The organism is Streptomyces sp. NPDC052910, from assembly GCF_055585605.1.
In genome coordinates this window covers 565385-623055 of record NZ_JBVJJR010000002.1, presented here as the reverse complement: position 1 = coordinate 623055, position 57671 = coordinate 565385, and the positions used below count along the sequence as shown (strand labels likewise).

Sequence of the window (57671 nt, the reverse complement as noted above, 5' to 3'; positions counted from 1 at the left end):
CAGCACGGGCTCGGCGAGGTCGACGGTCGCGTAGTCGGTGAAGCGCGGGGACGCCACCCGCGTCAGCTCCTCGGCCGTCCGCCGCACGTCCAGGGTGGTGCCGATGGCGACGCTCGCGTCGTACAGCAGCCGGAGCCGGCCGCGCGCCGTCTCGGCGCGGCCCGCCAGCGCCCGCAGCTCGGTGGAGTCCCGCAGGGTGGCGACGCTGCCGGGCGGGCCGCCGCCGCGGTCCGTCGGCCGGTTGTTGACCGCCAGCAGCCGGTCGCCGACCGGCAGCACCTCGTCCGAGACGACCTCGCGCGAGGCCAGCAGCCCCGTCGTGCGCGGGTCAAGACCCAGGTCGCGGACGTGCTTGCCCTCCACGTCCGGCGGCAGCCCGAGCAGCCGCCGGGCCTCGTCGTTCACCAGCAGCAGCCGGCCGTCCCCGCCGACGATGACCACGCCCTCGCGCACGGCGTGCAGCACCGCGTCGTGGTGCTCGTACATCCGGGCCATCTCGGCGGGGCCCAGCCCGTGCGTCTGCCGCCGCAGCCGCCGGCTGACCAGGGCCGTCCCGCCCGTCGCCAGGACCAGCGCCGCCGCGCCCGCGCCCAGGACGAACGGCAACTGCCGGTCGAAGGCGCTGCTCACCGCGCTGACCTTGATGCCCGATGACACCGCGCCGATGATCCGGCCGCGGTCGTCGCGGACCGGCACCACGGCCTGGACCTCCTCGCCCAGCGGACCGTGCACGCTCTCGATGGTCACCTCGCCGTTCCTCAGCGACGGCTCGATGGTGCCGACGAAGTGCTTGCCGATGCGGGAGGGGTCCGGGTGGGTGTAGCGGATGCCGTCGCGGTCGGTGACCACGACGAAGTCGACGCCGCCGCGGTGCCGGGCGTCCTCGGTCAGGGGCTGGAGGGCGGACGTGGGGTCGGGGCCCGCCATGGCCGCCGGCAGGCCGGGGGCGTGCGCGAACGCCTCGGCGGCGGCCAGCGATCGGTCGCGGGCCGCCTGGAACCTGTCGGTCCGCGCCTGGAAGAGAAGGGTGCCGACCGCCGCCACGACGAGCAGCAGCACGATGAGCACCTGCAGCACGAACATCTGGCCGGCGACGCTGCGGGTGCTCGCCACCCGCCAGCGCCCTGCCCGCCAGCGCCCCGCCGACGCCTCGCGCGGCCCCCGGCGCCACCGCCGCCGCTCACGTCGTTCACCCACGTGCGAGCCGGCGGGCCGGCGGCCGGACGGCCTCCAGGAGCGGCCCCGGATTCGGGCCATGTTCCATGTCTACCCCGCCGTCCCGCGCGGCGCGAACGGTGGCGGCCGGGCGGACCGCGACGGCAGGACGAGAGGCCTCCCCTCCCGGGCTCACCACTCCTCGTCCACGAGACCGGCGTCCCGGTCCTCGTCGCTCACCACCTGCTCCAGGGCGTCCTCCTTCATCAGCTCGATCTCGTCCGCCACGTCGCGTTCGGAGAGGGTCATCTGCCGGCTCCTCTGTCGGCTCGGGGGAGGGCGGTCGGTACGGGCCGCACGCGCTCCCCATCCTACACGCGGACCGGACGCGGCGCAGCCCGCCGCCCCTCGAACGGGTGATATCGCGGGGAACACACCCATGGAAGGGGCCGACGGGCCATGCCGTGCCGGATCCGGCGCCGGATTCGGTCAGCTCTGCGGACGGCGTCCGTGGTTGGCGGCGTGGTTGCGGCGGGCGCGCTTCTTGCGGCGTCGCTTCGAGGACATGGGACCTCCTCGGTCGGCTCGGTGCGATTCGGTGTGGCTTCCGGCTTCCGGCTTCCGGCTTCCGGTTCCGGACTCCGGTGGGTCTCCTTACCGGTTTCCACGGTTCCACACCGACTTCCCGGCTGCCACGGGAGTCGAACGCCGTCACGCGGGAGCCGGCGGCTACCCGGCCGCCCGGAACACCAGCACCGTGTTGTGCCCCCCGAACCCGAACGAGTTGCTCACCGCCACGTCGACCCGCTGCTTCCGCGGCTCGTCCCGCACGACGTCGAGGGAGAGGGCGGGGTCGAGCCGGTCGAGGTTGGCGGTCGGCGGGACGAGGCCGTGCCGGAGGGTCAGCACGGTGACGGCGGCCTCCACGGCGCCCGCGGCCCCGAGCGTGTGCCCGAGCACGCCCTTGGTGGCGGTGACGGTGGGGCCGTGGGGGAGCAGGTCCTGGATGACACGGCCCTCGACGAGGTCGTTGAGCGGCGTCCCGGTCCCGTGCGCGTTGACGTGGTCCACCTCGCCGGCGGACACCCCCGCGTCGGTCAGCGCCAGCCGTAGCGCCCGCCGGGCGCCGGCGCCCTCGGGGTGGGGAGTGGTGGGGTGGTGGGCGTCGGTGGACGAGCCGGTGCCCGCGAGCAGGGCGTGGGGGGTGGCGCCGCGCGCCCTGGCGTGGGCCGGCCGCTCCAGAACCAGGACGGCGGCGCCCTCGCCGGCCACGAAACCGTCGCGGGCGGCGTCGAAGGGGCGGGACGCGGCGGACGGGTCGTCGCGGCGGTGCGAGAGAACGCCGAGGCGGTCGAAGCCGATGAGGTGGATCGGTGAGGGGCCGGCCTCGGTGCCGCCGGCCAGCACGATGTCGCACAGGCCGGCGGAGAGCCACAGCCGGGCCTGGGCCACCGCGTCCGCTCCCGAGGCGCAGGCGGTCACGGTGGCCGAGCTCGGGCCCATGGCCCCGACGTCCAGGGCGACTTCCGCCGCGGCCATGTTGGCGAGGCACATGGGGAGCAGCAGGGGTGACACGTGGTCCGGCCCGCGTTCCCTCAGCCGCGTGTTCTGCTTCCACAGGCTCTGTGCCCCTCCGCAGCCGCTGCCCAGGACGACCCCGACCCGCGGCCCGTCCCAGTCCGCGGGGTCGAGTCCGGCGTCGGCGACCGCCTCCCGCGCCGCGAGCAAGGCGATTTGCGCGAACGGGTCCAGGCGCCAGGTCTTGCGGCGCAGGGGGGCCAGGGCCGCCCCCAGCGAAGGCGGCAGCAGGCAGCCGAAGTCCACCCGCTGCCCGGGCAGGGCGGACATCCGGGAGGCCGTGCCGACACCGGCGCAGACGGCCTCCCACGTCGGCTCTCGCCCCACCCCGCCCGCCGTGACCAGGCCGACGCCCGTCACCGCCACGTCCCGCACCTCGGTCACCCGGCCTCGCCGAGGTGCGGGACGCCCGTGCCGGCCGTCCGGGAGGAGAGCAGCTCGATCACGTCGCCGACGGTGGCGTCCGGCGACACGTCCTGCTCGGTGAACGGCATGTCGAGGTGGTCCCGAAGGATCAGTGCCAGCTCCGCGCGGGCGAGCGATTCGAGGCCGAGCTCGGTCAGTTTCGTCGAGGGCGTCACCTCCGCGCGGGGGATCGCGAAGTTCTCCTCCAGGACACGGATCAAGGTCTCGTACGGATCGGACACGGGCTGATCCTCCTGCATCGGATGCGCGTTGACGTCGTCGCAAGGCCGGCGGCTCACCAGCGGATCCACAGCGCGCCCACGCTGACGCCGCTCGCGAGCCCGGCGAAGAGAACGGTGTCGCCCCGGGCGACCCGTCCTTCGCGCAGGGCAAGGTCGAGTTGGAGCGGCAGGGTGGCCGCGGCGGTGTTGCCGTGTGAGGCGATGGTGATCATCAGACGCTCCCTGGGGAGACCGAGGGTGGCGCAGAGGTCGTCGGCGAGCGCCTCGGTGGGCAGATGGGCGCAGCACAGGGACACGTCCGCGGCGTCGAACTTCTGCCCCTGTCCGGCCCAGGACAGCGTCTTCTCCTCGATGAAGCGGTGGACGGCGTCGGTCATCACACCGAGCTCGAAACGTGGACGGACGGTGCCCGAGGGGAGCCCGCGGAGCGGGACGGCACCCGCCGGCCACGCGGAAGAGATCGCGCGCATGCCGATCCCGAGCAGACCCGGTTGCTCCGTGGCTTCCAGCAGAACGGCCGCACCGCAGTCCGAGACCGTGTAAGCGGCCATGGAGTCCAGGAAATCGCGGGGCCCGGAGACCGCGGTGCACATCAGGTCCGTGGTGTTCTCGCCGCAGCAGACGAGCACGCGCCGGTAGGCCCCGGACCCGATGAGGGCGGAGCCCACCTCCAGGCCGTTCAGCAGGCTGTTGCAGGCGTTCTTGACGTCGAACACCGGGCAGGAGGCGCCCAGTTCGCTGGCGACGACGTGGGCCGTGGCCGGCTCCAGCAGGTCCGAGCTGACCGCTGCGAAGACGATCAGGTCCAGGTCGCCGGCCTGCCACCCGGCGTCGGCCAGCGCCTTCCCGGCGGCCTCCTTGGCCAGGCCGGAAGGGAGTTGGCCCACGGGCCGAAGGTACCGGTACTCGACTCCCGTAAGGCGGCGGATCATTCCGCGCGGTACCCGGAATTCCGGGCTGTTCTCCTGAATGACGTCCTCGAGTTCTTCCGTGGACACCCGCCGCTCCGGCAGGCAGGATGCCACGGCGGCGATTCGGCAGTGTGGCCGCTCCGTCACGACCCGTCCTCTCTTCCCGTGCCGGGAGGTTGCCCTCCATCCCTACCCACGCGCAAAGCGGGCCACAACACGAGAATGGCAGTATGACAATCGGATGGAATTTCCCTCTCTTGAGGGGCGTCACCGTGAATCGCGGAAACCGGGCGCGGGTATTCATGCAAGTTCCGGTTCAAGGCAACGCCTCAGGCCTCCAAAGGAGTTCGCATGCGCAGCATCGTCGTCACGGGAGCGAACAGCGGAATCGGCAGGGCGGCCGTCGTCGAGCTCGGTCGCGCCGGACTCGACGTCATCGGCACGGTCCGGACGGAGGAGAAGGCCGAGGAACTGTCCTCGTCCGTCCGGGACCTCGGCGTGTCCGTGCGGACCGTCCTGCTCGACGTGGCCGAGCCCAAGAGCTGCGAGGCCGCCTTCGCCGAGATCGACGAACTCACCGCCGGCGGCCCGTGGGCCGTCGTCAACAACGCGGGCGTCCAGCTCATGGGCGCCGTCGAGGACGTCACGGACGACGAGGCGCGCCACATCCTGGAGGTCAACCTGCTGGGAGCGGCCCGCGTCTGCCGCCGGGTGCTGCCGGCCATGCGCCGCCGGGGCTCCGGGCGCATCGTCAACGTCACCTCGCTGGCCGGGCTGATGGCCTCACCGTTCAACGGCTGGTACGCCGCGAGCAAGCACGGACTGGAGGCGCTGAGCGATTCGCTGCGGATGGAGAACGCCCGCTTCGGTGTGCGGGTGAGCCTGGTCGAACCGGGTTTCTACGAGACGGCGATGGTCGCCCACGGGGCCGACCGGTTCCTGCGGTTGTTCGCCGAAGGCTCCTCGCCGCACCAGAACGCCTACGCCGTGGCCCTGGGCACGCTGGCCCGCCGTCGGCCCTTCCCGCCGGTGGAGGAGGTGGCGCGGGTGATCCGCCGGGCGGTGTGCGACCGGCGGCCCGCGGCGCGCTACCCGCTCGGGCGCGAGACCCTGGCCGTCAAGGCGGCCCGCTGGGCGCCCTCTTCGGTGTTCGACGGCGTCCAGCGCCGGGCCGCCGGACTGCGTGGTCCCGTTCCGCCCGGCCTGCGGGGCTGATCCCTCCGCGCCTCAGCCGTCTCCCGGCGTGAGCACCATGCAGGACGCCGCCACCCCCTGCCCGCCGTTGACGACGAGCAGGTGTTCGCCCGGCGCCACGACGGCGCGGCGCTGGGCGAACTCCAGGTTGGCGAGGGCGTCGCCGGACCCCAGGTGGCCGGTGTGCGGGTCCGCCACGTACGCCTTGTCGCGCAACGGCGCGGGGAGCGCGGGGCGGACGAAGGACTCGGTGAACGGCTCGGCCAGCCGGGGGAGCAGGACGGTCGTGATGCTCTCGTCCGCGGCGTCCAGCCCCGCGTCGGCCAGGGCGTCGGACACCACCGACGCCAGGCAGGAGCCGAACTGCTCCACGCTGTGCGCCGCCTCCGTCAGCCGGCGCTCGTCCTGGGCCCCGCCACCGCGCTCCAGCCGGTGCCGCAGGTCCTGTCCCGCCTCCATGATGTCCGCGCAGGTGTGGCCGCGGGAGACCAGCGAGAGCAGCGCCAGCCGTCCCGGGCCCCGGCACAGGACGACGGCGGCGGCCCCGTCCCCGCCCACCATCATCGCGGGCTCGGTCCAGCGGTGGCTGCCGTACTCCTCGAAGGTGTCGGACGACACGGCCGCCGCGAGGCCGAGCCGGTCGTCGGTCAGCATCCGCGTCACCGCCGTCTCCACCGCGGCGGCCCCGCCGTTGCACGCCTGGACGACACCGACGGCCGAACAGCCGCCGACGGACAGCTCCTTGGCCAGCCGGAAGGGCGGTGAGTACGGCGTGTGCCCGCCACGGAGCACCCAGGCGTAGGCCAGGACGTCGAGCGCCTGCGCGGGCCGTCCGGCGGAGTCCAGGGCCCGGCGCACCGCCTGGGCCGCCATGAACTCCGGTGTCTCACCCCGGGTCATGGGCACCTCCGGGACGTCGGGCGGAGCGTCCCGGACGTCGTCGAGGACCCCGTCGACGACCGCGTCCTCCACCGTGCTGCGGCCGGCGGGCAGCCACAGGGCGCTGGACAGGACTCCGACGGCGGACGCGATGCGCATGGGCTCTCCCTCACGGACGGACGAGTTCACGGGCTTCGGGGGCAGGGCGCCGGCGGCCCGGCAGCCACCAGTTCCAACGGCCCGCCAGGGCCATCAGGCCGGGGACCAGGACACCGCGGACGAGGGTGGCGTCGACCAGGACGCCTACCGACAGGCCGGTGCCGACGGTCTTCAGCGCCGTGAGGCCCGAACTCGTCAGCGCCACCATGGCGCACACCACGATCAGGGAGGCCGCCGTCACCAGACGGCCGGTGCGCTCCACGCCCCGGACGACGGCGGCGGTGTTGTCACCGGTCGCCCGGTGCGCCTCGCGGATCCGGGCGAGGAGGAACACCTCGTAGTCCACCGAGAGCGCGAAGGCGGTGATCAGCACCAGCAGGACCAGGATGCCGTCGAGGGAGCCGGCGACCGGGAAGTCGCCGAGGAGGAACCGCAGATGACCGTCCTGGAAGACGTACACCAGACAGCCGAGGCAGGCGCCCAGGCTCACGGCCGCCACGGCCACGGCCTTGACCGGGATCAGCAGGCTGCGGGTGAACAGGCCCAGCAGCAGGGCGGTCACGGCCGCCGCCGCCCCGCAGGCGAGGGGCAGGGCGCCGGTGAGGGCGTCCCGGGTGTCCGCCGCCCGCACCGGCTCACCGGTCACCAGGCTCCGGCCGCCCGGCGCGGGTGCCGCGCGGACGTCCCGGGCGAGCCGCTGGGCCTCCGGCGTGGCCGGGGCGGTGCGGGAGGCGACGGTGAGCAGCGGCCCGGCCGGGGTGGTGAAGCGTGCCGAGACCCGCTCGGGCAGGGGGTCGTGGGTCCTTCCCGTGTAACGGCCGGTCGCCGTACGGACCTCGGCCGCGCCCGGGAGGGACGCCAGCCGCCGGGCGTACGCGTCGAGGTGGGCACGGCCGGTCCCGGGCGGGAGGCCGACGGTCAGCACGCGGTCGGGCACCGGTGAGAAGTCGCGCTCCAGTCGGAGCGCGGCGCGGTAGGAGGCGCTGTCCGCCGTCAGGGACCGGGAGTCGCTCGGAGCGAAGCGGGCGTGTCCCGACGGCACGGCGAGCAGGGCCAGGAGGGCCAGGGCGCCGGCGGAGCACAGCACGGGCCGCCGGCACACGGTCGTCGCGATCCGCCGCCACAGCACCGTGCGTTCCGGGCCGTCCGCGGGGCGGCGGCGCAGCCGGGCGAAGACGTCCCCACGCTCCAGACGGTCGCCCCGGACGCGCAGGAGCATCGGCACCAGCAGAATGGCGGCCGTGGCCGACAACAGGGCGACCAGGACGACGGCCACGGTGACGGACCGCAGGAAGCCGAAGGGGACGGCGAGGAGGGCGCACGCGGCGAGGGCGACGATTCCGGCGGACACCACCACCGTCCGTCCGGCCGTGCGCCGGGCGCGTGCCACGGCCTCCGGGAGCGGGACGCCCGCCGCGCGCTCCTCGCGGAACCGGGTGACCAGGAACAGGCTGTAGTCCACGGCCAGTCCGAGACCCAGGGCACAGGAGATGTTGGCCGCGTAGACGGAGGTCTCCGTGACGCCGGCCAGCGCACCCAGGCAGGCCAGCGATCCCGTCACCGCGAGCACCCCCGTGACCAGGGGGATGAGGGCGGCCACGGCGGAGCGGAAGACGAACAGCAGGACCAGGGCGGTTAGCGGGAGGGCGATCAACTCGCCGGTCAGCAGGTCCCGGCGGCTCTCCCGCATCGTCTCCTCGCTCACCCAGGCGGGGCCGGTGGCGGTGACTTTGACCGGGCCGTGCCCGCCGAGCAGCCGGGGGACGAGGCGCCGGGCCGTGCGGGTGGCCGTCCCCTCGTCCTCGGCGAGATCGACGGCGATCAGCGCCGTGCGGCCGTCCCGGGCGCGCAGGGCGGGGTCGCCGGCGGTCCAGTACGAGGCCGCCGAGACGACGCCCGGGGTGTCCGCCACCCGTCGTTCGAGCGCGCGGCCCGCCTCCGCCACGGGGCCGGAGTCCACGTCCCCCGCGGCGGAGGCCGGGCCGACGAGCAGCACCAGGTCCGGATACCCGGCCCGATAACGGGCGCCGAGCACGGCGTTGTCCTTCCGGAAGGCCGTACCGTCCGGCAGGAAGCCGCTGTTGGACAGCCGGCCGAGGCCGGTGACACCGGCCCAGCCCAGGAACACCACGGCGAGGGACACGGAAGCGAGCACCATGCGGGCCGTGCGTGTCATGCGTCTCCCCCAGACTCACCGGACCGGCCGTCCGCGCGCTCTTTCCCTTGCCTTCCCTTCCCTTTCCGTGCCGTGCCGTGCCGTCCGACCACGATAACGTCCGGAATTCCCGAGGATCCGACCGCAAAAAAAGAAGTGATAGTCGGACAATCGAGCCGTGGAATTTCGGCATCATCTCCGGGGTATGTTCCGCGAATGCGACGCATCGCTGTCATAGGGGCCGGCGCGGCGGGAGCGTGCCTGGTCGAAAGTCTCGGGGAACTCGTGTGCGAACCGTGTGATCTGACCGTGGTGGACGGCGCCCCTTTCCTGTGGCGCGGCCGGGCCTACCAGCCCGACACCCGCGACGTCATCACCAACATCCCCGCGTCCCACATGTCCATCCGGGCCTCGGACCCCACGCACGCCCTGCGCCACCTCACCGCTCGTACCCCCGGCTGCGTCGACGCCCAGGGCCTCACCGCCCGTTCCCTCTACGGCACTTACCTGACGCGGACGGTCTCCCGGACCTGGCGCCGGCTCTCCGGACGGGGGTGGCGGCTGCGTGTCGTGCGCAGTCACGCCCGCCGCCTGGTGCCGGAAGGGGACGGGGTCCGGGTGGAGACCGGGAGCGGCCCGGAGGAGCGCTTCGACCACGTGGTTCTCTGCGCCGGACCGGCGCGCCCGCCGGATCCTTACCGGCTGGCCGCCGCGCCCCGCTACCTCGCCGTACCCTTCCCGCTCGCCCGCACGTTGCGCGACATCGCCCCCGACGACCGGGTGGGCGTCCTCGGTTCGGGGCTGACCGCCGTGGACGTGGTGGCCGCGCTCACCGCCCGGGGCCACCGAGGAACCGTCTTCCTCGCCTCGCGCGGCGGGCTGCTGCCCGCCGTCGCCCCGCCGGAGCCATCGGGTCCGCCGCGCCACCTGACCCTGCCGCGGCTGGAGGCGCTCACCGCGTCCGGACGGCTTCCGTCCACCGGGGAGCTGTGGGCCCTGCTGGCCGCCGAACTCCACGAAGCGGGCTGTTCGCAGTCCGCGCTGCGGCGGGAACTGCGCGCGGCGGGACCGCCGTTCGAGCTGCTGCGTCGCCGACTGGCCGGTCCCGGGGACGGCGACGCGGCCCTCGCCGTCCTGCGCCAGGCCCTGCCGCGGTTCGCCGGGCAGGCGTGGAGCCTGCTGCCGGAGGACGAGCAGACCACCCTCTGGGCGCGCCACGGACGCGCCGTCACCAGCCTGTGCTGCCCCATGCCCCGGCACCGCGCGGAACTGCTGCTGCGACTGCACGACGCGGGCCGACTGCGGGCGGTGAGCGGCCTGTCCCGGGTCGACCGGGCGCCCGGCGGAGGCTTCGTCCTGGTGGCGGACGGCACGGAACACGCCGTGGACGTCCTGGTCAACGCCCTCAACCCGGGCGCGCCCGGCAGTTCCGCGCCCAGCACGCCGGAAGCCTCCGTGGCCGCCCTCCCCGGCGCCGCCCACCCGCTCGGCGGGCTGCGCACCGACCGGCGCACCCACCGCGTCGCCGCCATCGGCGACGGTCCGGCGCGCCTGTACGCCCTCGGTCACGCCACCCGCGGCGCGGTCCTCTTCCACTTCGGCATGCCCAGCCTGGTGTACCAGAGCGGGCTCGTCGCCCGCGCCCTGGCCGCCGCGGGCGGTCCGTCCCGCGGCGGCCGGACGGTCAGCGCAGCGGCACACTGACCCAGGACGGCGCGGCGGCGGACGAGGAAACGGACAGTCGGGCCAAGGGCCGGTTGCGGGACAGGGCCTGGCTGTCCGACGTGCCGATCACCAGGCCCAGGCGGTGTCCCGGTGGGAGGTCGTAGGCGGTCGCCCGCAGCGGGAAGTCGGCGGCGAAGGCCCGGCCCGGCTCACGGCCCCGGAAGCTGTACGGCGCCCAGGTCATGAACGTTCCGGTGCCCAGCGGGCCGACGTCGAAGAGGTAGGCCACGAGCGTCCCCCGGGCGGCGGAGGGAGTGACGTCCAGGCGCAGTTGGGGAGTGCCGCGCACCTGCCACGCCGCGTCCGCCGGCGGGGAGGTCCACACCGCGCCGGTGCCGCCCGGCAGCAGGGCCAGCGGCCGGGGCACCTGGGCGCCCGCGGCGGCCTCCAAGGAGCGTTGCACGAACATCAGTCCGCTGTCCGCCACCGTGCCGAAACCGGCGGTGAGCGTCGTCCGGGAGCCGTCCTCCGGCGCCTCCCGCAGGGTCCGGCCCGCCCCCAGGTACAGCCTGCGGGTCGTCCGCGTCATCGCGGCCCAGCTCGGGTAGCCCTCGAAGGGGCGCGCGGCGCCGAACAGCGGACCGCTGTTCACCGGTTTCACCAGCACGGGCGGTTCGGTGTCCACCCCGTTGGGGACGCCCTTGAGGAAGTGGTCGAACCAGCGCATGGCGGAGTCCGTCACTTCGTTGGGCAGCACGGAGGCCGTGAACTCCGGGCCGCCGTGGTCCCCCGGCCGGATCTCCAGGCGTTTCGGGACCCGCAGGCGGTCGAAGAACTCGCCCTTCCTCCCGAACGGGGTCAGGCTGTCACCCCAGGCGTCGGCGAAGAACAGCGCCGTGCCCTGCCGGTTGTACCGGTCGAGGTACGTGGCCGGCGAGCGGGGCGCGGCCCAGGCGGTCAGGCGGCGGGAGTCGTCGGCCAGGACGTCGCGGAGCGGGGCGGTCCGCGAGTCCGCCCCGTGGAGGGTGCCGTTCAGCGCGTACCCGAGCCCGTGCGGGGTGGGGGTGCCGTTGAACCACAGCACCTCCGCCAGATCCGCCCAGCTACTGAGCGCGGCGACGGCCTTGACCCGCGGGTCCGCCGCGGCTCCCAGCAGGCACAGCGCGGCCCCGTAGGAGACCCCGACCATGCCGATGTGCCGGGCGTCTCCCGTGGTGTGGGCCAGCGACCAGTCGAGGACACGGGACACGTCGGCCGTATCCTCGGGGCCGGCCAGACCCGATCCGCCGCCCGATCCGCCGTGGCCCCGGGCGGCGTACACGACGACGGCGTAGCCCCGGCCGGCCGCGGTGAGCTGGATCCGCCGGTAGAAGGACTCGGTGACGAGCCAGGACCGCGCGAGGACGAGCAGCGGATGCCGGCCGGGCCCGCCGGGTTCGGCGACGCTGCCCCTCAGCGGGGTGCCGCCTTCTCCCGGGATCACCACCGGCCGGACGGCGACCTGCCCCGCCCCGGCCGCCCGCACGTCCGGGGCGGGGCAGGCCAGGGCGACGGCGGCGGCCACGGCGCACAGGGCGGCGGCCGTGCCGCGGAGTCTCCGGCCGGCACGGCGCCGGGCCGGGGGCGTGGAGCGGAGGACACGCGACGGGGTCATGGATTCCCTTCGGTCGGGGCACGGAACGGGACGCGCGGCGTGGGTCACCCGGGCCCGGGCCGGGTCCGGTCGGCCGCGTCGGCGGCACCGTGGCCGAGCCGGGCCAGGACCCGCTCCGCGAGGCTGTCGATGCCGCCCGCGTCGATGAGCTCCACCGCCGGGATCTCGCAGCCGACACGGCGCGCGATGACGGTCACGAGCTCGGCCGCCATCAGCGAGTCCAGGCCCAGTTGGTCCAGGGGACGCCGCCGGTCGAGGCGGCCGGGATCCGTCTGCAGGACGTCGGCGACCGCCTCGCGCACCGCCACGGCCGCGAGCTCCCGTGCCTGCTCCGGGTCCGCCCCGGCGAGCCGGCGGCGCAACCGTTCGGCGGAGTCCGCCTGTTCCGTGTGCGACAGGCTGAACAGTTCCGCGAACCGGGGGGAGGAACCGATCGCCAGGTGCGCGGCCAGCCGCGGCCAGTCGAACCTGCCCACCGGCGCGACCGTGGTGCCGTCCGCCAGCAGCCCGTCGAGCACGGCACACGCCTCGGCCGACGTCAGCGCCCCGATGCCGGACCGGAGCAGGACCTCGTCGAGCCCGGTGCGGACCACGTACCCGGTGTCACCGATCGCGCCCCAGCCGACGGACAGCGCGGGGCGCCCGGCCGCCCGGCGCGAGCGGGCCAGGGCGTCCAGGAAGAGGTTCCCCGCCACGTAGTTGGCCTGGTGACGGTTGCCGACGACGGCCGTCACGGAGGAGCAGCAGACGAAGAAGTCCAGCGGATCACCGGCGGTGGCGGCGTCCAGCAGCAGCGCGCCCAGCATCTTGGGGGCCAGCGCGGTCCGGACGCGGTCCTCCGTGAGCTCGGTCAGCGGGGTGTCGTCCAGGACGGTCGCGGCGTGGATGACGCCCTTCAACGGCCTGCCCGTCGCCCGGATGTCCCGCACCGTCTCGGTCACCGCGTCCGCGTCGCACACGTCCGCCGCGCGGACCGTCGCCCGCGCGCCCCGCGCGGCCAGATCGTCGACGAGCTCCTGTACGCCCGGCGTGGCGGCGCCCCGCCGCCCGGTCAGCACGAGGTGGCGCGCGCCGCCGTCCGCGAGATGCCGGCTCAGGGCCGCGCCCAGTCCGCTCAGCCCGCCGACGACGAGGTACGACGCGTCGGGATCCGGCGGAGCGGGCACCCGCGGTGTCTCCACCGGCGGGGGCTCGTCGAAGGTGACCACCACCTTGCCCAGGTGGCGGGAGTGGCGCAGGGCCCGGAACGCCTCGTCGACCCGGGCGGCCGGGTGGTCCTGCCGGGGCAGCGGGAGGTAGGTGCCGTCCTGGACGCGGTCGAACACCTCGGCGGCCATGTCCGGCGGCAGTCCGCCCTCGTGGAGGAGCTGGTTCAGGTCCACCGCGAAGAACGAGACGTTGCGGTGGAACAGCGCCATCGGCAGTCGGCTGTCGGCCGCGATGTCCCGCTTGCCCAGTTCGACGAACCGGCCGCCGGTGCGCAGCAGTTCGGCGCCGCGCGTCAGCGCCTCCCCGCTGAGGGAGTTGAGCACCACGTCCACGCCCCGGCCGTCCGTCAGCTCCCGCACCCGCCGGGCGAAGGCGAGCGTGCGGGAGTCCAGGACGTGGTCGGCGCCCAGCAGCCGGAGCAGATCGCGTTTGGCCGGGGTGCCTGCCGTGGCGATCACGCGGGCGCCCCGGGCCCGGGCGAACCGCAGCGCGGCGAGTCCTACTCCGCCGGCCGCCCCGTGCAGGAGGAGGGTCTCACCGGGAGCGAGCCCGGCGAGCCGGCCGAGCGCGTGGTGGACGGTGAGGTGGACGACGGGCAGGGTGGCGGCCGCGGCGAAGTCCATGCCGTCGGGGATCCGGCCGGTCAGCCGCCGGTCGGCGACGGCGTGCGAGGCGAGGGAGCGGGGGGCCATGGCGTACACCCGGTCGCCCGGGCGCAGGTCGGTGACGGCCGGACCGACGGCCGACACGACTCCGGCGCACTCCAGTCCGAGGCACTGCCCGGTCTCCGTCACCGACGCGGCTCCCGGGCGCAGCATTCCCATGCTTTCCATGACGTCCCGGTAGTTGAGCCCCGCGGCCCGTACCTCGATGCGCACGCCGTGCGGACCGGTGGCGGGCGGCGCGGCCGGGGCCCAGGCGAGACGGTGGGAGAGGCCGGGCTCGCGCACCTCCAGCCGGAAGGGCGCGGGCCGGGCGGTGTGGCGCGGGGCCGTCGCCGGCCGGATCCGGGGCGCGAACCGCCCGCCGGGCGTCAGCAGGACCTCGTCCTCCTCGTCGGGATCGAGCAGTTCCGCCGCCGGCCGCTCGGTGGCCGTTCCGTGGGCGACGGCGATCCGGCGGACCGTCAGCCCGGGGTGTTCGGTGGCCAGGCAGCGGGTGGCCGCCCAGAGCGCGGCGTCGTCGGGGCGGACGGCCTCCGCCGGGGCGGGCAGCGGGGAACCGGCCGGGGTGACCAGCCACAGGCGGGAGACCGGTGGGGTGCCGGGGGCGGCATAGGCACGGGCGAAGGCCGCCAGGGCGGAAATCCGGCGCACCGCCGCCTCGGTGCGGGCGACGGGGTCCCGCGGCGGGGGCGCCTCGTCCGGCAGCAGGACCACGCCGCACGGCTCCTCTCCCGGCGGCCGTTCCAGGGCACGGGTCCACCCGTCGGCGTCGAGGGGGCATTCCGTCCGGTGCGCGGTGGCCCCCGCGGCGGTGAGCAGGTCGGCGAGCCGCCGGGCGGGCTCCCCGTCGGGCCGTTCGGCGGCGATGACCCAGTGGCCGCCGGCACGCGGCAGGGGGACGGACCGGGCGGTGACGCCGGCCGGCGGACGGCGTCCGATCAGCGCCGTGGCGGCCGGGGCACGGTCCTCCGGGTCGGTTCCCAGCGTCCGGACGCCGGCGAGGCCGCAGCCCCGCAGGACCTCCGTCCACCGTTCGGGCGACAGCAGGGGCGAGTCGGGCCGCAGGTCCGTGTCGGTGAAGGACCAGAACTCGTCCAGCGGGCCGAAGTGCGCCGTCGTCAGTGCGGTGTCGTGCATCTCCACGGCCGCCAGCAGGCCGCCGGGGGCGAGCAGACCGACGAGCCGTGCGGCGGCCCGCCGCACGTCCCGGGCGACGTGCAGCGCGTGATGGGCGACGACCACGTCGAACGTGCCGTCCGCCAGGCCCTGTTCACCGGGCGGGCGGTCGACGTCGAACAGCCGGTAGTCGACGAAGTCGTGTGCCGCGAACAGACTCCGGGCGCGGGGGAAGAACGCGGGGGAGACATCGGTGAAGACGTACTCCGTCCGCTCCGCCGGCAGGACCTCCAGCAGTCTGCCGGTCAGCGCGCCCGTCCCGCCGCCGACCTCCAGGACCCGCAGCGGCCGGTCGGCCGGCCATCCCGCCACCACCGTCCGCAGGGCTTCGCGGACGGCACCCAGGCGGCTCTCCATGAACGGGGCCCGGCTGTAGAACTGGTCGATGAGGTGCCGGTCCGGGTCGGCGAAGAGCAGTTCCCGGTGGTCCCGTGTGCCGCGCAGGACGTCGGCGAGGTGGGTTCCGCACCGCGCGTACAGGGTGAACAGCAGACTCTGTTCGGGGAACGCGCGGAGGGCGGCCTCCAGGACCGGACCGGGACGCGGCGCGGCGGCGGCCCGCCGGCGCACGGGGAGACCCGGCTCTTCCGCCGGCACCGGGGCCAGCAGCCCGTGGTCCTCCGCGAGCGGCAACAGGGACGCGACGAACCGGTGGTGTCCGGCCTCCATCCCCTCCGCGACCAGGTCGTCGAGGGAGAACGGCGTCGTGGGGTCGGCCCCCGCGTCCGCCCGCAGCCGCAGGACCGCCGCGGTGGTGAAGTGGGCGATCACCTCCCGGAGACGGCGGGCGCAGGCCCGGTCGCGGTGCTCCCGGGCGGGCACGCCGGTCGCCGTACGCCACCGGTCGACCGCCTCGGCGAGGTCGTCCCCCGAGGGAACGGGGGCGTCGGTGACCGGGTACGGGACGCGCGGGTGGGGCCGGGCCCGCAGCACCTCGGTGTAGCGGAGCACCGGTGTGCCGCCGCCGGCCGTGAAGCGGCGCATGGTGATGCCGGTGAACTCCATGACCGTCCGGCCCTCTTCGTCCACCAGCCGGGCGTCGGCCGTGACCTCGGCCGGCCCGCGCTCCCGCAGTTGGACGTGGATCCGGCCGCGGGCGGACGGGCTCCGCCACATCCGGACCCGCTCGATCGAGGCGGGCAGAAACGGTGTGTCGGTGCCGCCGACCGGCAGCAGCAGCGGGTTCGCGGCCTGGAGGACGGCGTCCAGGACGACCGGGTGGGCCCGGAACCCGTCGAGGTCCACCTCGGCCGTGTACGCGGCGTGGACCTCACGGTCGTCGAAGCGGAGCCGGTCCAGGACCCGGAACGCCGGCCCGTACGGCAGACCGGATCGCACGGTCCGGGCGTAGTGCTCCACTTTTTCCCAGACCCGTGCGCCCCGCCCGCCGGGTCCCGCGGAGCCGGCGGCCTCCGGCTGCGGGTCCAGCAGCGCCCGGACCCGGGCCCGGGCGTGGAGCTGCCAGTCCGCGTGGGCGTCCCGCCGGGCGGTGAACCGGAAGAGGTGGTCCTCGTCGGAGAGCGAGACCTGGCAGCGCGGTTCGGCCGTGTCGTCGTCCCAGGGGAGGGTCAGAGCCCGGACGAAGGTCAGCCCGAGCACCTCGACGGGCCCGTCGAAGACCTCTCCGGCCGCCGCGAACGCCGCCTCCAGGTAGGCCGCGCCGGGCAGAACGACGCTCTCGCCCACCCGGTGGTCGCCCAGCCACGGCAGTCGGGCGGCGTCCAGTGGGCCGGACCAGGACGGTTCGAGGCCGGGCAGCCGGGTGCCCAGCAGCGGGTGCGCCGGGGGCGCGTCACCGCCCGCGCCCGCGGTCCACCACTCGGGGGCGCCGTTCCAGTGCCGTTCGCGCTGCCAGGGGAGGGCGGGCAGGTCGACGACCCGCCCCGGCCGGGGGAAGTACGCCGCCCAGTCGATCCGCCCGCCGGAGGCGAGGATCTGGGAGAGGGTCCTGCGCGTCTCCTCGACGCCGTCGCCGTCACGGGTGCACGTCCTGACGACCGCCGCCCGGCCGCCGCCGGTCCGGGCGAGCCGGGTGAGGTATCCGGCGGTCACCGGGTGCGGGCCGATCTCCACGAACAGGTCGTGGCCCTCGTCCAGGAGGGCCCGCGCGGCGGCGCCGAACAGGACCGGGCGGCGGATGTTGTGCCACCAGTACGTGGTGTCGAGCGCGGTCCCGGACAGCGGGCCGCCGGTCACGGACGAGGCGAAGGGGACCGTTCCGGCGGCTCCGCGGACCTCGCCGAGCAGCTCGCGCAGCGGCTCCTCGGCCGGATCCATGGCGGACGTGTGGAAGGCGTAGTCGAGGTCCAGCGCGCGGAAGAACACCTTGCGGGCGACGAGCCGTTCCCCCAGGTCCGCGAGGTCGGCGGCGTCCCCGGCGAGCGTCACGTCCCGCGGGCTGTTGACGGCCGCGACCACCAGCCGCCCGCCGTACGGTTCCAGGACCGCCCGTGCCTCGTCCTCCGGCAGCCCGGCGGCGGCCATCCGGCCCCGGCCGGCGGTGGGGGCCTGGGCGAGGCTGCGCGCGGCGACGACCAGGGCGGCCGTCTCCGCGTCCAGGATCCCGGCGGTCCGGGCGGCGGCGATCTCCCCGACGCTGTGCCCCAGGACGGCGGACGGCCGCACGCCCAGCCGGGCGAGCACGGCCACCAGCCCCGACTGGACGGCGTAGAGCAGCGGTTGGGCGATCTCGGTCCGGCGCAGCTCGTCCGGCCCGGCGGGGGCGGCGAGCGCGTCGAGGACCGACCAGCCCAGGTGCGGGCGGAGCGCGGCGTCGACGCGTTCGACCTCCGCGCGGAACACCGGATCGTGCTTGAGCAGGTCGGCGCCCATGCCCGGCCACTGCGAACCGTTCCCGGAGAACGCGAAGGCGATCCGGCCCTCCCCCCGGGCCTGCCCCGAGGCGGCCGTCCCCACCCGACGGCCGTCCGCGACGGCGTCCAGGCCGTCGGCGGCCTCCGCCCGTCCGCCGGCCAGCACCGCCGCCCGGTGGGCGTGGTGCGTCCGGCGGCGGCACGCCGTGTACGCCAGGTCGGGGAACTCGGCGTCCGGGGCCGTGCGCAGCCGTTCCGCCATCCGGCGGGCGGCGGTGGCCAGGGCCGGGCCGGTGTGCGCGGTGACCAGGACCGGCAGGAGGCCCGCGTGCTCCGGTTCCCGGCCGCCCGTGCGGGGGAGCGGCAGTGCCACGGCCGAGCGACGCGTGACCGGCGCGGGGGCCAGCACCACATGGGCGTTGGCACCGCCGAACCCGAAACTGTTGACGCCCACGACCGGCCGGGCGCGCTCGGCCAGGGGTTCCGTCCGCAGCGCGGGCCGCAGGCCGAGCCCGTCGAAGTCGATGGCCGGGTTGAGCGGTTCGGCGTGCAGGGTGGGCGGCACGGTGCCGTGCCGGAGCACCAGCAGGGCCTTGAGCAGCCCGGCCATGCCCGAGGCCGCCTCCAGATGGCCGATGTTGGACTTCACCGAACCCACGGGCAGGGGACCGGAGGAGCGGTGCGTGCCGAGGGCCCGGCCGATGGCCTCACACTCGACGGGGTCGCCGACCGCCGTACCGGTGCCGTGGGCCTCCAGGTAGACGAGGTCGTCCGGCGCGATGCCCGCCCCGCCGTACACCTGCTCCAGCAGCGCCTGTTGTGCCGCCCGGCTGGGCAGGGCCAGGCCGCGGGTCCGGCCGTCGCAGTTGGCGCCCGTGGACACGATCAGCCCGTGCACCCGGTCACCGGCCGCCAGCGCGTCGGAGAGCCGCTTGAGGACGACGGCCGCCGCGCCCTCGGCGCGGACGTAGCCGTCCGCCGCGGCGGCGAAGGGACGGCACCGGCCGGTGGGCGAGAGCATCGAGGCGGCGGAGAAGCCGATGAAGCCGAAAGGGTCGATCAGCACGTTCACCCCGCCGGCCAGGGCCGCCGGGCCCGCTCCCGACCACAGGTAGGCGCAGGCCCGGTGGACGGCGGTCAGCGCGGAGGAGCAGGCCGTGTCCACGGCGACGCTCTCGCCGTGCCAGTCGAAGTGGTGGGAGATCCGGTTCGCGGAGATGGCGGAGGCCGAGCCGGTCATGGTGTGGGCGTCGGCGGTCCGCGGGGCGGCCGCCTGGAGATGGCTGAAGTCGTGGGCGGAGATGCCGACGAAGACCCCTGTGGCCGTCCCCGCCCACTCCGCGTGACACATCCCCGCGTCGTCCAGGGCTTCGACGGCCGTCTCCAGCAGCAGCCGCTGCTGGGGGTCGATCCGGGTGGCCTCACGGGGGGCGACGCCGAAGAAACCGGCGTCGAACTCCTGGATGCCGTCCAGGAATCCACCGGCGGACGTGGAGCTCTTGCCCGGACGTTTGCGCCGGCGGTCGGTGAAGAGGCGGGAGTCGAACCGGTCGGGGGGAACCTCACCCACCAGGTCGCGACCGGCCGAGAGCGCGTTCCACAGCCCACCGGGGGAGTCGGTGCCTCCGGGCAGTCTGCAGGCCGCCCCCACGACGGCCACGGCGTCGCGGAAGGGGTCGGTCCGCTGATCCTGGGCGGGCTGGAGCACGGCATCTCCCCTGGGGTGAAAGGCGGTTGCCCCCTGTCGCTGTTCCGGGCAAGGGAGGCTTTCCGAGGGGGAATGGCCAAAACGGGGGAGCACCCCTGTGCGCCGACGGGCGGAAGGAACCTCGCGGAGAGTGTGGTGGTGCGGTTGTATGACCGGTGGCGTGCGGGAGTGGGAGGGGGCGGCGTACCCGCGTCCGCCGTGCGCCCCGGCCCGGAACGTGGTGAGGCCGGCCCTTCGCGGGCGGCGTCGGCCGTCGGCGCCGGACATCGGTGTTGGCCGGGTCCGCCCTGTTCGCGGCCGTTTCCGCCCGCTCTTCCCAGGGCCCTGGCGGAGGAGGGCGGCGGCGGAGCGCGGGGGCTCCGGGCGACGGGCGGGTGAGGGGGTTCCCCCACGACGGTGGCGTTCGCATGAGGTCCGTGGGGCGACTGTCTCGGGGGGCGCGCCGGCCCCTCCGTCGGGCGTGTGGGCCGCCGGGCGGCGCCCGGTGAGCGTGAGTCCGCCCCGTGTGCCACCGTCCGCCTCTCTCGGACCGTCGGGGATACGGCAGTTGGCGTCGGGCCTCCATGCCCGGCAAGCCGCGGCGGCACATGCCACCGCCTCCGTCACTCGCCGCCCTGCCCCGGGGCGGTCACCGGACGCGCGTTACGGAGCGAGGCCCCGGGCCGTCCCCGTCCGGCCGGGCGCCGGTTCAGCCTCCCGCCGTCGCGGCCCCCCGCGGCAGCAGCCGCCGCGCCCGTGCCGCCTGCGCCTCGTCTCCCAACGCCTCGAACTCCCCGACCAGTTCGGCGACCAGGGCGTCGTCGCGCGGCCCGGCGTCGTCCAGCAGGCGGATGAGGGTGACGCGGGCGAGCTCGATGCGGCCCTGGAGGCGGGCCAGACGGGCCCAGAAGAGCGGAGGTTCGTCCTCCGGTGTGGCGGGACCGGCGCGGAGCGCGTCCGCCGCCCAAACGGGCACCTCCGCTTCGGAATCCGGGACTTCGGGCACGCCGCCGCGCAGGGACATCAGCAGCTCGCGGTCCGCGGCGTCACCGTACCGGCCCAGCAGGGCGGCCGCCCCCGACAGCAGGTCCGGAGAGTCCCCCGCGCGGACGCCGTGCCGGAGCAGGACGCGCAGCAGCGGCACGTCCGCCGGCCGGTGGTCGTGGCGGACGGCGGCCAGGACGCCGGCCCGGCGGCCCGGGTCGGCGGCGACGGTCTCGTGGCGGGCGGCGTCGGCCCGCAGCAGGGCCAGGTCGGCCCGGCCCGGGGCGAGGACGATCTCCCGGACGGGCGCCCGCAGGGTCTCGTCGACCTGGTAGGCGCAGCCCTCGGCGGCGTTCAGCAGTACGAAGTCGGGCTCCGTGCGCCGCTCCGCGCGCTCACCGAGGGCGAGCAGCTCCCGCGCCGGGCGCAGCCGCAGGCCGAGCCCGGACAGCAGCCGCCGGCGATCCGCGTCGAACGCGGGGCCGTAGCTCTCCCGGAGCTCCTCCTCGGCCGCGGCCAGCCCTTCGGCCAGGGTCTCGTCGTCGTCCTCCGAGGACAGGCAGGAAGCCTCTCCCGGCAGCCCGATGAGGATCTCCAGGGCGTCGTCCAGGCTCTCGGCGAGCAGTCCGGCCGAGCCCTCGGAATCGGCGTGCAGGACCTCGCCGCCCGCGCAGAGGAAGTACGTACCGCCCGAGTCCTCGCCCGCTATCGCACGCAGCGGAGCGCCCGACGCCAGCCGCACCTCCTCGACGTGCTCGGCCGCGCCGATGTCGAAGGAGAACGGCCACGCCGCCAGGGCGGCCAGGTCCGGGCACTCGTGCAGGACGCGCAACGCGCGGTCACTGTTCGTCATGGCAGCGACCGTAGCAGCGGGGTACGACAACGCCGCCCCGGGCGGGGTCGCCCGCCGGCTCAGCCCCCGAGCGCCCGGTCGTACCGCTCGGCCTTGGCCTCCGCCCGCCGCCGCCCGCGCCGCTTCAGGCCCCGGCGCGCGCAGCGCACCAGCTCCTCGCCGTAGGGCAGGGCCACGAACGTGCCGACCGCGAGCGCGATCCCGGCCAGGTACTTGCCCGGCAGCGGCCGGCGGCGCGGGACGAACTTCCACGCCGTCGGGTCGCCCGCGCCGCCGCGCAGCAGGGACCGCACCTGCTCGGGGTGGAGGCACATCAGGGAGGCCAGGGCGGCGAACGGCAGCGACTCCAGGAAGCTGTGGATGTGCTGCTCGATGGGCTTGACGTCCCGTTCGCTCTCCACGGCCGTCCGCACGTCCCACAGCGCCGTCGCCTCGTGGGCGGCCGTGGCGCCGAGCTGCACCGACAGCAGCAGCGGGTTGACCTCGAAGAGGAGCGTGAGGGCGACCGGAATGCCGACCTCGGTCATCATCAGCGCGTGGATCAGGGACTCCTTGGTACCCGAGGTGTCCTCGATGCGGGTGCGCCGGTGCATCACCCAGTCGGCCACCCCCGGGACGAACCAGGACGGGAGCAGTCCGTACATCAGATAGCGGGTGGTGGCGTTCTCCACCGCCACCTCCGAGGCCAGTTTGGAGGCCAGGGAGGTCTTGGAGGCCAGAGGGGACGTGGTGGTCAGCGGGGACCGGGGGACCAGGGGTGTCTTGGCCACCAGAGACGTCTTCGAGCTCAGCGAGGCGGCGGGGTTGCGGTGACGGAACATGCGCCAAGGTCCTTTCCGTACAGAAGAAATCAGAGGAAACAAAAAAGGGGGACGACGCCTCGTGCCCGGGCGGGACGGCGGGAGCCGACCGCCTCCCGTCACAGGACGCGGTACGGGCTCGCCTCCGCCCGGCGGAAGGTCATCCCGTGCCCGGGGGCGCCGTCGGCCCCGGGCCGAATCGTTCCGCCGGACGGGTCGAGCGCACCCGAGAACAGCGTCGACTCGATGCGCACGTGGTCGTGGAACCACTCCACGTGCCGCAGATTGGGCACGCACGCCGCCACATGGGCGTGCGCGTGGGGCGCGCAGTGCGCCGAGATCTCCAGGCCGTGCGCCTGGGCGACCGCCGCCGCCCGCAGCCAGCCCGTGATCCCGCCGCAGCGGGTGGCGTCCGCCTGGAGGCAGTCGACCACCCGGGCCAGCCGGCCGAAGCAGGCCGGGTCGTACCCGTACTCACCCGCGGCGACGTCACACCGGCACTGGTCGCGGACGACCGCCAGCCCCTCCAGGTCGTCCGAGGACACCGGCTCCTCGAACCAGGCCACACCCAGCTCGGCCAGCGCCGCGCCGACGCGCACGGCCTGCTTGCGGCTGTAGGCGCCGTTGGCGTCCACGTACAGGGCGGCGTCGGGGCCGATGGTCTCCCGCGCGTGCCGGACCCGCTCCAGGTCCCGGTGGACCTCCCGGCCCCACGACTCACCGATCTTGATCTTGACGCGCTTGATCCCGTGGCCGTGCACCCAGCCGTCGAGCTGCGTGGCCAGACGCGTGTCGTGGTACGTGGTGAAGCCGCCCGAGCCGTAGACCGGCACGTCCTCCACGACCGTGCCGATCAGCTTCCGCAACGGCAGGTCCAGCAACCGGGCCTTGAGATCCCACAGCGCGAGGTCCACCGCCGACACCGCGCACCCCAGCAGCCCCTGCCGGCCCGCGTTGCGCACGGCCCGGACCATCGCCTCGTTGGCCCCGGCGACGTCCAGGGGATCGCACCCGCGGACGAGGCCCGCCAGCAGCCCGGTGACGGCCGCGCCCGCCTCCGCGGGCGCGTACGTCCAGCCGGTGCCGGTCACCCCGTCACAGCGCGCCTCCACGACCACCACCGTGGTGGCGTCCCAGGCCAGCGTGCCGTCGGCCTCGGGAGCGTCGGCCGGGACGGTGAACGCCGTCACGTCCACCCCCTCGACCCGCGTCCCGCTCGCGCCGCCGTGCCCGCCGCGGTTCCCGTCCGTCGCCATCGGCCGTCAGGACTCCTTCTTGTGCCGGTGCGGCAGGAACTCCTGGACCTTCGCCTTGATGCCCTGCTTCACCATGCCGCCCCGGTCCGTGTCGCCCTTGAGGATCGACTTGACCGTCGACTCGATCTGGTCCCAGTCCGCGTGCGGCGGGATCGGCGGCACCGCCGGGTCCGTCACGAACTCCACCACCGCCGGCCCCGGCGCCGCCAGCGCCTCCCGCCAGGCCGGCTCGACGTCCTCCGGCTTCTCCACCTTGATGCCGGTCAGCCCGATCGACCGGGCGAACTCCGCGTACGGGACGTCCGGCAACTGCTGCGACGGCAGGAACTGCGGCGACCCGCTCATCGCCCGCATCTCCCAGGTGACCTGGTTGAGGTCGTGGTTGTTCCACACCCCCACCACCAGCCGCGGATCCTCCCACTCCGCACGGTACTTGGCGATCGTCACCAGCTCCGCCAGCCCGTTCATCTGCATCGCCCCGTCACCCACCAGCGCCACCACCGGCCGCTCCGGATGCGCGAACTTGGCGCCGATCGCGTACGGCACACCGCTGCCCATGGTGGCCAGGGTCCCCGAGAGCGAACCGCGCATCGGCGGGCGCATGCTCACGTGCCGCGCGTACCAGTTGGCCACCGAACCCGAGTCGCAGGTGACGATCGCGTCCGCCGGCAGCAGCGGCGACAGCGCCCGCGCCACGTACTCCGGGTTGACCGGATCGGCGCTCACCGCGGCCCGGCTCTCCATCACCTTCTTCCAGCGGGCGACGTCGCCCTCCACCTTCCGCTGCCAGTCGCGGTCGGTGGAACGCCGCAGGAGCGGGATCAGGCGCTGGAGGGTGGCACGGGCGTCGCCGATCAGGTTGACCTCGTACGGGTAGCGCAGCCCGGCCATGTGCGGGTCCAGCTCGATCTGCACGGCCCGCGCGGAGCCGAACTCCGGGAGGAACTGCGAGTAGGGGAAGTTCGAGCCGATCGTCAGCAGGGTGTCGCAGTCACGCATCATCTCGTACGACGGGCGGGTGCCCAGCAGACCGATCGAACCCGTCACGTACGGCAGGTCGTCACTGAGCACGTCCATGCCCAGCAGGGCCTTGGCGACACCCGCCCCCAGCAGCTCCGCCACCTGCTCCACCTCGGCCCGGGCCCCGGCCGCGCCCTGCCCGACCAGGATCGCCGTCTTGTGACCGGAGTTGAGCACCTCCGCCGCCCGCTCCAGGGCCTCGTCCGAGGGCACCGACTGCCAGTCGCTGTGGTCGAGGCTGGACGGCACCATCTTGAACGCGTGCCCCGGCGCGCTGTACGGCAGCTCCTGGACGTCGGCGTGCACGATCACCGCCGTCGGCGCCCGCCGGGACAGCGCCGTGCGCGCCGCCCGGTCCAGGACGTTCGGCAACTGCTCCGGGACGGTGACGGTCTCCACGAACTCCGAGGCCACGTCCTTGAACAGCGCGTGCAGGTCCACCTCCTGCTGGTACGCGCCGCCCATCGCGGTCCGCGCGGTCTGCCCGACGATCGCCAGCACCGGCACGTGATCGAGCTTGGCGTCGTAGAGGCCGTTGAGCAGATGGATGGCCCCCGGGCCCGACGTGGCGACGCAGACCCCCAGCCGGCCGCTGAACTTGGCGTACCCGACGGCCTCGAACGCCGCCATCTCCTCGTGCCGCGCCTGGATGAAGCGCGGCTGGTCGCCCGCCCGCTCCCAGGCGGCCATCAGCCCGTTGATCCCGTCGCCGGGATAGCCGAAGACCCGCTCCACGCCCCACTCGCGCAGCCGGGCCAGGATGTGGTCGGAGACCTTCTCAGCCACGGTGTTCCTCTCCGCTCGATGTCCGCTCGATGTCCGCTCGGTGTCCGCTCGGTGCCTGCTCGATGTCCGCTCAGCCTGCCCGGCCCGCCCGGCCCGCCCGGCCCGCCCGGCCCGCCCGGCCCGCCCGGCCCGCCCGGCCCGCCCGGCCCGCCGTGTCGGCGAGCCGGGGCAGTACCTCGGTCCGGTAGAAGTCGAAGAAGCCCCGCTGGTCGGGGCCGATCTGGTTGACGTGGACCCGATCGAACCCGGCGTCCGCGTACGCCCGCAGCGCCGCCGCGTGCTCCTCGGGATCGTTCCCGCAGGTCACCGCGTTCGCCACGCGTTCGGGAGTGACGAGCTCCGCCGCCTGCTCGAAGTGCGCCGGGGTCGGCAGCACCTGGTTCAGCTCGCCGGGCAACTGCTCCACCGCCCACAGACGGTGCGCGGTGCGCAGCGCCTCGTCCCGGTCGGGACCCCAGCACACCTTGACGCCGCCGTACACCGGCCGGCCCGCGCCGCCGGCCCGCCGGAAGCGGTCGACCGCCCCCGCGTCCGGGCTCATGGTGATCAGCCCGTCACCGCACCGGGCCGCCACCTCCGTGGCCGCCGGCCCGAACGCCGAGACGTCGATCGGCACCGGTTCGTCCGGAAGGGTGTACAACCGGGCGTTCTCCACGGTGTAGTGCCGCCCGGCGTGGCTCACCTGACCACCCTCGAACAGCAGCCGCATCACCCGGACGGCCTCCTCCAGCATCTCCAGCCGGACCGCCGCCCGCGGCCACGGACCTCCCAGCACGTGCTCGTTCAGCGCCTCGCCGCTGCCCACCCCCAGCCGGAACCGGCCGAGCCCCAGCAGGACGGCGCTGGTCGCCGCCGCCTGCGCCGTGACGACCGGGTGCATGCGTACGGTCGGGCAGGTGACGGCCGTCTCGACGGGCAGCGAGACTGCCTGCGCCAGCGCCCCGATCACCGACCAGACGAACGGGCTCTGCCCCTGCTCACCGGTCCACGGGTGGAAGTGGTCGGAGATCCACAACGAGGTGAAGCCGGCGTCCTCGGCCATCCGCGCCTGTTCGACCAGCTCCGCGGGGGAGTGCTCCTCGCAGGCCAGGAAGTAGCCGTACTCGGTCATCGGAATGGACACTCCCTCCTCACCAGGGGCTCGTCCGGGGCCGACGCGTGCTCAGACCGGACGGGTAACCCCGCGATGCCGTGCCGAAACCTCGGCCCGGGGCGGGGGCCGTGGCGCGGGCTCCCGCGGACGCGACCACGCCGTGCCGTACGCGGTCGCGTCCACGGTCCGCCGGTGTCCGTACGCCCCGCCCGTGCGCCCCGCCCGCCCTGTCTGTCGGACGGCTCTGTCAGACGGCGCTGAGGGGATGGGGCGCCGTGGCGGAGCGCGGGGGCCAGGTGCAGGGGGCCAGGATGCCGAGGACGTAGGCGCGGGCGACGAGGGCCGGGCGGGTCGCCGCTCCCAGGAGGTGTCGCAGGCGGCTGAGGTGGTAGTCGAGCGTCTGCCGGGACAATTGCAGCGAAGCGGCGATGTCGCCGTTGCTGCTGCCCTCCGCCAGCAGGGAGAGGATGCGGATCTGCGCGGCGGTGAGCGGCGCGTGTGCCTCATGGGCGAGGCTCTGGTGGGTGACGACGGCCCAGACGTGCCGGGCCCGGGTGGCGGAGTGGCCGGTCGTCGTCAGGTGGAGCCGCGCGCGGCGCTGCTGTCCTTGGGCGTCCAGGAGCAGCACGGAGATCTCGGCCCTTCGGGTGCGGCGGGCTATCAGGCACTCCCAGCGCCGGTGCAGTCGGTCGAGGCCGGGTTCCGGGGCGAGCAGGGTGTGGGCGCGGCGGCCGATCAGGTCGTGCGGGCTGAGCCGGAACAGTTCGGCCGCCGCCGTGCTCGCCTCGACCACGCGCCCGTTCGCCGAGAGCAGTGCGCAGGGCAGGCCGCTGTGGTCGCGCAGGGCCCGCAGGTTCTCCTCGGCTCCCTGCCACCGGTCCGTGGCGCGCAGGTGGTCCGTGACGTCCACGTAGATTCCGGCGACACACGTCTGCGCGTTCTCCCGTACGGGGAAGCGGTGGCCCACCGCCCGGCCCGTGCTGCCGTCCGGGCGCCGGTAGCCGAGGGTGTGCCGTACCGGCGTGCCCCGGCTGAGGATCTCCTGGTCGAGGGTGCGGAACCGGTCGGCCTCGGCGGGCTCGTCGAGGTCCTCTATGTACTTGCCGACGACCTGTTCCGGAACCGTGCCGTAGAGGTGCCCGTAAGCGTGGTTGGCCCACAGGTAGCGTCCGTCCCCGTCGCGTATGAAGGCGGCGGCCGGAGCGAGGTCCACCAGGTCCGCGAAGGCCGCGTGTCCGCGCGGGACCTCGGCGCGGGCGTCGGCCTCCACCGCGAGACCGCGCGTCCGGCCGTGGGCCCGGCTCTCGCCCGGGAGCCGGCTGACGTCGAAGGCACGGCCGTCGAACCGGATCCGCCGGCGGTCCTCCCGCGGCGCCGGGCCCGGGCCCGGGAGTTCCCGGCGCAGTTGGTCCAGGAAGCGCCGCCGCGTGCCCGCGTCGGGGAAGGCACCGCCTCCCTGCTCCAGCACCTGCCACGCCTCGTCGGCTTCCCACCAGAACACGGGAAGGTGGTCGAGCAGTGCCTTGAGACTGGAATCGTCCACAGCGGTCTCCGTCCGTATACGACTGGCTGACGCTCAGTCATACGGCGTGTGGTATCCCGCCCTCACTCCGCACATGCCCGGTTCCCGGCCGGGGCCGCCGGGCCGAGAGCCACGGCGGGGACGGAGGCGCCCCCGGGGACTCAGGCAAATGCCTGAGTCCCCGGGGTCCGGGGAGGCGCCGCGGGCGGCTGCGGCCTGGTCCCCTTGAGTGAGCGGGTGAACACGCCCCGCCACGTGGGCCGGAGAGTCAACGGACTCACCGCGCGTTCCCCGCATACGGCGATCCGCCGACAAGCGGAAGATGGGAGACGAACTTCAGTGAGCAAGGTGCTGTTAGTGCATGCCAAGGGCGGTCCGCCGCTCGGTCACGTCCTGGCCCGGACGGCCGCGAAAGCGGAAGTGCACCTGCTGGCGCTCAGCGCTCTGCCTCCCGCCGTGGCGGGCTCCGCCCACAGAAGGTGCGCCTCGGTCGTGACGCCCGCCGGCGCCCACCGCTCCGACCTGGTGTCCCTGATCGTCGAGCGGGCCGAGGCCGTGGGCGCGGACGCGGTGCTCACCTTCTCCGAGTACGCGGTCGTGGCCGTCGCCGAGGCGTGTGAGGCGCTCGGCCTCGCGGGGGCGGGCAGCGCCGCGGCGCTGGCCCGCGACAAGCGGCTGATGCGCCGTACCTGGCGGCGACACGGGCTCCCGCAGCCCGAGTTCCGCCCCGTGCGGACCGAGGCCGACCTGCACGCGGCGGCTCGCTCCCTGCCCGGCCCGCTGCTGCTCAAGGCGGCCTGGAGCGCCGGATCCACCGCGCACCAGATCATCCGCTCCCCGCGCGAGGTGCCGGCCGCCTGGGCCCGCTCCCGTGACGTGATGGCCGAATCGGCCCGACTGGGCTACGCGGAGCTGCACGTGGCGGAGGCCGACGCGGACTACGTGGTCGAGCGGATCGTCACCGGGACCGCGTCGGACTGGTTCGACGAGCCGGGCTGGGGTGACTACGTCAGTGTCGAAGGCGTCGTGACGGACGGCGTCTTCCGCCCGGTGTGCCTCAGCGGGCGGATGCCCACGGTCGAACCGTTCACCGAACGCGCGAGCATCACCCCCGTCCCGCTGGCCCAGGACGCCCAGGACCGGATCGTGGACCTGGCCCGCCGCGCGGTCGAGGCCCTCGGCCTGCGCGACTGCGGGACCCACACCGAGATCAAGCTCGGCGCCGACGGCAGCATGTGGCTGATCGAGACGGCCGCCCGGTTCGGCGGCGCGATGACCGTGCCGCAGATCGAGGAGGTCTTCGGGCTCGACCTCGTCGGCATGCTCGTCGACCACCTCCTCGGGCGCCCGGTCGCCTGGCCCGGGCAGGCCCTCACCCCGGCGCGGGCGCGCGGCGCGGCCGGCTCCCTCGTCGTCCTCGCGGTCGACGGCAACGGCCGGGCCTGGCCGGACCGCAGGGTCTGGGACTTCGGCGCCGTCTCGGGGAACGTCCCCCTCAGCCGGGGCAGCCGCCTGTCGGTGGTCGCGGAGAGTTCGCTGCCCGACGGCGGTGTCGTGCCGGTGTACGACCCGGCCGCCGGCGCCAACACCATGGCGGCCCTGTGCCTGCTCTCCGCCGCCGACGCGCGGACCGTGCTGCGCGACTTCGAGACCCTGGTGGACGCCCTGCCCCACGTGCTGCCCGCCGCCCGGCCCCAGGAGGTTTCGGTATGACCGCCCAGTCGCTCACCGGTGCCGCCGAACCGGCCACGGACCGCACGGTCGTCGGCGAGAACCTGTCCCTGCCGCTCTTCCGCACCCTGTCCGGGGTCCTGGCGGGGCACCCGTACCTCAAGGTCGTCGTCGACCGTGCCGAGAACACCTGGCACCTGCTCGACACCGTCGCGCACCCCTTCCACGTCAACTACATCGCCACGCGCATCCTGGGCATGGACCTGGCCGCACTCGACGCGGACCTCGACGCCTTCAACGCGTCCGTCTACACGGACCCCGGGCGCCGCTTCCTGCTCGGTGTGCTGTCCCTGCACACCGACGAGGACACGGACGGCCGCGAACGCGGGTTCCTCGTGCTGGAGACGACCGAGGCCGACACCATGAACGGCGAACTCCTCTCGTTCTTCTACGAGTTCGTACGAGCACGGGTCGGCGGCGGACTCCCGCTGCTCCTCAAGCCCGCCAACCACGGGCAGGAGGAGGAGCTGGCGGCGATCAGCGAACTGCGCGTGCCGCGCATCCTCAGCCACGAGCTCTTCGGGTCCAGGACCCGCACACCGCTCAATCCCGGCGAGGCCACCGGGCGACTGCGGTACTTCCGTACGCACGACGAGTACACGGCGCACATGGCGGAGGCCGGGCTCGGCTGGGCGGACATCGTGGCCATGCCCTGCCTGCCGGACGACGTCCCCCGGGTCGCCGGATTCCTCAACACCGCGCCGATCACCCCGCTCTCGCACACCAACGTCCTCGCCTCCGGCTGGGGCATACCCAACGCGATCGTGCGCGACCTGGAACAGCTCGTCGAGAAGGACGGCCTGGACGGCGCGTGGGTCCGCTACCGGGTCCGCGAGGACGCCATCACCCTCGAGCGGCTCGACCACGAGCCCGGCCTGCGGGCTCCGGCCTGGCACCAGCAGCGCATCCGCCTCGAACCGCCGCTGCTCGAAGACGTCCCCGTACTGGCGCTGCACCGGCTGCGCGCCGCCGACCGCGACCGCTACGGCACCAAGGCGGCCAACCTCGGCGAGCTGCACCACGTACTCGACAGCCGTACGGCCGACCTGACCGCCTACTACGGGCGGCCCCGCCCGCCGCGCGAGGACCTCTACGGGCACCTCGCGGCCCGCCTCGGCCTGGAGACGCCCTCGCTCGGCGCACTGCGCGCCGGCGCGGCCGGCTTCGTGGCCGCGACGGTCGGCGCCCCGGAAGGCGTCGCGCTGCCCTTCGCGCTCCAGCAGCACTTCCTGGCCTCCTCGCCCGCCATCCAGCAGGGCATCGGCAAGCTCAAGATGGCACTCGAACTCGACGCCGGCGACGTCCTGGACTCGCTCTGCCTGCAGCTCCAGCACCTGATCCGGCACACGCCCGTCCCCGACGCGGTCACCCGGCAGATCAGCCAGGCGTTTCCCGCCCCCGGCGGCTCGGGCGGCCGCCTGGTGGTGCGCTCCTCGTCCAACGCCGAGGACCTCCCGGGGTTCTCCGCGGCGGGCGTCTACGACTCCGTCACCACCGCCCAGGGAACCGGCGAACTCCTGGACGCCGTACGGCAGGTGTGGGCCTCGCTGCTCTCGCCCCGCAGCGTCCGGCTCCGCCACCAGGTCGGCATCTCCCTGGACGACACCTACATGGGCGTCATCGTCCAGGAGTACGTCCCCGCCGCTCTCGGCGGCGTCCTGGTGACCTGCGACCCGACCCGCCGCGAGGACTTCCGCAACGTCTACCTCAACTGTTCCCCCGGCTCCCCGGAGCGGGTGGTCGAGGGGACGGTCCTGCCGCAGCAGTACCTGTACAACACCGTGGAGGGCGGCGGCCGGACCGTCGCCCTGGGGTCCTGGGGCGACGCGCTCTCCGCCGCCACCCGCGCCCGGCTCGCCGACCTGTGCCTGGCCGGGCGGCTCCTGCAGTCCCACTTCAGCGCGTCCGACGTGGACCGGCCGTTGGACATCGAGTGGCTGATGACCGACCAGGGCGACTTCCGGCTGGTCCAGATCCGCCCGTACGCGCTGTGAGGGCGCGCTCCGGCCGGCGGGAGGCCGGCACCGGCCCGACCGTCACCGCCCGCCGGATCATCCGGCTCAACTACGGCTTCCAGCTCCTCTTCAACCTGCTGTGGTGGATGCCGGTCTTCTACGCCTACCAGAAGGCGGCCGGGCTCTCGGACGGGCAGATCTTCGGCATCCAGAGCATCTACTACGTGGCGTTCTGCCTGTTCGAGATCCCGACGGGCCTGATCGCCGACCGGATCGGCGCCCGCAACTGCCTGCGGGCCGGCGCGGTGGTCATGACCGCGGCGAACCTGGCCCCGGTGGTCAGCGCCTCCTACACCGGCTTCCTCGTCCACTTCCTGGCCATCGCCGCCGGCCGTTCGCTCACCTCGGGGGCGGCCAGCGCCTACCTGTACGACGGTCTGCGCGCCGAGGGGTGCGACGAGCACTACCTGAGGGCGGAGGGCACCGCCCGGGCGCTGGGACTCGTGGCGAAGGTCGTGTGCTGGCCGCTGGTCGGGCCCCTGATGACCGTGGCGCACCCGGCCCCGTACGTGCTCAGTGCCGCGAGCGCGGCGGGCTCCCTCGCGTGCGCCGTCGCACTGCCCCGCCTCACGGGGGCGGCCGGCGGCACGGGGGAGACGGGCGGAGGGCGCGGGGGCGGCGCGTTCCTGCGGGACGCGGGCGCCGCGCTGCGCTGTGTCGCCTCCTCGCCGTGGCTGGCCCTGGTGATGGTGCAGGGCGTGGCGGTCTTCACGCTCTCCCGGATCTGCCAGGTCAACCTCTTCCAGCCGATCCTGCTGGACCACGGCATCACGGAAGCCTCGCACGGCAGTGTGATGGCGGCGATGACGGTGGCGGAGGCGGTGGCGTCGGCCCGCCCGCAGTGGCTGAGCCGCCGCCTGCCACCGGTCGCCTGGGTCTCGGTCCTCAGCCTCGCCCTGGCGGGCAGCCTGGCGGCCATGACGGCCGGCGGGCCGTGGACCGTCGTCGCGCTGCTCTGCCTGTTCGCCGCCGCGGCCGGCTTCGCGTACCCCGTCCAGCGCAAGCTGGTGAACGACGCGGTGCCCGCACACGCCCCGCGCGCCACGCTGCTCTCGGTCGAGAGCATCGTGGACCGCGCGGTGTGCGCCCTGGCCGCCATCGCCGTGGGCGCCTACCTCGCCGCCGGACGCCTGGACGCCCTGCTGTGGCACAGCGCGCTTGCCACGGCGGTGCTGCTCGGGGTCTTCCAACTGCTGCTGCGCGGCGGGGCGGTCAGGCGGGAGCCCGCCGGCCGAGAAGTGCGACCAGCCGGGCCGGCAGAAACGCCGGCCGGTGCGGCCGGCCGACCCGGTACGACACGAAGCCGAGCGAGGAAGCCGTCCTGACCTCCTCGGCCGTCTCCGCCTGGTAGACGACACGGCAGCGCCCCGAGCCGGCCTTCGCCCGCCGCCAGAGGGCGGGGGCCGGTTTGCGTTCCGCCTCGGTACGCGGGGTGAGGACGCGGTCGCCGAAGTCCTTCCAGGCGAAGGGCGCGGACCCCCGCCAGGTGGCGTCGACCTCCTTCCGCAGCCTGGCGGCACGCTCGGCGTCGGTCGTGCCCCAGGACGACGGCACATTGGTGATCAGACCGACGGGGACGCGGCGTTCGCGCAGGGCCCGCAGGTAGGAGGCCGCGCCGGGCCGGTAGCCGATACCGCCGTCGGCGGCGGTGTGCACGAGGGTCTCGCCCAGGTCGAAGTACACGACCGGGCAGGCCCGTTCACGGGAGACGCCGGCCGGCCGCGTGACGCCGCCCGCGTCGCCGGGCGGCGCCGCGCCCGCCGTACCGCAGAGCAGGACCGGCACCAGGGCCGCGCTCAGCACGAGACTCGCCCGCATGGAGCCTACGGAGGCGGAACCGTTCATCCGTCGTCGCCTTTCCTTCACACACACCGGTTCCTCGCGCCATACCCCCGCACACCGCGCGTCACCCCGCTCTCGCGTGACCTTTCTCCGAGCCACGCGCACGATGGACCGGTCAGGAGGACGCGGCGCCGCATTCGACGAGCTGGAACCGGATGCCCTCGGAGGTGTGCGGCCGGGTGAACGCGTTGAGATTTCCGTCGATGGCCACGGGCTGAGGAGAGAGGAACTCCACGCCGAGCTCGCGCACCGCGGTCATGACGGTGCCGATCGCACCGTCGATCTCGACGGCGATGTGCTCGATGCGGGCCTTGTCGCCTTCGCCGAGCCCGTGGGGCGGTGATCGGCGCCGTGTCCCCGTGCGTCGACCCGGACGACCCGCGCGCCGATGACCGCGACTGCTCAACGTGGCCCGGGCGGTGGCGGCGTCCGCCGGCCGGCCCGCGCGGTCGCCGGCGTACGCCGGACGGCCGGGCGCGGGTGACGAGGGTGACGGTGGCTCACGGCGGAGCGCCGGGCGCACGCGGCATTCCCCCGGCGTGCGCGCGTCGCTAGCATCCCGCTCACCCTGCTCACGCCCGGGCCGCCGCGGCACCGGCCCGCCCCGCGCACCGCCGGACCGGTCCGGCCCCGGTGGCGCGCGGCGCCGACGACCGCGGCGGGACGGGCCCGCACCCCGGGAGCCCCGTGATGAAGTCCCCGCTCAGGGCACTGCCGTCGGCCGCTCTTCTGGTCCCCGTCCTGACCGCCCTTCTGGTCCAGCCCGCCGTGGCGCGGGCGGGCGACCCCGTCCCACCGGTCACCGGCGGGGAAAAGGAGCACCACGCCGGGTCGAGCCTGCCGAAGGCGCCGCTCAGACCGGCGCCTCCCGCACCGGCCGCCGTGCGGGGACTCGACGTGAGCGCCTACCAGGGGGACGTGGACTGGGCCGCCGCCGTCGCGGCCGGTGCCTCCTTCGCCTACGTGAAGGCGACCGAGGGCCTGACCTACCGCAACGAGTTCTTCACCCGGCAGTACGACGGGGCGGCCGCCGCCGGACTGGTGCGCGGCGCCTACCACTTCGCCCGCCCGGACTCGTCGGACGGCGCCGCCCAGGCCGACGCCTTCCTCGCCGGCGGCGGAAGCTGGCGGGCCGACGGGCGGACGCTGCCCGGGGCGCTCGACATCGAGGCCTATCCCGGCACCGGCGTCCCGGCCTGCTACGGACTGGACCCGGCCGCCATGGTCGGCTGGATCCGGTCGTTCGCCGACCGCTACCGGGAACGCACCGGCCGCTACCCGGCCCTCTACACCAACGCCTCGTGGTGGTCCCGGTGCACGGGTGACTCGCGCGCCTTCGGCGGCACGCTGCCGCTGTGGGTCGCCAACCACAACGGCACCGCCCACCCCCTGCCCGCCGGCTGGACCACGTACGCCGTCTGGCAGACCGCCGAACGCGGCCCGTTCCCCGGCGACCAGGACGTCTTCAACGGCTCGCTCCGGGACCTGCGTTCCTTCGCCGACGGCACCTACACCCCGCCGCCCACGGCCGGCTGGCCGCTGCTCGCCCAGGGGCAGCGCGGCCCCCGGGTCACCGCGGCCCAGTACCTGCTCACCGCCCGGGGCGCAACCCTGGACCCGGACGGCGCGTTCGGCCCCGCCACCAGGGACGCCGTCACCGCCTTCCAGCGTTCCGCCGGCCTCGACGCGGACGGCGTCATCGGCCCCAGGACCTGGCAGGCCCTCGTCCAAACCGTCCGCCCCGGCTCCTCCGGCCCCGCCGTACGGGCGGTCCAGCACCTCCTCGTCGCCCGCGGTTCCGCCCTGGACGTCGACGGCGTCTTCGGGACAGGTACGCGCGACGCGGTCGTCGCCTGCCAGACGGCTTGGCGCCTGGACGCCGACGGCGTGGTGGGTCCGGCGACCTGGCAGGCGCTGCTGTCGTGAGGCCGGCGGCGGGGCTCGGGAACGCCGCGACGCGGCGTCGGGCCGTTCCACGACCGGGTGGTGAGGGCCGGGGGCCGGTGCCCCTGACGTGCCGTCGGACGCGCGAACGGCCGCCCGGCCGCCCGGCGGCACGACCAGCCGGGCTGCCACCGCGCCCGCGGCTCGTGCTCTGCCCCCGTGTGGCGTTCCGGGCCGGGCTTCGGTGGGCAGCGGCCCGGCAGCCGGGGCCGCCGCCCGGTCACCGCCCCGCCCTCAGCCCTCCGCCCCGCCGCTCTCCGCCCCGCCGCTCTTCGTTCCCCGGAACCACCGCAGCACCACCGCGGCCCCCACGACCGCCAGCGCCGCGCCGCCGGCGAGGGCCGTGCGGAGGTGGCCGAGGGTGACGCCGTCGTGGAAGGCCAGGCCCGCCAGGGCCGTGCCGCAGGCCGCGCCGGCCAGGCGGCCGGCGGAGAGGTGGGAGGAAGCGCGGCCGTGGAGGCCGCGGGGGACCGAGTTGAGGGCCGCGCGGGACGTCGCGGGGAACAGCAGGCCGAGGCCCGCGCCGAGGAGGACGCCGCCGGGCAGCAGCCAGAGGCCGTGCGGTGTGGTGCCGGGGACGGCGTACGCGGCGCAGGCCGCCGCACAGGCGAGGAAACCACCGGCCGCCGGGGCCCGTTCGCCGAACCGGTCGGTGAGCCGGCCGGCCACCGGCCCCGCCGCGCCGATGCACACGGCCACCACCATCGGGGCGAGCGCGGCCCGCAGGACCCCGTAGGCCGCCGCGTGCTGGAGGTACTGCTCGACGAGGTAGAACGAGCCGATCATCACCGCGAAGGTGAGGGCGGCCGCGGCGGAGGCTCCGCGTACCGTGCCCATCGGCACCCGGCCGGCCGGCACCGGCACCGGCCGGTGGACGTCGGCCGGCCGGCGGACCCAGCGCAGCACGCACACGGCGGGCGCGAGCCCCAGCGGCAGCAGCGCCCACCAGTTGGCCCGCCATCCCCACACCTCGGTGAGCACCCCGCCCAGCAGCGGCCCCACCAGGTTGGACAGTCCCGAGGCCGCGCCCCAGATGCCGAGGGCGGTGCCCCGCCGTTCGGCGGGGAAGCCCGACACCGCCCCGGCGAGCGCCGCCGGGCTGGCGAGGCCGGCGCCCGCGCCCTGGAGCACCCGGGAGCCGACGAGCACCCCGAACGACCCGGCGAGCGCGCCCGTCAGGGTGCCCGCGCAGAACACCGCAAGCCCGGTCAGGGCCACCGCCCCCGGGCCGAACCGGTCCACCAGCCGTCCGCCCGGGAACAGCCCCACGGCGTACACCGCGAAGTAGGTGGTCATCAGCCAGGAGGCGGTGCCCGCCGGGACGTCGAACGCCGAGCCGACCGACGGCAGCGCGACGGCGACGATGGTCCCGTCGGCCTGGAGCAGCGCAGCGATCGCGGTGTAAACGGCGAGCCGGGTCCAGGCGGAGCGCGGTACGGCGGGGCGCCGCCCCCCGGCGCCGGCCGGGCCCGCGCCGTCCGGTGGTGGGCCCGCGGGGCCCGCGTGGTCTGCGGTGTCGGTCATGGCCGGGCTCAACTCCCTTGTCAGTCGGCCGGATCGGGGCCCGCCGGCGCCGCGGCGGCCGGTCCGGTCCGCCGCGCGGGCCACCACGCCTTCTCGCCCAGCAGCCAGGTGACGGCCGGCACCAGGACCACCCGCACCAGGACGGTGTCGAGCAGCACGCCGAGCGCCACCGTGAAGCCGAGCTGGAAGAGCATGACCAGCGGCAGGATCATCAGGATCGAGAACGTGCCCGCCAGTACCAGGCCCGCACTCGTGATCACCGAGCCGGTGCCGAGCAGGGCGGTGCGCACGGCGGTGCGCGTGTCGTGGGCACGGGCGTCCTCACGGACCCGGGCCATGAGGAAGATGTTGTAGTCGACGCCGAGCGCCACCAGGAAGAGGAACGCGAACGTCGGCATCACCGGGTTGACCCCGTGCTGGCCCAGCAGGTCCCGGAAGACGTACATCGAGATGCCGAGCGCGCCGAAGAAGGACACCACGACGGTGGCGATCAGGTACAGCGGCGCCACCACCGCCCGCAGCAGTGCCACCAGCACCAACAGGATGATGGCCAGGATCAGCGGGACCAGGATCCGCAGGTCGCGGTCGGCGGCGTGCTTGGTGTCGAGCTGGACGGCCGGGTCGCCGCCCACCACCGCCCGTACGCCGGAGGGGAGTCCGGAGGACAGCGCGTGCCGCACGTCCGCGACCCGGTCGAGCCCCCTCGCGTCGTACGGGTCGGTGTCCAGGACGACCTGGAGCCGGCCCGCCTTGCCGTCCTCCGACCGCACCTGCTGGGGGGCGACGGAGGCGACGTCCGGCACCGAGCGGACCCGGGCGGCGGCCCCGGCCAGGTCGGCGGCGGCCAGCGAGCCGTCGGCGCGTTCCACGACGACCGTCAGGGGCGCCGCCGTGCCGGCGGGGAAGGCGTCCGCCAGGACCCGGTAGCCCGCCGCGGACGACGTCGGCTCGCGGAAGGCGTGCAGCAGGCTCATGTCGTCCACGGAGCGCGTCAGTCCGGTCGCGCCCGCCGCGAAGAACAGCAGCGTCGCCGCCGTCGCCCACCACGGCCGGCGGAACACCGTTCGCGCGGTGCGTTCCCAGGCGCGGCCCACCGCGCCGGTGCCGGCCGCCTCCTGGCGCGCCCGGGCCCGGCGCAGCAGGGCGCGCGGGCCGATCAGCGCCAGCAGCGCGGGCATCAGCGTGAACGTGGAGAGCAGCACGCTCGCGGTGCCGACGATGCCGACCGGGCCGAGCACCCGGGTGGAGCCGAGGTCGGCGGCGAACAGGGCGGACAGCGAGGCCATGACCGTCAGCCCGCTGAAGAAGACGGTGGGCCCCACCCGGCGCACGGCCCGGCGCAGGGCGGGCCAGGGGGCGGACGGGTCCGCGAGGAGCTCCTCCTGGTAACGGGCCGTCATCAGCAGGCAGTAGTCGGTGCCGGCGCCGAACATCAGGATCAGCATCAGCGAGGTGGCCTGGCTGTTGATGAGCAGCCCGGCGTGCGCGGCCAGCGCGTAGACGATCCCGGCGGCCAGCACGTAGGCGAAGCTCACCACCACGAGCGGCACGACCGCCAGCAGGGGCGAGCGGTAGACGATCAGCAGCAGGACGAGGACCAGGACCGCCGTCGCCGCCAGCAGCCGGAAGTCGACGTCGCTGAAGATGGCGAGGGCGTCCGCGCTGATCCCGGCCGGGCCGGTGACGTCCGTCGCCAGGCCCGACGGCGGGCGGAGGGCGTCGCGCAGCGCGTCGACGGTCTCGCGGACCTTCTTGCCGCCGGTCGCGGTGACGGGCACGACGGTCACGGCCACCGAACCGTCCGCCGAGACCAGCCCGCGGACCGGCCGGCCGTCGGGGGTGAAGGGGGCGACGGGTGCTCGGGTACCGGGGACGGCACGCAGGCGCGCGGCCTCGGCGGCCACCGCCGCGCGGTCGGCGGCGGTCAGTCCGCCGGGGCGGCGCTGGACGACGAGGGCGGGGCGGGTGTCGCCGTCGGGGAAACGGTCCTTGAGGAACCGTGAGACCTCGGCGGAGGGTGCCGAGTCGGGCAGGAAGGCGGCGGCGTTGTTGCTCGTGACGTTCTGCAACTTGCCCTGGAACGGGCTGAGGCCCCCGGCCAGCAGCAGCCAGGCGGCCACCACCAGCCAGAGGAGCAGGCGCGGACGGGCGCCGGAGGAGGGTGGTGCCGGGGGCGTGGTGTTCCGGTTGAGCCTGCTCCTCTGACGCCCGGCCTGAGCTTCGCTACGCACTGCATCACCGCATTCGGGGTCTAATCTGAGGCCTCGACTCTGGGGCCTCAGCAGTCCCGCCAGATGTTAGACCAAGCGCCAAGGCTTAGACACCTTGTCCAAGGAGTGTGATGGACGCCGACCGACGCGGAGCGGCGGCCGACCGTTCCGGTTCCGGATGGAACCGGATGGTGGCCGAGCACAAGGAACGGCTGCGCGCCGCCATCGGAGAGGCCGCCGTGCAGATCGCGGCAGAGCAGGGCCTGGCCGGTACGACCATGTCGAAGATCGCGGAACGGGCCGGGGTCTCCCGGGCCACCGCCTACAACTACTTCAAGGACGTCGAACACGTCCTGCTGTCCGTGGTGAGCGACGAGGTCGACCGGTTCCACGACCGACTGCGCGAACGCCTCGACGGCGTGCGGGGAGCCCGCGCCCGGCTGGAGACGTACCTGACGGCGAACCTGGAGTTCTACGCCCGGCCCGAACGCCGCCCCGGCGCCCTGCAGTTGCAGGCGCTGGGCATCAGCCCCACCATCAGGGAGCGGATGGCCGCCCACACCGACCGGCTGCGCGCCCTGCTCGCCGAGGTGCTCGAGAGCGGCCGGCGCGAGGGCGTCTTCGACGAGCGGGTCAGCCCCGACCGGCACGCCGAGCTCCTGATGCACCTGCTGGCGGCCGCCCGGGGCCAGGTGATCAGGGGCGACGTACCGGTCGGGACGCTCACCGCGGACCTGTTGCTGCTGGTCGAGTCGGGGCTGTGCCGTCACTCGCGCCCGGAGCCCCCTTCGGGGCCCGCCGCGGAGCCTGCCGCGGAGCCCCCTCCGGCGTCCGCCGAGCGCGGGCGCGCGTAGCGGAAGACGCACACCTGGTGCCCGTCCGTCTGCCGGCGCAGGCTCTCGGCGGACATCTCGGGGAAGGCCCGACGGGTCGCCTCGAAGTCCAGCTCGCAGAGGACGGGCCGCGGCTCGCTCAGCCCGAGGTCCCGGGCCGCGGTCAGGCACATGCAGGTCCGGCACACCTCCATGACCACGTCCTCGTCGTCCGTCGAGACGTCGATCGCCTCCTCCAGAAAGCCCATGGCCGCGAACCGGGGGAGGGCCTTGCCGAACCCCTCGGCGAGCGAACACCCCGAGATCAGCGGCCCCATCCGCGCCGCCTGACGCTCGGGATACCCGTCGAGCAGCACCTCCCGCGCCTCCTCCGGGCCGTGCTCCGCCTCCAGTTCGAGGTAGCGGCGCAGACGGTCGCGGAGCATCCGACGGGCCTGCGCCCGCTTGTCGGTGCCGTCACCGCCCTCCGCGGCGGGGGCGGCCGGGGCCGAGGGGGCCTGGGTCGTGTCGGTCACGCTGCTTCTCCTCGTGTCGGGCGGGGATGTGCCGGTCGCCGGGCGGATCCGCGACGCCGTTCCGCGGGCCGTCGTGCGGGTACGGCGGCCGGGACGGCCGTCGCGCGCGGACGCGGGCCCGTCCTCCGGGGCGCCGGGCGGGCACGCCGCTTCATCGCGCGGGCCAGGGGGCGCGCCCCGCGCGACCAGGCCCGCGGACGGTTCGGCGGTCGAGAGCTGTCCGGGGGGTGCGGGCGGGTCCGCGGTGGGGGTGGTGGTGGTCGCCGTGCGGGGCGCGGGCTCGTCCCCCGGGCCACCGCGTGGGCCCGGCGACGCGTCCCGCGAGGCCCGGGCCGTGGCCCGGCCGGCGGCATCGGTTCGCCCCGAGGGCCCGGCCGGACCTCCGGCGGAGGCGTCCGTCGCCGCCGCGCGCAGCGCGGTCAGCACCTCGCCCGCCGCCCGCCGGGCGTCGCGGACGCACTCGTTGACCGCCACGCCGTGGTAGGCGCTGCCCGCCAGGTGCAGGCCGGGCAGGCCGGCGACGGCGTCCAGCACCGCGCGCACCCGCTCGCCGTGGCCGGGCGCGTACTGCGGGATGGCCTCGGGCCAGACGTGGTCGTGGCGGAACTCCGGACCCGCCACCGGGCCGAACAGCGCGGTGACGTCCCGGTGCACGGCGGCGACGGCCTCGTCCTCGCCCAGCTCGGCGAACCCGGGGTCCTCGGCGCCGCCCGCGAAGGCGCGCAACAGGACGCCGTCCGGCGGCGCGCAGTCGGGGAAGACGACGGAGGCGTGGACGACGCCGAGGATCCGTGTGGGCTCCGGGGGCACCGTCAGGTAGCCGAAGCCGCGCGGCAGGACGGCCAGGTCGCGTCGCCGGTACCCGACGGACACCACGCGCACCGGCGCGTACCGCACCCCGGCCAGCACCTCGGCGGCGCGCGGCAGATGAGGCGCCAGCAGCCGTGCGGCGGCGGGGGCGGGCACGGTGACGACGACGTGGTCGGCGCGGACGGGCGCGTGTCCGGCCGTGACCACGAGCCAGCCGCCCTCCGGCGCGGGCCGTACGGCCGTCACCGGCCGTCCCGTGCGCACCCGTTCGCCGAGCCGCCGCGTCAGGCCGTCCACCAGCACCCGCATGCCGCCGTCGGCGAAGCCGGTCAGCCGCGGGGGCGGTCCCGCGCGGCCCACGGCGCGGAGCAGCTTGCCGCGCAGGGCGGCCAGCAGCAGGCCGCGGCGGTCCCGTTCGAGCGCCCTGATCCGGGGGAAGGCGGCGTCCAGACTGGTCGTCCACGGGTCGCCGGAGGTGACGCCGTGCACCAGCGGCGCCGCCAGCAGGGCGGCGGCGCGGAGCCCGAACCGGCGGGCCAGGAAGGCGTGTACGGTCTCCTCGCCGTTCGCCCGCCGCACCAGCGGCTCGGCCAGGACGCGGGCCTTGGCGGCGGGCCCCAGCAGTGGGCTGACGGCGAAGGAGGCGGCACCGAGCGGCAGCGGCAGCAGTCGGCCGCCGCGCAGCAGGAACCGCTCGCGGGCCGCGTCCGCGGCGGGCCGCAACCGGGGGGCGAGGCCCAGGGTTTCGGCGAGGGTGCGGGTGTCGGTGCCGTTGTCCAGGAAGCCGTTGGGGCCCAGGTCGACGGTGTAGCCGTCCGCGCGGTGGCGGGCTATCTTCCCGCCGGCGACGGCCTCCGCCTCCAGGACCGTCACCTCCGCGCCGGGGCGCGCGGCGAGCAGTTCGAAGGCGACGGTCAGCCCGGTGATACCGGCGCCGACGACGGCGACCCGCGGGTGGGTGCCGGTCATCGGGCCGGGGCCGGCGGCTCGCCCCGGACCGGGTTGAGGATCTCCCGGCACGCCGGGTCGGCGCACCCCGCGCAACGGAGCCCGAACTGCGGTCCGCAGGGGGCCCCAGCGGCCAGATGGTCTGCCACCACCTGGGCCATGGCGTCCAGGAAGAGCGGGTCGTCATTGGGCGCGGGCGCCCGCCGGAACCGTGTGACGCCGGCCTTCTCGGCGGCCTCCGCGAACTCGACGTCAATTTCCGCCAACGTATCCAGATGGTCAGTGGTGAAAATGATTCCCACTACCAGGATATTGCGCCGGCCCTGTTTTCCGAGCGACCTGATCACGGATTCCGTGTTGGGTCCCTGCCATGCCACAGGACCCACGTCGGCCTGAAAACACAGCACATGCTCCTGGCGGTCGCCGAGCTCCCGCATCACCTCGCGAACGGTTCCCGCCACTTCCTGAAGATAAGGGTCCCCTTTGTTGATCACACGTTGCGGAAGGGAGTGCGCGCTGAACAGCACCACGACGTCGTCCCGCTCGGATTCCGGGAATTCGGCCAGTCCTTCGCGCACCTTCGCCGCCATGGCCTGCACGTACGCCGGATGCGACGACCAGCGGTCGACGACGCTCCACCGGAAGGCGGTGTCCAGCCGCGACCGCCGGGCGGACGCCCACAGCTCGTGGAGACTGGAGCCGGTGGTCGAGCAGGAGTACTGCGGGTACTGCGGGAACGCCACCGCGCGCCGTACCCCGTCCGCCGCCATCCGGCGCAGGGCCTGCGCACTGCTCGGCTCGGTGTAGCGGAAGGCCAGGTAGAAGCGGTGCGGGGCGGTCTGCGGGCTGAGTACGTCAAGCCGCTTGACCAGCCCCTCGCCCTGACGGACCGTCCAGTCGTACAGCGGGGAGCCGCCGCCGATGCCGGCGTAGACCTTCTCCAGCCGAGGGGTGCGCAACCGTGCGATCAGCGGTCCCAGAGCGGACTGGGCGGGAAGTCGAATGATCTCCCGGTCGCTGAACAGAGAGTGCAGAAATGGGCCGACCTCGCGCAGCGTACGCGGTCCGCCCAGGTTCATCAGGACGACCCCGGTAGGGCTCGGATTCTCATGTTCCATATACCGTCCACCCCCAATCAAGTGGGGATCCTAGACTCGCCCTTGACACTCAAACAAGGCCCCTCACAGACTGACCGAGGTATGAATTCGGAACTCTGAATAACGGGGGCTGAGCTTCCGGGATGAGTATTTTCCTCGACGCCGCGTCGGGTAAGGACACCCGGCGGGCGCCCATATGGATCATGCGTCAGGCGGGGCGATACCTGCCCGAATACAACGCACTCAAAGAGCGCTACGGCTTCTGGCACATGTGCCGTGACCCCGAGGTGGCGGCCGAGATCACCATGCTGCCCCTGCGACGCTTTCCGCTGGACGCGGCGATCCTTTTCAGCGACATCATGACGCCGCTCGCCGACATGGGCGTGGAGATCGAATTCGCCCCCGGCCCGGTGATCACCCGGCCGGTGCGCACCCTGGCCGACGTGCGGCGGCTGCGCGTGCCGGGGCCCGAGGGCACGGCGCCCTTCGTCGCCGACGCCGTCCGCGCCGTGCGCGAGCGCTGCCCGGTACCGCTGATCGGCTTCGCCGGGGCGCCGTTGACGCTGGCCGCCTACCTGGTGGACGCGGGCGGCGCCGCCGACGGCCACGCCGGCTTCCGGGCCTGGCTGCACGCCGAACCCGAGGCCGCCCGGCTGCTGCTGGACCGGCTCACCGACGTCACCATCGACTACCTGCGGGCACAGATCGCCGCCGGGGCACAGGCCGTCCAGCTCTTCGACAGTTGGGCCGGCTCCCACGCGCCCGCCGTCTACGCCGAGTTCGGGCTGCCCCACACCCGGCGCGTGCTGGCCGCCCTGGACGGCCTCGCGGTCCCGCGGATCCACTTCGCGGCCGGCGCCCACCACCTGCTCGGCCACATCGCCGGCCTGCCCGCCGAGGTCGTCGGCGTCGACTGGCGGACCCCGCTGTCCACGGCCCGCCGGGCGCTGCCCGGCCGGGCCCTCCAGGGCAACCTCGACCCGGCCGTGCTCGTCCACCGCCCCGAGGCCCTGGCGGACCGGGCGCGGACCGTGCTGCGGGAGGGCCTGGGCGGTCCGCACATCTTCAACCTGGGCCACGGCATCCGACCGGACACGCCCATCGGGCACGTCCGGCGCCTCGTCGAGACCGTGCAGGGGTTCGACCGGTACGCGGAAGCCGGCGGAGACGGCGAAGAGGACGGGACGGACGACGGAAAAGAGGTGCCCGCATGACGACACGACGGGACCAGGCGCTGGCGCTGATGCTCGACGCGCAGGCCGCGCTGATCCGGGCCCTGGAGGAGTGCGACGGCGAGTGCGACGGCCACTCCCGGTTCGCCGCCCACGACTGGGAACGGCCCGGCGGCGGGGGCGGCTGGGCCCGCGTCCTGGAGGACGGCGCCGTGTTCGAACGGGCCGGGGTCAACGTGTCGGCCGTCCACGGCGACCGCGTCCCCGACGCCGTCACCGGCCGGCACGACATCGACCCCGAGGCCGGCTTCTTCGCCACCGGCCTGTCCACCGTCCTCCACCCACGCAACCCCTGGGCTCCCGCCTTCCACGCCAACTTCCGCTATTTCGAGGTCGGCCCGGCCGGCGGGAGCGGCGCGGGCGACGACGTCTGGTGGTTCGGCGGCGGCGCCGACATGACGCCGGCCTACGGCTTCGAGGAGGACGCCCGGCACCTCCACCGGACCCTGAAGGACTGCTGCGACGCCTACGATCCGGACTTCTACGACCAGGCCAAGAAGAACTGCGACAGCTACTTCCACCTGCCCCACCGGCAGGAGACCCGGGGGGTGGGCGGCATCTTCTTCGACCACCTGCGTCCCGCCGGGCCGGACGGCTGGGACCGTGCCTTCCGGTTCGTCGCCCGCGGGCTGGACACCCTGATACCCGCCTACTTACCGATCGTCCGCCGGCGCATGCGCACCCCGTACGGCGAACGCCAGCGCCGCTGGCAACTGCTGCGCCGGGGACGGTACGTGGAGTTCAACCTGCTCCACGACCGCGGCACCCGGTTCGGGCTGGAGAGCCGCGGCAACACCGAGGCCATCCTGATGTCCCTGCCGCCGACCGCCTCCTGGGGCTTCGACCTCACCCCGGAACCCGGCAGCGAGGAAGAGCGGCTCGCCGAGTTCCTGCGGCCACGCGACTGGCTGGCCGCCGGCACGGTCGGGGCGGCGCGATGACCGTCGTCGTCACCGGTCTGAGCCACCACACCGCCGCCCACCCGGTACTGGAGCGGTTCGCGCTGACGGCCTCCCAGGCCACGGCCCTGCTGGGCCTGCTGGCCCGCTCCCCGGCCGTGGCCGAGGCCGTCGTCCTGGCCACCTGCAACCGCGTCGAGGTCTACCTGGAGTCCGACCGGCCCGACCGCGCCCTCGACGACACCGCCCACGCGCTCGGCGAGATCACCGGCGCACCCGCCGACGACGTCCGCCCCCTGCTCTACAGCCACCGGGGCCCGGACGCCGTCGCCCACCTCTTCCACGTCGTCAGCGGCCTGGACTCGATGGCGCTCGGCGAGTCCCAGATCCGCGGCCAGGTCCGCGCCGCCTACCGCCTCGCCACCGACCACGGCACCGTGGGACCGGTACTCCACGACCTCTTCCAGCACGCCCTGCGCACCGGCAAACGCGTGGAACACGCCACCGGCGTCGGCCGCGCCGCCGCCGACCTGGTCGGCGTCGCCCTCGACGCGGCGACGGACCTCCTCGGCCCGCGCCCCCACCACCCGGCCGTGGTCGTCGGCGCGGGAGCGCTCGGCTCGCTGACCGTGGCCGCGCTGCGGCGCGGCGGGGGCGGGACGGCGGGCGGGTTCCCGGGGACGGCGGCCGGGCCCGTGCCCGCCGGGAGTACCCGGGCGGTCGGGCCCGCGCCGGCCACCCGCACCGTCGGCGAGATCGTCGTCGTCAACCGCGGCCGGGAGGCCGCCGAGCGGCTCGCCGGGCGGTACGGGGCCCGGGCCGCCGGCCTGGACGAACTGCCGGAACTGCTCGGCCGCGCCGCACTCGTCGTCGCGGCGACCGGCGCCGGCCGGCCGGTGATCACCGCCGGACTCGTCGCGGCGGCCCGCGCCGACGGGCCCCCGCACCCGCTCGTCCTCGTCGACCTCTCCCTGCCGCGCACCGTGGAACCGGCCGTCGCCCGGCTGCCCGGCGTCCGGCTGGTGGACCTGGCCGGCCTGGAGGCCCGGCTGAAGGAGGCGTCGGCACGGGTGCCGGTGGACGAGGCGCGGCGCATCGTCGCCGAGGAGACCGCCGCGTTCCTGGCCGGACGTCACCAGGCCACCGTGGCCCCCCTCATCGTCGCCATGCGCAACAACGTCCTCTCCATCGCGGAGGCCGAGATCGACCGGCTGCTCGTCCGCACCCCGGCCCTCGCCGACCACGTACGCGGCGAGGTCGCGCGCACCGCCCGCCGCATCGCCGAAAAGATCGTCCACCGGCCCACCGTCCGCGTCCGGGAGATGGCCGCGCAACCCGGCGGGCACGCCTACGTCGCCGTCGTGCACGACCTGTTCGGCGCCGCCGACCAGCCCGAGCCGCCCGGCCCCGCGACCGGCCCGGCCGGAAAGGAGACGCCATGACACCGGGGACCCCGGCCGCGTACCGGCTCGCGGCGGCGGACCACGGCGGCGCCGTCGGACGCACCACGCTCCGCATGGGCACCCGGCGCAGCGCGCTCGCCCTGGCCCAGTCGTCCGCCTTCGCCCGCGACCTCCGACAGGCCACCGGCGTCCGGGTGGAGACCGTCGGCATCACCACCGAGGGCGACACCAACGGCGCCCCCCTCACCGCCATGGGCGGCACCGGCGTCTTCGTCCAGGCCGTACGGGCCGCCCTGCGCGCCGGGGAGATCGACTTCGCCGTCCACTCCTACAAGGACCTGCCCACCGCCGGACCGGAGGACGTCGTGGTCGCCGCCGTCCCCGTCCGCGAGGACCCACGCGACGCCCTGGTCACCGCCGACGGACACCCCCTGGACCAACTGCCCGCCGGCGCCCGCGTCGGCACCGGATCACCCCGCCGGGCCGGCCAGCTCGCCGCGCTGCGCCCCGGACTGGAGGTGGTACCGCTGCGCGGCAACGTCGACACCCGCATCGGCCGGGTGCGCGACGGCCGACTGGACGCGGTGGTACTCGCCGCGGCGGGCCTCGCCCGGCTCGGCAGACTCGGCGAAGCGGCCGAACTCTTCGCCCCCGACCGGCTCGTCCCCGCCCCCGCGCAAGGAGCCCTCGCCATCGAGTGCCGCGCCGACGACACCGCGCTCGCGCTGCTGCTCGGCACCCTGGACGACCCGGTGACCCGGACGGCGGTCAACGCCGAACGCGCCGTCCTGGCGGAACTGGAGGCGGGGTGCAGCGCTCCGGTCGGGGCCCACGCCCGGCTGTGCGGCCCCTCGGTGCTCGATCTGTGCGCCGTCATCACCGCGCTGGACGGACGGCGTCGTACGTTCCGTCGGGTCGAGGTTCCTCTCGACGCGGCTGTCGCCGTGTCGGCGGGGCGGGAACTGGCGCGGGTGCTGCGGAAGGGGCACGAGGGGGGTGGGGGGTAGGGGCCCCGGTCCCTCCCTTTCGCCGTTTCCGGGGGGCTGCGCCCCCAGACCCCCGCTTGTCGCCCGGGCGCCGATTTCAGCCCGTCCGGCGTTTGAGGACAACCGCGCGGAGCGCGGTTTCGGGGGGTGCGGGAGCGCAGCCCCCAGGAAACGGCGAAAGGGCGGGACCGGGGCACCCCACCCCCCCCCGCCCGCCGCACCGCCCATCGGGCGATTCCCGCCGGACTCCCCCCGGCAGGGCGCCCCCGGCGACCGCTCACCGGTGAGGATGAGGGCTTGACGTCGTTCAAGCCACCCCCGGCGAGGAGACCCCGTGCCCCAGCCGGCCCCCGCCGCCACCCCCACCCCCGTGCTGCGCGTCCGCGGCGTGCACAAGGCGTACGGCCGTCACCCCGTGCTGCGCGGCATCGACCTCGACCTGCCGGCCGGCTGCATGGCGGGCGTCGTCGGCGAGAACGGCTCGGGGAAGAGCACGCTGCTCCACGTCCTCGCCGGGCAGACGCGACCGGACCGGGGGACGGTCGACTGCCCGGGGCCGGTCGGCTACTGCCCGCAGGAGACGGTGCTCAACCCGGCGTTCACCGTGGACCAGCACCTGGAGCTGTTCCACGTCGCCTACCGCCTCCCCGACCCGCGCCGGGCGTACGAGCTGCTGGACGCGCTGCGGTTCACGGCCTACCGCCACCACCGCGTCGGCGCCCTCAGCGGGGGCACGCGGCAGAAGCTCAACCTCGTCCTCGCCCTGCTGCACGATCCGCCGCTGCTCCTGCTCGACGAGCCGTACCAGGGCTTCGACTGGGAGTCGTACCAGCGCTTCTGGGAGCTCGCGGGCGAACTCCGCGCGGCGGGCCGTTCGTTCCTCCTCGTCTCCCACATCGCCTACGACACCGCCCGGTTCGACCGCCTCTGGCGGCTGGAGCACGGCCGGCTGGCCGAGGGGAGCAGGCCCGGGGCAGGGACCGGGCCGGGGGCGGAGGGGTGACGATGCCGCCCACCGCCTGGACGTACTTCTCCACCGCGGCCCGCTACGCGCTGGTCGAGCACGTCCGCAACCGGCTCGCCCTCGTCCTCGTCGTGCTGTTCGTCCCCCTGTGGATCTCGCTCGGACACGCCGTCGTCGACCCCCACGAGGTGCGCTTCCCGCTGCGGACCACGCACGGGACGGTGACCGCGCACGGCAACGACCTCGGCAACATCACGGGCGCCCTCAACGCGGTCACCCTCATCGTCGGCTTCATGATGTTCTCGGTGACGTTCCGGGCGGCCGGCTTCGACCGGCGGCTGGCGATGGCCGGCTACCCGCGCCGCCACCTCATCGCCGCCAAGTTCGCGGCCCTCGTCGTCGTCGCGGCGGTGACCTGCGCCTACGCCACCTGCGCGGTCTGCTTCTACTGGTCGCCCCGACGGCCCTGGCTGCTCGCGCTCGCCCTGGCCTGCGGGGCGCTGACCTACGGCGGGCTGGGGGTGATGCTCGGCGCCCTGTTCCGCTCCGAACTCGCGGGCATGCTCCTCATCATCATGACCAGCATCATCGACACCGGTCTGCAGAGCCCGCTCGCCAACCCGGTCGCCGACGACGACGTCATCCGCTACCTCCCCTCCTTCGGTGCCATGCAGGTCGCCATGACCGCCGGCTTCCGCGACGCGATCCCGCTGCCGTACCTCCTCCTCGGCCCGCTCTGGTTCGCGGGCGCGCTCCTCGTGGCGGCCCTCACCTTCCGCTTCCACACCCGCGACCGCCGGAACGCCTTCCCGGACGGGTGACGGGCGGAGCCGGCGGGGAGCCGGGCGCATGGCGGGACGCCGGGGTGGGCAGCACCTGCCCGGTACCGCAAACCCGTTGCCATCCCGACATGCCGGTAGACATCCGCTGAGGGGGCCGTGAGCGCGCGGGTGGCCGGGCCGGACCGGTGGGGCGTCCGGGTGCCGGACTGCGCGGCGTCGAAGACGTGGCGACGGGCCGGGCGAGCGGGCGTCCGGGTCGGGAGATGCCCGCCGGCGGACGCGGGCCGGCCGCCCCCCGCCGGACACGCGGGCGTTCCGGGTCCGCGTGCCGGGGCCCGGGGTCTGGTAATCGTGCCCTCACCACCGTCTCCTCGCGCCGCTCGCATGGCCGGCCGGGGCCCGGGTAACCGGGGGGCGACCCGGGACGAGCAGGGAGGAGCAGCGATGCCGGACAGGGCCCGTATCGCCGCCGTGGCCGAGCTGCCGGTGTGGTGGGCGGGGCTCATGCTGCTGTGGATGGTGCTGATCGGTTCCGTGGACGTGCTGGAAGTCGGGGTCGGGGCGGTGGCCGCGGCGGCGGGGGCGTGGGCGGCCAGGGCGGCGCGTCGGGCGGCGGAGCGGTGAACGGGTGGCTGGCGGGCGCCGCTCTGCTGATCGTCGGCGGGCTCGGCCCCTGCCTGTGGGGCGCGGCGACCGGGGGGACCGGGCGCCGCATGACCGCCCAGAACACCGCCACGCTGCTGCTGTGCCTGGTGTTCCTGCTGCTCGCCCAGGGGTACGGCCGGCCCGCCTACGCGGATCTCGCGCTCGTCGTCTCCGTGCTCGGGCCGGCGGGCACCCTCGTCTTCGTCCGGCTCTTCGCGACCGCTTCCGATGACGAGACCGGTCACGGTGGGGCCAGGCGGGGTGAGGCGGGCCATGGCGAAGCCGTCGAACCGGCCGGTGCCCGCCTGATCAGGCCCCTCGTCACGGCGGCCACCCTCGCCACCGTCGTCCCGCTCTGCGTCGTCACCGGACCCGGCCGGGCCATGGCCAAGGTGCTCGTCGTCGGCGTGCTGCTGCTCGCCGGGGGAGCGGTCACCAGCCGGGCGGTGCGCGGTGGATGACGTCCTCGGCGGCCTCGCGCTGCTCTTCGTCGCGGTGGCCGCCACCGCGGCCGTCCTCAACCGGGACCCCGCCCGGCAGGCCCTCGTCCTGTCGCTCCTCGGCCTCGGGCTCGCCCTGCTGTTCACGGTGTTCCAGGCGCCGGACGTCGGCCTCTCGCAGCTCGCCGTCGGATCGGCGATCACCCCGCTGATGATCCTGCTGACGGTGCGCAAGGTGCGGCGGATCCACCGGGCGCGGCAGCGGGAGGACGGAAACGGCGCCGGCGGGGGGACCCGGTGAGCCGCCGCGCCCGGCTGTGCGTCCTGGCCGTGGGGCTGCTCGCCACCGCCGCCCTGTTCGTCGCCGCCTGCCTCGAACTGCCGCGCTTCGGCGGCGACCGGCACCCCTACGGCGACCGCGCCGTCCACGCCGCGCTGCTCCGGCACACCGCCAACGCCGTCTCCTCCGTCAACTTCGACCAGCGCGCCCTGGACACCCTCGGGGAGGAGAGCATCCTGTTCGCCTCCGTCCTCGGGACCGTCGTCCTCCTGCGGCAGACGAGCGACGAACGCCGGACCCCTCCCGCGCCCGCGCCCGTACCGCCCCTGACGCGCCGTTACGGGCTGCTCCTGCTGCCCGTCACCCTCCTCATCGGCCTCTACGTCGTCGCCCACGGCCAGCTCAGCCCCGGCGGCGGCTTCCAGGGCGGCGTCGTCGTGGCCACCGCCGTGCACCTGCTCTACATCGCCGTCGACTACCGCGCCCTGGAACGCGTCCGGCCCCTCGGGCCGTACGAGGTCGCCGACGCCGCCGGGGAGGCCGCGTACGCCCTCGTCGGCGCGGGCGGGCTGCTCGCCGGGGCCGCGTACCTGGCCAACGCGCTGCCGTACGGCACGTTCGGCACCCTCGCCTCCGGCGGCACCGTCCCGCTGCTCAACGCCGCCGTGGGCGTGGAGGTCGCCGCCGCCGTGGTCGTCCTGCTCGCCCGGTTCCTCGGCCAGGCCCTGGAGATCGAGGGCGCCGAGGACGGGAAGGGGAGCGCGGCATGAGCGTCCTGCCCTACCTCACCGCCGGCTGGATCTTCCTGGTCGGCGTGTACGGCATGGCCACCAGCCGCGACCTCGTGCACGCCGTCGGCTGCCTGGCGGTCACCCAGTCCTCCACCTACGTCCTGCTGCTCGCCGTCGGGTACCGCGACTGCGGTACCGCGCCCGTCTTCTCCGACATCCCGCCCGGCTCCCGGCCCGTCGTCGACCCCGTCGTGCAGGCCCTCGCCCTCACCGACGTCGTCGTCGGCGCGACGGTCACGGCGCTGCTGCTCGCCCTCGTCGTGCAGGTCGCCAAACGGCACGGCACCACCGACCCCGACGCCCTGTCCGAACTGAAGGGCTGACCCGGTGGAACGGCTGCTCCCGCTGATCGTCGTGGTGCCGCTGCTCGGCGCGGCGCTCCTGGCCGGCGCGGGCCGGCGGATGCCCCGGCCGGTCGCGGAGACCCTCGGCTGCCTGTGCGCCGCCACCTCCGCCGGCCTCGCCGTGGCGGCCCTGTCCGGCGGGCCGTACGTCGTCTGGGCCGGCGACTGGCGGCCCGTGCACGGCCACGGGGTGGGCATCGTCCTCACCGGCGACCGCACCGGCACCGGCCTGGCCGCCCTCACCTCGCTGCTCGTCGTCACCGTCCTCGCCTACGCCTGGCGCTACTTCGACGAACCGCCGCGCGGCCACACCGGCGCCTTCCCCGCCCTCATCCTCCTCTTCCAGGCGGGCATGTGCGGCTTCGCCCTCACCGGCGACCTCTTCGACGCCTTCGTCTTCTTCGAGCTCATGGGCGTCGTCGGCTACGCCCTCACCGGCTACCGCGTCGAGGAGGCCCGGCCCGTCCAGGGGGCGCTCGCCTTCGGCTTCGTCAACTCGCTGGGCGGCTACGCCAGTCTGCTCGGCATCGCCCTGCTCTACGCCCGCACCGGCGAACTCGGCATGGCCCAGGCGGGACGGGAACTCGACGCGGCCGGCCGGCACGACGCCCTGGTCCTCGCCTCCTTCGTCCTCATCCTCACCGGGCTGCTGGTCAAGGCCGCCGCCGTGCCCTTCCACTTCTGGCTGCCGGACGCCCACGCCGTCGCCCCGACCCCCGTCTGCATGCTGCTCTCCGGCGTCATGGTGGAGATGGGCGTCTACGGCGCCGCCCGCGTGTACGCCACGGTCTTCGCCGGACCCGGCGGCGTCCCCGCCGAGGACTTCCGGCGCGCCCTGACCGTCCTCGGCCTGCTGACCGCGCTCACCGGCGCCGCCCTGTGCTGGCAGCAACGGCACCTCAAACGGCTGCTCGCCTTCTCCACCGTCGCCCACACCGGCCTGTTCCTCGCGGGGCTCGCCGCCCTGGAACCCGAGGGTGTCACCGGTGTGTTCCTGTACGTGCTGGGGCACGCGGGCGTCAAGGCCGCCCTCTTCGCCTGCACCGGCGCACTCCTCGACCGCTACGGGAGCGTCGACGAGCACCGGCTGCACGGCCGGGCCCGCGAGATGCGCGGCGTCGGCGCCCTCTACGCGGCCGGCGGGCTCGCCCTCGCCGGGCTGCCGCCGTTCGGGACCGCGCTCGGCAAGGCGCTGGCCGAGGAGCGGGCCGCCTGGCTTACCGCCCTGTACGTCGTGGTGTCGGCGGTGACCGGCGGCGCGGTACTGCGCGCCGCCGCCCGTGTGTTCCTCGGCGCGGGCCCGCGGGAGGAGGACGACTGCGGCGCCCCCGAGACCACCGGCGACCAGGAGGAGCCCGAGACCGACCGCCGGGTGCGCCGCCTGCCGTCGCTGATGGCCGCCGTCGCCGCACTCCTCCTCGCCGGCTCCCTCGCCGTCGGCACGGTCCCCGCCCTCGCCCGCGGCGCGGCCGGCGCCGCGCACGCCTTCACCGACCACGCCGGCTACGCGGCGACCGTGCTGGACGGCAGGCATGCCGCGCCCGGCCCGGGGCACCCGTACGCGTGGTGGAGCCTGACCGGAGCGGGCCTCGGCCTGCTCTCGGCCGTGCTCGCCACCGGGCTCGCGGCGCTGGGCGTGCGCGGCGCCGTCCCGGCCCGGCGGTGGGCGGCCCCACTGCGCCGGCTGCACTCCGGGCACGTCGGCGACTACGTGGCGTGGGCGGTGGCCGGCATCGGGCTGCTGTCGGCGCTGACGCTGTGGCCGGGCGGCTGACCGGCCGGGTGGGCGGGTGCCCCCGATCGGGCCCCCACGCCCTGCGGTGCCCCACGCCGGGTGCCACGGTGGTCGTGGACGACCGGTGGCGCGCCCGGCCCGCCGAACGGAGGGAGAGCCGATGACGGACGGACGGGCGACAGGGAAGACGGGGGAGACCGGGAAGGCGCGGGAGGCGGACGAGAAGGCGCTGAACGCGGCGCGCCGGGCGCTGGCGCGGCGTGTCGACGGCGAGGTGCGCTTCGACGCCGGCAGCCGCGGCGCGTACTCCACCGACGGGTCCAACTACCGGCAGCCGCCCCTCGGCGTCGTCCTGCCGCGTACCGTCGACGCCGGCGCCGAGGCGGTCGCCGTGTGCGCCGAGTACGGCCTGCCCGTCCTCTCCCGCGGCGGCGGCACCAGCCTCGCCGGCCAGACCACCAACCGGGCCGTCGTCATCGACTGGTCCAAATACTGCCACCGGCTCGTGTCGGTCGACCCCGAGGCCCGCACCTGCGTCGTGGAACCCGGCATCGTCCTCGACGACCTCAATCGGCAACTCGCCCGGTACAAACTGAAGTTCGGCCCCAAGCCGTCCACGCACGGCCAGTGCACCCTCGGCGGCATGATCGGCAACAACTCGTGCGGCGCCACCGCCCAGGCCTACGGCAAGACCGTCGACAACCTCCGCCGCTTGGAGATCCTCACCTACGACGGCCTGCGCTGCTGGACCGGCCGCACCACGGACGAGGAGTACGAGCGGATCCAGGCCGCCGGCGGCCGCCGCGCCGAGCTCTACCGGGGGCTCCGCGGCCTGGCCGAGCGCCACCTCGCCGAGATCCGCCGCGGCTACCCCCGCATCCCCCGCCGCGTCTCCGGCTACAACCTCGACTCCCTCCTCCCCGAGAACGGTTTCGACGTCGCCCGTGCCCTGACCGGCAGCGAGGGCACCCTCGTCACCGTGCTGCACGCCGAGATCGACCTCGTCCCCGTACCGGACGCCGCCACCGTCGTCGTCCTCGGCTACGACGACATCTGTGCCGCCGCCGACGACGTCCCTCGCCTCCTCGGCCTCTGTCGGCCCGACCAACTGGAGGCCATCGACCACCGCATGGCCCAGTTGATGCGCGAGGAGGGCGCCTACCTCGCCTCCCTCGACCGGTTCCCCGCCGGGGACAGTTGGCTCCTCCTCCAGTTCACCGGCGACAGCACCGAGGAGACCGACGAGAAGGCCCGGGCCCTGCTGCGGGCGATCGACCGGACCGAGGACGACCCGGACGTCGCCCTGTCCGACGACCCCGAACGCGAGCAGGAGATGCTCAAGGCACGGGAGGCCGGCCTCGGCGTCACCGCCCGGCCGCCCGACGACCGCGAGACCTGGGAGGGCTGGGAGGACTCCGCCGTCCCGCCCGAGCGACTGGGTGACTACCTGCGCGACCTCAAGAAGCTGTTCGCCGAGTTCGGGTACGAGAGCGCCTCGCTCTACGGGCACTTCGGCCAGGGCTGCGTCCACACGCGCGTCCCCTTCGGCCTGCGCACCGCCGAGGGCGTCGCCGACTTCCACCGCTTCCTGCACCGCGCCGCCGACCTCGTCCACGCCTACGGCGGCTCCCTCTCCGGCGAGCACGGTGACGGACAGGCCCGCGGCGAACTGCTCGTCCGCATGTTCGGCGAGCGGCTGGTGGGCGCCTTCGGGGAACTCAAGCGGCTCTGCGACCCCGACAACCGGATGAACCCCGGCAAGGTCGTCCACCCCTACCGGGCCGACGAGAACCTGCGCCTCGGCCCGCTCTGGCGGCCCTCCGTCGAGGACACCCACTTCCGCTACCCGCACGACGACCACGAGTTCGGCCGCGCCGTACTCCGCTGCGTCGGCGTCGGCAAGTGCCGCACCAGCACCGGCGGCGTCATGTGCCCCTCCTACCGCGCCACCCGCGAGGAGGAGCACTCCACCCGCGGCCGGTCCCGGCTCCTCTTCGAGATGCTCAACGGCCACGCGGACTCGACCGTCACCGACGGCTGGCGCTCCACCGCCGTGCGCGACGCCCTCGACCTCTGCCTGGCGTGCAAGGGCTGCAAGTCCGACTGCCCGGTCGGAGTGGACATGGCCACCTACAAGGCCGAGTTCCTCGCCCACCACTACGCCGGCCGGCTCCGCCCGGCCGCCCACTACGCGCTCGGCCGGCTCCCGCTGTGGGCCCGGCTCGCCCGCACCGCGCCGCGCGCGGCCAACGCGCTGCTCCAAGCCCCGGGCGTGGGCGCCGTCGGCAAGCGCCTCGCCGGAGTGGCGGGGGAGCGGGAACTCCCGCTCTTCGCCGAGCAGTCCTTCCTGGAATGGTGGCGGCGGCGGAGTTCACCCGCCACCCCCGCCCCCGGCGCCCCGCCCGGCAGCGTGCCCGACCCCGCCGACCCCCGCACGGTCCTGTTGTGGCCCGACACCTTCACCAACCACTTCCACCCGAACGTCGCCCGGTCCGCCGTCCGGGTCCTGGAGGACGCCGGCTTCCGGGTCGTCGTCCCCGAACGGCCCGTCTGCTGCGGCCTGACCTGGATCTCCACCGGGCAACTGGACACGGCCCGGCGGGTGCTGCGCCGCACACTGGAGGTCCTCGGGCCGTGGCTCGCGGCCGGCACGCCCGTCGTCGGCCTCGAACCGTCCTGCACGGCCGTGTTCCGCGCCGACGCGCCGGAGCTGATGCCGGAGGACCAGGACGTGCGGCGGCTCTCGGAGCAGTTCCTCACCTTCTCGGAGCTGCTGGTCAACCGGGCGCCGCACGACTGGCGGCCGCCGCGCGCGGCCCGTACCGCGCTGGTCCAGACACACTGCCACCAGCACGCGGTGCTGAAGTTCGACGCCGACCGGGAGCTGATGAAACGCGCCGGGCTGCACGCCGACGTCCTGGACGAGGGCTGCTGCGGCCTCGCCGGCAACTTCGGCTTCGAGCGCGGCCACCACGAGGTCTCGATGGCCGTCGGCGAACAGGGCGTCCTGCCCGCCGTCCGCGCCGCCGGACCCGCGACGTACGTCCTCGCCGACGGCTTCAGTTGCCGCACCCAGATCGAACAGGGCGGCACGGGCCGCCGGGCCATGCACCTGGCCGAGGCGCTCGCCCTCGGCCTCGACGGCCCGGCCCCGGCCGAACACCCGGAGAAGCTGGGCGCCCTCCGGCCGGACCACCGGCGGAAGGACGCGTGGGCGGTGACGGCGGGGCTCGGCGCCGTGGTGGCGGGGGCGGCCGGGGCGGTGACGGCAGCGGTGCGGGGGGCGGGCCGGGGACGGGGTGTCTGAGAGCGACAGCGGGCCGGGGTTGGGCCGGGGACGCGGTGTCTGAGGGCGGCAGCGGTGCGTGGGTCGGGGCCGTGGTGCCTGACGGTGGCCGTGGTGCGTGGGGTGGGCCGAGGCCGCGGTGTCCGACGGGGGTCCTGACGCGGGGATCGGGCCGGAGGTGCGGCGTCCGGCAGTGGCCGCGGTGCGGGACCGCGGCCACCGTGCGGGTCAGATGGAGAACACGCCGTGGTCGTACCAGCCCATGCCGCTCTGCTGGTCCCACCAAGCGCTCCACATCCTCCCGTTGCTCCCCGCCCAGAAGACGTCGAGGTGTCCGGAGGTCCGGGCCACCGCCGTGACCCCGCCGCCCGGGACCGCCGGGACGGGGAACCGGGCGGCGATGGGGAACACGCCGTGGTCGTACCACCCCATGCCGGGAATCTGGTCCCACCAGGCACTCCACACCTGGCCGTCGGCGCCGATCCAGAAGACGTCGAGGTGGCCGCTGGTGCGGGCGACGGCGGCGACGCCGGTGCCGGGCGCGGCGGGTACGG

41 protein-coding genes and 1 pseudogene (1 of these 42 cut by a window edge) are annotated in these 57671 nt (G+C 75.0%); 20 read left to right on the top strand and 22 right to left on the bottom strand.

The window, feature by feature from the left end; all coding sequences use genetic code 11:
• From ACZ6X9_RS08440 to ACZ6X9_RS08420, 5 genes are all read right to left on the bottom strand, one after another.
• Positions 1-1083, bottom strand: partial view of a SpoIIE family protein phosphatase gene (locus ACZ6X9_RS08440; protein ID WP_469777657.1) — the 5' portion only. 1521 nt of this gene lie to the left of the window's left edge; the window shows 1083 of its 2604 coding nt (coding positions 1-1083); it begins with the start codon at positions 1081-1083; the stop codon falls past the left edge of the window.
• A 561-nt stretch (positions 1084-1644) separates the two neighbouring features.
• The gene (locus tag ACZ6X9_RS08435) at positions 1645-1722 is read right to left on the bottom strand and encodes a 50S ribosomal protein bL37 (protein WP_469777656.1); all 78 of its coding nucleotides are present in this window, start codon (positions 1720-1722) and stop codon (positions 1645-1647) included.
• Between the two features lie 162 nt (positions 1723-1884).
• On the bottom strand, positions 1885-3099 hold the full coding sequence (locus ACZ6X9_RS08430; protein ID WP_469777160.1) for a beta-ketoacyl-[acyl-carrier-protein] synthase family protein: 1215 nt from the start codon (positions 3097-3099) through the stop codon (positions 1885-1887).
• A 14-nt stretch (positions 3100-3113) separates the two neighbouring features.
• Positions 3114-3380, bottom strand: coding sequence for an acyl carrier protein (locus ACZ6X9_RS08425; protein WP_469777159.1), 267 nt, complete (start codon positions 3378-3380; stop codon positions 3114-3116).
• 53 nt (positions 3381-3433) lie between these two features.
• Positions 3434-4267, bottom strand: coding sequence for a 3-oxoacyl-ACP synthase III family protein (locus ACZ6X9_RS08420; RefSeq protein ID WP_469777158.1), 834 nt, complete (start codon positions 4265-4267; stop codon positions 3434-3436).
• Between the two features lie 375 nt (positions 4268-4642).
• Between ACZ6X9_RS08420 and ACZ6X9_RS08415 the strand changes: the two genes are divergently transcribed.
• A complete protein-coding gene (locus ACZ6X9_RS08415; protein WP_469777157.1) occupies positions 4643-5506 on the top strand; it encodes an SDR family oxidoreductase in 864 nt (287 codons plus the stop codon).
• A 12-nt stretch (positions 5507-5518) separates the two neighbouring features.
• Here the strand turns inward: ACZ6X9_RS08415 and ACZ6X9_RS08410 are convergent, their stop codons facing one another.
• On the bottom strand, positions 5519-6523 hold the full coding sequence (locus ACZ6X9_RS08410) for a beta-ketoacyl-[acyl-carrier-protein] synthase family protein (RefSeq protein ID WP_469777156.1): 1005 nt from the start codon (positions 6521-6523) through the stop codon (positions 5519-5521).
• A 10-nt stretch (positions 6524-6533) separates the two neighbouring features.
• A complete protein-coding gene (locus tag ACZ6X9_RS08405; protein ID WP_469777155.1) occupies positions 6534-8699 on the bottom strand; it encodes an MMPL family transporter in 2166 nt (721 codons plus the stop codon).
• Positions 8700-8894: 195 nt separating this feature from the next.
• Between ACZ6X9_RS08405 and ACZ6X9_RS08400 the strand changes: the two genes are divergently transcribed.
• The gene (locus ACZ6X9_RS08400; RefSeq protein ID WP_469777154.1) at positions 8895-10382 is read left to right on the top strand and encodes an FAD/NAD(P)-binding protein; all 1488 of its coding nucleotides are present in this window, start codon (positions 8895-8897) and stop codon (positions 10380-10382) included.
• Here the strand turns inward: ACZ6X9_RS08400 and ACZ6X9_RS08395 are convergent.
• From ACZ6X9_RS08395 to ACZ6X9_RS08360, 8 genes are all read right to left on the bottom strand, one after another.
• A complete protein-coding gene (locus ACZ6X9_RS08395; RefSeq protein ID WP_469777153.1) occupies positions 10363-11997 on the bottom strand; it encodes an alpha/beta fold hydrolase in 1635 nt (544 codons plus the stop codon). The two genes, ACZ6X9_RS08400 and ACZ6X9_RS08395, sit on opposite strands and share 20 nt — an antisense overlap.
• A 44-nt stretch (positions 11998-12041) precedes the next feature.
• On the bottom strand, positions 12042-19568 hold the full coding sequence (locus ACZ6X9_RS08390) for an SDR family NAD(P)-dependent oxidoreductase (RefSeq protein WP_469777152.1): 7527 nt from the start codon (positions 19566-19568) through the stop codon (positions 12042-12044).
• A gap of 688 nt (positions 19569-20256) precedes the next feature.
• A complete protein-coding gene (locus tag ACZ6X9_RS08385) occupies positions 20257-21384 on the bottom strand; it encodes a hypothetical protein (protein WP_469777151.1) in 1128 nt (375 codons plus the stop codon).
• Between the two features lie 59 nt (positions 21385-21443).
• A complete protein-coding gene (locus ACZ6X9_RS08380; RefSeq protein WP_469777655.1) occupies positions 21444-22028 on the bottom strand; it encodes a diguanylate cyclase in 585 nt (194 codons plus the stop codon).
• A 275-nt stretch (positions 22029-22303) separates the two neighbouring features.
• Complete coding sequence (locus tag ACZ6X9_RS08375; protein ID WP_469777150.1) at positions 22304-23440, bottom strand: enolase C-terminal domain-like protein; 1137 nt, start codon at positions 23438-23440, stop codon at positions 22304-22306.
• Between the two features lie 6 nt (positions 23441-23446).
• Positions 23447-25246 (bottom strand): thiamine pyrophosphate-requiring protein, encoded by a 1800-nt coding sequence (locus ACZ6X9_RS08370; protein ID WP_469777149.1) that lies wholly within the window; start codon positions 25244-25246, stop codon positions 23447-23449.
• Between the two features lie 70 nt (positions 25247-25316).
• Positions 25317-26357, bottom strand: coding sequence for a TIGR03557 family F420-dependent LLM class oxidoreductase (locus ACZ6X9_RS08365; RefSeq protein ID WP_469777654.1), 1041 nt, complete (start codon positions 26355-26357; stop codon positions 25317-25319).
• A 229-nt stretch (positions 26358-26586) separates the two neighbouring features.
• On the bottom strand, positions 26587-27882 hold the full coding sequence (locus tag ACZ6X9_RS08360; RefSeq protein ID WP_469777148.1) for a PAS domain S-box protein: 1296 nt from the start codon (positions 27880-27882) through the stop codon (positions 26587-26589).
• Between the two features lie 327 nt (positions 27883-28209).
• Between ACZ6X9_RS08360 and ACZ6X9_RS08355 the strand changes: the two genes are divergently transcribed.
• Genes ACZ6X9_RS08355 through ACZ6X9_RS08345 form a run of 3 tightly spaced genes read left to right on the top strand, consistent with a single transcriptional unit; the run spans position 28210 to position 32932 of the window.
• Positions 28210-29574, top strand: coding sequence for an ATP-grasp domain-containing protein (locus tag ACZ6X9_RS08355; protein ID WP_469777147.1), 1365 nt, complete (start codon positions 28210-28212; stop codon positions 29572-29574).
• Positions 29571-31586: a PEP/pyruvate-binding domain-containing protein gene (locus ACZ6X9_RS08350; protein ID WP_469777146.1), complete on the top strand. Its 2016-nt coding sequence runs from the start codon at positions 29571-29573 to the stop codon at positions 31584-31586. The genes ACZ6X9_RS08355 and ACZ6X9_RS08350 overlap by 4 nt, the downstream gene beginning before the upstream one ends.
• On the top strand, positions 31583-32932 hold the full coding sequence (locus ACZ6X9_RS08345; protein WP_469777145.1) for an MFS transporter: 1350 nt from the start codon (positions 31583-31585) through the stop codon (positions 32930-32932). The genes ACZ6X9_RS08350 and ACZ6X9_RS08345 overlap by 4 nt, the downstream gene beginning before the upstream one ends.
• Here ACZ6X9_RS08345 and ACZ6X9_RS08340 read toward each other — a convergent pair.
• Together ACZ6X9_RS08340 and ACZ6X9_RS08335 are read right to left on the bottom strand one after the other, a co-directional pair.
• Positions 32820-33452 (bottom strand): HAD family hydrolase, encoded by a 633-nt coding sequence (locus tag ACZ6X9_RS08340; protein ID WP_469777144.1) that lies wholly within the window; start codon positions 33450-33452, stop codon positions 32820-32822. The genes ACZ6X9_RS08345 and ACZ6X9_RS08340 overlap by 113 nt on opposite strands.
• A gap of 112 nt (positions 33453-33564) precedes the next feature.
• Positions 33565-33708 carry a hypothetical protein gene (locus ACZ6X9_RS08335; RefSeq protein ID WP_469777143.1) on the bottom strand — a complete coding sequence of 48 codons (144 nt, stop codon included), beginning with the start codon at positions 33706-33708 and terminating at the stop codon, positions 33565-33567.
• 431 nt (positions 33709-34139) lie between these two features.
• On the opposite strand from ACZ6X9_RS08335, the gene ACZ6X9_RS08330 reads away from it, so the two are divergent.
• Complete coding sequence (locus ACZ6X9_RS08330; RefSeq protein ID WP_469777142.1) at positions 34140-35375, top strand: GH25 family lysozyme; 1236 nt, start codon at positions 34140-34142, stop codon at positions 35373-35375.
• A gap of 252 nt (positions 35376-35627) precedes the next feature.
• On the opposite strand, the gene ACZ6X9_RS08325 is transcribed toward ACZ6X9_RS08330, so the two are convergent.
• Together ACZ6X9_RS08325 and ACZ6X9_RS08320 are read right to left on the bottom strand one after the other, a co-directional pair.
• Positions 35628-36917 carry an MFS transporter gene (locus ACZ6X9_RS08325; RefSeq protein WP_469777141.1) on the bottom strand — a complete coding sequence of 430 codons (1290 nt, stop codon included), beginning with the start codon at positions 36915-36917 and terminating at the stop codon, positions 35628-35630.
• 20 nt (positions 36918-36937) lie between these two features.
• Positions 36938-39148 carry an MMPL family transporter gene (locus ACZ6X9_RS08320; protein ID WP_469777140.1) on the bottom strand — a complete coding sequence of 737 codons (2211 nt, stop codon included), beginning with the start codon at positions 39146-39148 and terminating at the stop codon, positions 36938-36940.
• A 110-nt stretch (positions 39149-39258) separates the two neighbouring features.
• On the opposite strand from ACZ6X9_RS08320, the gene ACZ6X9_RS08315 reads away from it, so the two are divergent.
• The gene (locus ACZ6X9_RS08315; RefSeq protein WP_469777139.1) at positions 39259-39981 is read left to right on the top strand and encodes a TetR/AcrR family transcriptional regulator; all 723 of its coding nucleotides are present in this window, start codon (positions 39259-39261) and stop codon (positions 39979-39981) included.
• Here ACZ6X9_RS08315 and hemG read toward each other — a convergent pair.
• On the bottom strand, positions 39894-42254 hold the full coding sequence (gene hemG, locus ACZ6X9_RS08310) for a protoporphyrinogen oxidase (protein ID WP_469777138.1): 2361 nt from the start codon (positions 42252-42254) through the stop codon (positions 39894-39896). The two genes, ACZ6X9_RS08315 and hemG, sit on opposite strands and share 88 nt — an antisense overlap.
• Entirely contained in the window at positions 42251-43351 is a 1101-nt protein-coding gene (gene hemH / locus ACZ6X9_RS08305; RefSeq protein WP_469777137.1) for a ferrochelatase, read from the bottom strand. The genes hemG and hemH overlap by 4 nt, the downstream gene beginning before the upstream one ends.
• 122 nt (positions 43352-43473) lie before the next feature.
• On the opposite strand from hemH, the gene hemE reads away from it, so the two are divergent.
• From hemE to ACZ6X9_RS08240, 13 genes are all read left to right on the top strand, one after another.
• On the top strand, positions 43474-44544 hold the full coding sequence (gene hemE / locus ACZ6X9_RS08300; RefSeq protein ID WP_469777136.1) for a uroporphyrinogen decarboxylase: 1071 nt from the start codon (positions 43474-43476) through the stop codon (positions 44542-44544).
• Positions 44541-45503: an oxygen-dependent coproporphyrinogen oxidase gene (gene hemF, locus ACZ6X9_RS08295; protein WP_469777135.1), complete on the top strand. Its 963-nt coding sequence runs from the start codon at positions 44541-44543 to the stop codon at positions 45501-45503. The genes hemE and hemF overlap by 4 nt, the downstream gene beginning before the upstream one ends.
• On the top strand, positions 45500-46903 hold the full coding sequence (locus ACZ6X9_RS08290) for a glutamyl-tRNA reductase (protein ID WP_469777134.1): 1404 nt from the start codon (positions 45500-45502) through the stop codon (positions 46901-46903). Before hemF ends, ACZ6X9_RS08290 begins: the two co-directional genes overlap by 4 nt.
• A gap of 74 nt (positions 46904-46977) precedes the next feature.
• A complete protein-coding gene (gene hemC, locus ACZ6X9_RS08285; protein ID WP_469777653.1) occupies positions 46978-47871 on the top strand; it encodes a hydroxymethylbilane synthase in 894 nt (297 codons plus the stop codon).
• 313 nt (positions 47872-48184) lie between these two features.
• The gene (locus tag ACZ6X9_RS08280; RefSeq protein WP_469777133.1) at positions 48185-48853 is read left to right on the top strand and encodes an ATP-binding cassette domain-containing protein; all 669 of its coding nucleotides are present in this window, start codon (positions 48185-48187) and stop codon (positions 48851-48853) included.
• A gap of 2 nt (positions 48854-48855) precedes the next feature.
• Positions 48856-49635 carry an ABC transporter permease gene (locus tag ACZ6X9_RS08275; protein ID WP_469777132.1) on the top strand — a complete coding sequence of 260 codons (780 nt, stop codon included), beginning with the start codon at positions 48856-48858 and terminating at the stop codon, positions 49633-49635.
• A 405-nt stretch (positions 49636-50040) separates the two neighbouring features.
• Entirely contained in the window at positions 50041-50220 is a 180-nt protein-coding gene (locus ACZ6X9_RS08270; RefSeq protein WP_469777131.1) for a hypothetical protein, read from the top strand.
• Positions 50217-50702: a monovalent cation/H+ antiporter complex subunit F gene (locus ACZ6X9_RS08265; RefSeq protein WP_469777130.1), complete on the top strand. Its 486-nt coding sequence runs from the start codon at positions 50217-50219 to the stop codon at positions 50700-50702. Before ACZ6X9_RS08270 ends, ACZ6X9_RS08265 begins: the two co-directional genes overlap by 4 nt.
• Positions 50695-50982, top strand: coding sequence for a Na(+)/H(+) antiporter subunit B (locus ACZ6X9_RS08260; RefSeq protein ID WP_469777129.1), 288 nt, complete (start codon positions 50695-50697; stop codon positions 50980-50982). Before ACZ6X9_RS08265 ends, ACZ6X9_RS08260 begins: the two co-directional genes overlap by 8 nt.
• On the top strand, positions 50979-51731 hold the full coding sequence (locus ACZ6X9_RS08255; RefSeq protein ID WP_469777128.1) for an MnhB domain-containing protein: 753 nt from the start codon (positions 50979-50981) through the stop codon (positions 51729-51731). The genes ACZ6X9_RS08260 and ACZ6X9_RS08255 overlap by 4 nt, the downstream gene beginning before the upstream one ends.
• A complete protein-coding gene (locus ACZ6X9_RS08250) occupies positions 51728-52075 on the top strand; it encodes a sodium:proton antiporter (protein WP_469777127.1) in 348 nt (115 codons plus the stop codon). The genes ACZ6X9_RS08255 and ACZ6X9_RS08250 overlap by 4 nt, the downstream gene beginning before the upstream one ends.
• A 4-nt stretch (positions 52076-52079) precedes the next feature.
• Complete coding sequence (locus tag ACZ6X9_RS08245) at positions 52080-53870, top strand: complex I subunit 5 family protein (protein ID WP_469777126.1); 1791 nt, start codon at positions 52080-52082, stop codon at positions 53868-53870.
• Between the two features lie 121 nt (positions 53871-53991).
• The gene (locus ACZ6X9_RS08240) at positions 53992-57138 is read left to right on the top strand and encodes an FAD-binding and (Fe-S)-binding domain-containing protein (protein ID WP_469777125.1); all 3147 of its coding nucleotides are present in this window, start codon (positions 53992-53994) and stop codon (positions 57136-57138) included.
• A gap of 207 nt (positions 57139-57345) precedes the next feature.
• On the opposite strand, the pseudogene ACZ6X9_RS08235 reads toward ACZ6X9_RS08240, so the two are convergent.
• A pseudogene (locus ACZ6X9_RS08235) lies at positions 57346-57671 on the bottom strand (hypothetical protein); the annotation flags it as partial.

Bases quoted from the DNA above. Each gene is read 5' to 3' on its own strand.
- ACZ6X9_RS08270 (WP_469777131.1), top strand. From the start codon at position 50,041: ATGCCGGACAGGGCCCGTATCGCCGCCGTGGCCGAGCTGCCGGTGTGG.
- hemH (WP_469777137.1), bottom strand. From the start codon at position 43,351: ATGGAACATGAGAATCCGAGCCCTACCGGGGTCGTCCTGATGAACCTG.
- ACZ6X9_RS08275 (WP_469777132.1), top strand. From the start codon at position 48,856: ATGCCGCCCACCGCCTGGACGTACTTCTCCACCGCGGCCCGCTACGCG.
- ACZ6X9_RS08435 (WP_469777656.1), bottom strand. From the start codon at position 1,722: ATGTCCTCGAAGCGACGCCGCAAGAAGCGCGCCCGCCGCAACCACGCC.
- hemG (WP_469777138.1), bottom strand. From the start codon at position 42,254: ATGACCGGCACCCACCCGCGGGTCGCCGTCGTCGGCGCCGGTATCACC.
- ACZ6X9_RS08365 (WP_469777654.1), bottom strand. From the start codon at position 26,357: ATGACCGAGTACGGCTACTTCCTGGCCTGCGAGGAGCACTCCCCCGCG.
- ACZ6X9_RS08250 (WP_469777127.1), top strand. From the start codon at position 51,728: ATGAGCGTCCTGCCCTACCTCACCGCCGGCTGGATCTTCCTGGTCGGC.
- ACZ6X9_RS08325 (WP_469777141.1), bottom strand. From the start codon at position 36,917: ATGACCGACACCGCAGACCACGCGGGCCCCGCGGGCCCACCACCGGAC.
- hemC (WP_469777653.1), top strand. From the start codon at position 46,978: ATGGGCACCCGGCGCAGCGCGCTCGCCCTGGCCCAGTCGTCCGCCTTC.
- ACZ6X9_RS08400 (WP_469777154.1), top strand. From the start codon at position 8,895: ATGCGACGCATCGCTGTCATAGGGGCCGGCGCGGCGGGAGCGTGCCTG.
- ACZ6X9_RS08330 (WP_469777142.1), top strand. From the start codon at position 34,140: ATGAAGTCCCCGCTCAGGGCACTGCCGTCGGCCGCTCTTCTGGTCCCC.
- ACZ6X9_RS08415 (WP_469777157.1), top strand. From the start codon at position 4,643: ATGCGCAGCATCGTCGTCACGGGAGCGAACAGCGGAATCGGCAGGGCG.
- ACZ6X9_RS08315 (WP_469777139.1), top strand. From the start codon at position 39,259: ATGGACGCCGACCGACGCGGAGCGGCGGCCGACCGTTCCGGTTCCGGA.
- ACZ6X9_RS08375 (WP_469777150.1), bottom strand. From the start codon at position 23,440: ATGGCGACGGACGGGAACCGCGGCGGGCACGGCGGCGCGAGCGGGACG.
- hemF (WP_469777135.1), top strand. From the start codon at position 44,541: ATGACGACACGACGGGACCAGGCGCTGGCGCTGATGCTCGACGCGCAG.
- ACZ6X9_RS08340 (WP_469777144.1), bottom strand. From the start codon at position 33,452: ATGAACGGTTCCGCCTCCGTAGGCTCCATGCGGGCGAGTCTCGTGCTG.
- ACZ6X9_RS08410 (WP_469777156.1), bottom strand. From the start codon at position 6,523: ATGCGCATCGCGTCCGCCGTCGGAGTCCTGTCCAGCGCCCTGTGGCTG.
- ACZ6X9_RS08380 (WP_469777655.1), bottom strand. From the start codon at position 22,028: ATGTACGGACTGCTCCCGTCCTGGTTCGTCCCGGGGGTGGCCGACTGG.
- ACZ6X9_RS08350 (WP_469777146.1), top strand. From the start codon at position 29,571: ATGACCGCCCAGTCGCTCACCGGTGCCGCCGAACCGGCCACGGACCGC.
- ACZ6X9_RS08385 (WP_469777151.1), bottom strand. From the start codon at position 21,384: ATGACGAACAGTGACCGCGCGTTGCGCGTCCTGCACGAGTGCCCGGAC.
- hemE (WP_469777136.1), top strand. From the start codon at position 43,474: ATGAGTATTTTCCTCGACGCCGCGTCGGGTAAGGACACCCGGCGGGCG.
- ACZ6X9_RS08405 (WP_469777155.1), bottom strand. From the start codon at position 8,699: ATGACACGCACGGCCCGCATGGTGCTCGCTTCCGTGTCCCTCGCCGTG.
- ACZ6X9_RS08395 (WP_469777153.1), bottom strand. From the start codon at position 11,997: ATGACCCCGTCGCGTGTCCTCCGCTCCACGCCCCCGGCCCGGCGCCGT.
- ACZ6X9_RS08240 (WP_469777125.1), top strand. From the start codon at position 53,992: ATGACGGACGGACGGGCGACAGGGAAGACGGGGGAGACCGGGAAGGCG.
- ACZ6X9_RS08335 (WP_469777143.1), bottom strand. From the start codon at position 33,708: ATGACCGCGGTGCGCGAGCTCGGCGTGGAGTTCCTCTCTCCTCAGCCC.
- ACZ6X9_RS08290 (WP_469777134.1), top strand. From the start codon at position 45,500: ATGACCGTCGTCGTCACCGGTCTGAGCCACCACACCGCCGCCCACCCG.